The sequence below is a fragment of the Streptomyces sp. NPDC006332 genome (genome assembly GCF_040612855.1).
Lineage (GTDB): Bacteria > Actinomycetota > Actinomycetes > Streptomycetales > Streptomycetaceae > Streptomyces.
The window spans coordinates 115,344-172,230 of record NZ_JBEXRA010000014.1 but is presented as its reverse complement, the minus strand read 5'-3'; the positions used below and the strand labels follow the sequence as shown (position 1 = coordinate 172,230).

The window sequence follows — 56,887 nt, the reverse complement described above, 5'->3', positions numbered from 1 at the left end:
AGTCGAAGGACGCGTAAGCGTCCTGCGGGGTGCTGTTCGGTTGGCGGCTGCGGCGCCGTCGTGGCTTGTCGCGCAGTTCCCCGCGCCCCTGGAGGGGTGTTGGCGGGCCCGTTCCTTTTCAAGGAGCGGGCCCGCTTTCGTGTTGCTGAGAGGATCTCTGTGTGAGTGACGAAGTAGAGCCCGGGTTCGTGCGGGTGCGGCTGGACCTTTCCTATGACGGCTCCGAGTTCTCCGGGTGGGCCAAGCAGGCCGGGGGGCGGCGGACCGTGCAGGGGGAGATCGAGGATGCTCTGCGGACCGTCACGCGGTCACGCGAGACGTATGAGCTGACCGTGGCGGGACGGACCGACGCCGGGGTGCATGCGCGGGGGCAGGTCGCCCATGTCGATCTGCCGGAGGGGGTCTGGCGGGAGCACCACGAGAAGCTGCTGAAGCGGCTTGCCGGGCGGCTGCCCCGGGATGTGCGGGTGTGGGCGCTGCGGGAGGCACCCAGTGGCTTCAACGCGCGGTTCTCGGCTGTCTGGCGGCGGTACGCGTACCGGGTCACGGACAACCCCGGGGGCGTTGATCCGCTGCTGCGCAACCATGTGCTGTGGCACGACTGGCCGCTCGACGTGGACGCCATGAACGAGGCCGCCGAGCGGCTGCTGGGCGAGCACGACTTCGCCGCCTACTGCAAGCGGCGGGAGGGCGCCACCACGATCCGCACGCTCCAGGAGCTGACCCTGGCCAAGGGCGAGGACGGGATCATCACCGCCACTGTCCGGGCCGACGCCTTCTGCCACAACATGGTGCGCTCGCTGATCGGGGCGCTGCTGTTCGTGGGGGACGGGCACCGCGGGCCGGAGTGGCCCGGGAAGGTGCTGGCCGCCGGGGTGCGGGACTCGGCCGTGCATGTCGTACGGCCGCACGGGCTGACGCTGGAGGAGGTCGGCTACCCGGCCGACGAGCTGCTGGCCGCGCGGAACAAGGAGGCGCGGAACAAGCGGTCGCTGCCCGGGGCCGGCTGCTGCTGAACCGGCCCCCCGGACGCGTCCTAGTTGTTCGCGGCGGCCGACGCCTGTGCCTCGCCGCGGCGGCGGATCTGGCGGAACGTGAACTCGGCCAGGTCGTCGCCGGTGGTGAAGACGGGCGTGTCCTTCTCCGTCACGTCCGTGCCGTTGGTGAAGCCGGCGATCGTGAAGTAGGCGTAGCGGCCGTAGGAGTTGGTGGTGGAGCGGCAGAAGGAACCGTCGCAGAAGGCCTTGACGCCGCCGCCGGACAGCGAGGCGACGATGCTCTTCTTGTCTGCCTGCTTCTTCGCCGCGACCGCCTTCGCCTCGGTGTCGAAGACCGCCACGCCGACCGTCACCGCCATCTTGTCCTTGGTGTAGGTGACGCGGATCAGGCGGGTGCAGCCGTTGTCGTTCAGGACCTTGGGGAGGGTGCCCTTGGCGGCCGCCGCGCAGCTCTTGGTGTCGGCCGTCGGACCCTTCTTGTAGACCGTCGAGCCCATGGTCAGCTGCTTGCCCGGGAACATGATCTCCGGGCCGAACGGCGCGGTGTCCTTGCTCTTGCTGGCGACGAAGTCCTTCGGGTCCAGCGGGGGCGGGGCGCTGGTCGGCTCGAACGACGGGGCCGCGGTGTCGGAGCCGCTCCCGACACCCCCGGACGCCGGCAGCTGGGAGGTCGGCTTGCCCGACGCCTCGTCGCCGCCGTTCGCGGAGACCACCGCCATGGCCACGGCCGTACCGACCGCGACCGTGGCGAGCGCGCCGCCGCCGATGAACAGCAGCCTGCGCCGCTTGTTGCGCGTCTCGGACTCCTCGGCGAGGGCCGCCCAGTCCGGGGTCTGGTCGGTGCCGTTGTCCCACGGCTGCTGCTGGGACTGTGGTTTCCAGGGATCCCACTGGGACTGTGGTCCCTGCTGCTGCCCAAAGCTCATGGGGCGCATCTTAGACGGGGTACGGGGTGCGCCGGTCCTCATCAACAGGCTCTCAAACCCCGGGCGTTCGGTCGGTGAGTGACCGCAAAAGCGACATCTCCGGGTGGTTGGTACGAAGGGCGAGCCAACCTCCGTGGTGCCGGTGGCTCCCCGTATGACGATCCACACGTCCTGCATCCGGCGAGCGGGGCGCGCGGTGTCTGACCTACCGGGGCGCGCTGACCCTGGGTGTTCCGTCCGACACGGTCGGGCACCGCCGTGTGAGGTGCCCCGGGCCGCTCACCCCGCCTGGCCTGGGCGTCGCTCCGCGAGGGCATGGGGGCCGATCGGGTGGACGTAGACTGGTGAGCGGGCCTGTCCGGTTGCGAAACACTCGTTTTGACCCGGCACGGGCGCCGCAGGTATCCTGCATGTTCGTTGTGTATTGGCTTGCTCATTCTCACGGGACGGGCCCTTACACCGGTCCACCGGGCCGATGACCAGCGACCCACGTACGCGGTATGCGTCGCCGCAGTGTGGTCCAGGCTGTCGTGATCGTTTCGGTGACCTTGTCTAGGACCATTCACTCGAAGCGAAGGCTACGAACCGTGCGTACGTACAGCCCCAAGCCCGGCGATGTGACGCGCCAGTGGCACGTCATCGACGCTCAGGACATCGTCCTGGGCCGTCTCGCCACCACCGCCGCGTCCCTTCTGCGGGGCAAGCACAAGCCGATCTACGCTCCCCACGTCGACACCGGTGACTTCGTCATCATCATCAACGCCGACAAGGTGCACCTGTCCGGCAACAAGCGGATCCAGAAGATGGCGTACCGCCACTCCGGCTACCCGGGTGGTCTGCGCTCCGTCCGTTACGACGAGCTGCTCGACAAGAACCCCGAGAAGGCTGTCGAGAAGGCCGTCAAGGGCATGCTCCCCAAGAACACGCTGGGCCGTCAGATGCTCTCGAAGCTGAAGGTCTACAAGGGTGACGTGCACCCGCACGCTGCGCAGCAGCCGGTGCCGTTCGAGATCACCCAGGTCGCGCAGTAGTTCCGGCCACCCCCTAAGACAGAAAAGAATCTGAGGAGCATCGTGGCCGAGACCACTGTTGAGCAGCCGGTCGAAGAGACCGAGACCGAGCTCGTCGACATCGACAGCTACACCACCGAGTCCGAGGTCCCCGTCGAGGGTGAGTACACCTCGGAGTCCCTCGCCGGCCGCTTCGGCGACCCGCAGCCGGCCGCCGGCCTGGGCCGTCGCAAGAACGCCATCGCGCGCGTCCGCATCGTGCCCGGCACCGGCAAGTGGAAGGTCAACGGGCGCACGCTCGAGGACTACTTCCCGAACAAGGTCCACCAGCAGGAAGTCAACGAGCCCTTCAAGGTGCTCGAGCTCGACGGCCGCTACGACGTCATCGCCCGCATCTCGGGTGGCGGCGTCTCCGGTCAGGCCGGTGCCCTGCGCCTCGGCGTGGCCCGCGCGCTGAACGAGGCCGACGTGGACAACAACCGCGGCGCCCTCAAGAAGGCCGGTTACCTCAAGCGTGACGACCGTGCGGTCGAGCGCAAGAAGGCCGGTCTCAAGAAGGCCCGCAAGGCTCCGCAGTACAGCAAGCGTTAAGCTTCGCTGCCTGCTCGTACGTTTACGGGCCTGCTCGTAGGTACCCCTTTCACGAGCCTGCCCGTACGTACTCCGAACGCCCCGGCGGCACGCCACTGTGCCGCCGGGGCGTTCGTTTATCACATACTTGGGCGTATAAGGGCACAAGACGCTCAAAGACTTGTGTGATCGAATGTTTAGGCATGGAATGCCTGGGATGCGGGAGCCGTGAACAGCCGCATCGGACGGAACCTCTCCCGTCACTGACGCTTCCTCAGGAGGACAAGTGGGACGACTCTTCGGCACGGACGGCGTGCGCGGTGTCGCCAACGCGGATCTGACGGCCGAGATGGCCCTCGGCCTCTCCGTCGCCGCGGCGCACGTACTGGCCGAGGCGGGCACGTTCGAGGGTCACCGGCCGACCGCCGTGGTCGGACGGGACCCGCGCGCGTCCGGGGAGTTCCTGGAGGCCGCGGTGGTCGCGGGCCTCGCCAGCGCGGGCGTCGACGTCCTGCGGGTGGGGGTACTGCCGACCCCGGCGGTCGCGTTCCTCACGGCCGAGCTCGGCGCCGACCTCGGTGTCATGCTCTCCGCCAGCCACAACGCCATGCCCGACAACGGCATCAAGTTCCTCTCCCGCGGCGGGCACAAGCTCGACGACGAGCTGGAGGAGCGTATCGAGGCCGTCTACGAGGAGCACCGCACCGGGGCGCCGTGGGACCGGCCGACGGGTGCGGGCGTGGGGCGTGTGCGGACGCACGAGGAAGGGTTCGAGCAGTACGTCGCCCATCTCGTGAGTGTGCTGCCGAACCGGCTGGACGGGCTGAAGATCGTCCTCGACGAGGCGCACGGTGCCGCCGCCCGGGTGTCGCCGGAGGCGTTCACGCGGGCCGGCGCCGAGGTCGTCACGATCGGTGCCGAGCCCAGCGGCCTCAACATCAACGAGGGCTGCGGGTCCACCCACCTCGACCTGCTGAAGGCCGCGGTCGTCGAGCACGGCGCGCACTTCGGCATCGCGCACGACGGGGACGCGGACCGGTGCCTGGCCGTCGACGACACCGGTGCGGAGGTGGACGGCGACCAGATCATGGCCGTCCTCGCGCTGGCGATGAAGGAACGGGGTGCGCTGCGGGCCGACACCGTGGTGGCCACCGTCATGTCCAACCTCGGCTTCAAGCTCGCCCTGGAGCGGGAGGGGCTGACGCTCATCCAGACCGCGGTCGGTGACCGGTATGTGCTGGAGGAGATGAAGGAGCACGGGTACGCGCTCGGCGGCGAGCAGTCCGGACACGTGATCATCCTTGATCACGCGACCACCGGGGACGGGACGCTCACCGGGCTGCTGCTGGCGGCTCGGGTCGCGCAGAGCGGGCGTTCGCTGCGGGAGCTGGCGGCCGTGATGAAGCGGTTGCCGCAGGTTCTCATCAACGTCCCGGACGTGGACCGGACCCGGGTCGGTACGTCCCCGGAGCTGGCGGCGGCCGTGGAGGACGCCGAGCGGGAGCTCGGTGAGACCGGGCGGGTGCTGTTGCGGCCCTCCGGGACCGAGCCGCTGGTGCGGGTGATGGTCGAGGCCGCGGACATCGATCAGGCCGGGTCTGTGGCGCGGCGGCTGGCTGACGCGGTGAAGTCGGCGCTGGGGTAGTTGGCGGCCGGGTTCGGGGCGGGGGTCCGGGGCTCTGTCGTGGGTGGGCCGCACGTGTGTGGCGGGCGGTCGCGCCACGTGGTGGAGCCGCCGCACCTGGACCGCGCCCCGCGCCCCTGAGGGCGTGCCAGTGGTTGGTCCTATCCGGCGTTCCGCGGAGCCGTTCGTTTGCGCTGGAGGGACCAGAGCCACTTCTGGAGCAGCAGCGTGAGCGTGCCGGCCAGGACGATGCCGAGCAGGTTCAGCAACAGCTGTTCCGTCGAGTGCCAGGCCTGGTTGGTGTCGCTGTAGACCAACGCCACGGCCGCGTTGGCGGCGGCCGGGACCGTCGTCACGGAGATGGCCACGCCGACCAGGGCGCCGGACTTCGCGGACGTCAGCGACAGGGTGCCGGCGGCTCCGGCGAGGACCGCCACGACGAACGAGAACCAGTCCGGGGCGTAGATGAAGCCGGTGTTGGGGCGGTCGGCCTCCAGCCGGGCCTGGGTGAACAGGCCGACGGCGTCCATGAAGAGGCTGAAGCCGACGGTCACCGCCATCGCCGTCGCGAAGCCCACCAGCAGTGCGGTCAGTGAGCGCAGCGCCAGTCGTGGTGCTCGCTGGACCGCCGCCGTGCAGATGCCCGCCAGCGGTCCGAACTCCGGGCCCACCGCCATCGCTCCCACGATCAGGATCGCGTTGTCCAGCACCACACCGCAGGCCGCGATCATCGTGGCGAGCGTGATGAACGCCAGGTAGGTGACGGAGAGGGTGGACTCCTCGTGGGTCGCGTCGGTGAGGTGCTCCCACAGGACCGCGTCCGCGCCCTCGCCGGGTGCGTCCTCCTCGGCCTGGTCGGCCCGCTTCGACAGCGACAGGTCGATGTTCTCGACGGCGATGGAGCCGGTGCTGTCGAGGCCCAACGCCTGCAGCCCGGTGAGGAGTTCGTCGCCGGCCTCGCGGGCGACGTCGCACATCACCACGTCCCCGGCGGGGTTGCGGGCGCTGCCCGGCAGTACGACGAGGTGGGTGGTGCCGACCGTCTCCTCGATCAGGCGGACCACGTCGTCGGTCTTGTCGGAGGGGGTGATGAGGCGCAGGTGCAGCATGGCGGCAGCGTAACGGTCACAGTTTTCGCAGGCTCAGCCGCTGCACCTTGTGGTCGGGGCCCTTGCGGATGATGAGGGCGGCGCGGCCGCGGGTGGGGGCCACGTTCTCCACGAGGTTGGGGCGGTTGATGGTCCGCCAGGTCGTGCGGGCGTAGTCGAGGGCCTCCTCCTCGGAGACCTGGGTGTACTTGCGGAAGTACGAGTCCGGGTTCTGGAAGGCCGTCGCGCGCAGCTTCTTGAAGCGGTTGAGGTACCAGCGCTCGATGTCCTCGGTGCGGGCGTCGACGTACACGCTGAAGTCGAAGTAGTCGGCGAGACCGACGCGGGTGCGGCCGTCCTTGCCGGGCAGCGCGGGCTGAAGGACGTTGAGGCCCTCGACGATCAGGATGTCGGGGCGGCGGACCGTCAGACGCTGGTCCGGGACGATGTCGTAGATCAGGTGGGAGTAGACGGGCGCGGTGACCTCGTCCTTCCCCGCCTTGATGTCGGCGACGAAACGGGTGAGCGCGCGGCGGTCGTACGACTCGGGGAAACCTTTCCGCGACATCATGCCGCGGGCCTCCAACTCCCGGGTGGGCAGCAGGAAGCCGTCCGTCGTGACCAGTTCGACGCGCGGGTGCTCGGGCCAGCGGGAGAGCAGGGCCTGGAGGAGACGGGCGACCGTGGACTTCCCCACGGCGACCGACCCGGCGACCCCTATGACGAACGGGGTGCCGGACTGGGAGCCCTGTTCGCCGAGGAAGGTGTTCAGCGCCCCTCTGAGGCCGTCCGTGGCGCCGACGTAGAGGTTGAGGAGCCGGGAGAGCGGGAGGTAGATGTCCCGCACCTCGTCGAGGTCGATGACGTCGCCGAGGCCACGCAGCTTCTCGACCTCCGCGGCGGTGAGCGGCAGCGGCGTCTTCTCACGCAGCGCGCTCCACTCGGCTCGGGTGAGGTCGACGTAGGGAGTCGCCTCCGGCCTGTGCCGGTGGGCGCTCCGGGGCATCGGGGAGACCGGAGAGATCACAGTCCATTGTTAACGGAGTTTGAACGGGGCGGAGGGTGGGGTGTGTCACGCAGTGCGGTGCGTCACGGGGTGCGGTGTTGGTCTGGGGGAGTGGATCAGCTCAGGTTCTGCGGGCCGCCGCTCGACCGGGGTCCCGCGCAACCTAGGACCTCTGAGGTGTCGTGCGGGGCGGGAGTGGGGGAGCGTGGTCGGACGGTCGCTGTTGGTCCCCGGGGGGAACGGGGCGGGCGGCCGCAACGGGAGGAGAACGCCATGCGCACCAGGACGAAGGCGGGGCTCGTCGCCCTGTCGGCCGTGCCCGCGCTGACCGTCGGGTTCGCCGGTCAGGCTCAGGCGGACGGCTACTGCGGGGCCGGACGGGTCTGCATGTGGGAGGACGGCAACTACGAGGGCAGCCGGTACGTGGATGTCACCGCCGGTGGGCCGTACGACATCGACGGGTGGAACGGCGACAACGAGATCAGCAGCGTCGACAACGCCTCCGGCCTCTACATCGTCATGTTCGACAACGACAACCTCACCGGCTTCATGGGCTGCGTCGCGCCACACCAGCGGATCCCCGAGCTGTGGCGCAACGACGAGATGGAGAGCTTCATCGCCCGCGATTTCTGCTGACGCGTGAATCGCCGTACAACCGCGGGGCCGTGTGACGGGTCTTTACGACCGTACGGTTCGAAACGACCTTTCAGTACAACTCGACAACTCGTTCCAACGGGGGAACACATGAGTCTGGTCCGTAACCAGTACCGCAACCGCACGCGTCGCGCCGCGACCGCGGCCGTCACCCTCCTGATGGCGGCCGGCCTCGGGTCCGCCGCCGCCGGGGCGGCCGGCGCCGCCACCGTGCCGCCGCAGACGCGGCAGATCGCCTCGTCCACCCTCGGCAGCGACTACAAGATCACGCTGACCGCGCTGCGGTCGACGGAGAACGAGTACGCCGCCTCCGTGCGGCTGCAGGTCTACACGCAGACCGGTGGCGCCTGGAAGGAGTCCGACCGGGTCACCGTGGGCGACGTCGACGGGTGGTTCTGGTACCCGCTCACGGGCAGTGGCGCGGTCTGCGAGTTCTCGACCGCGAGCACGGAACCCGCGCCGCTCACCGTGAGTCTGCTGGTCACGCCGTCCATCGGCTGCTCCGAGGCGACGCACTACGTCGTGAAGCAGGGCAGGGTGTTCGCGGACTGATCCGCGAGGAGCCTGTCCGACGCACGATGCCTGCGTGATGCGGGAAGTTTCCCAGGATCCGGTGGACCGGCCCGTCCGGCCCACCGGGTCCTGTCAGCTGATCCCGCCTCACGTTCTCGTCATAAGGTGCGGGGCATGGGCATCATCGGCGTAGGGATCGACGTGGCGGAGATCGACCGGTTCCGGGCGTCGCTGGAGCGTACGCCCGCCATGGTGGAGCGGCTGTTCCTCGACAGCGAGTTGCGGTTGCCGACGGGGGAGCGCCGCGGTGTGGCCTCGCTCGCGGTGCGGTTCGCGGCGAAGGAGGCGCTCGCCAAGGCGCTGGGCGCTCCGGCGGGCCTGCTGTGGACGGACGCCGAGGTCTACGTCGAGGACAGCGGGCAGCCACGGTTGCGGGTGACCGGCACGGTCGCGGCCAAGGCGGCGGAACTCGGGGTGCAGTCCTGGCATGTGTCGCTCAGTCATGACGCGGGGGTGGCGTCGGCGGTGGTGATCGCGGAGGGGTGACGTGCGGGGCGGGGCCGGTATCGCCCGGGCTCACGCCGCCTGGTCCCACTCCGTGTGGACGTCCTCCTCGGTCCGCGGGTCGTCGTCGCCGTCGGCGGGGCCGCCGGTGGACTTCTCGCGGGCGCGCAGCAGGGCCCAGGCCAGGGCGGACGCGCAGGTGGTGTACCAGGGCAGCGGCCAGATGGTCTGCCACCAGGGAGCGTCGGGGGAGACGATGAAGTCGACGGCGGCTGCGGCCATGCCGACGCCCAGGCTCCAGCACAGCAGGCGTCCTGCGTAGCGGACGGCTCGGGTGAGGGGGCCGACGGGTCTGTCAGGTATGTCCGGATCGGTCATCGCGGGAGAGTCCTCAACGGAATGGGTGGCTGCCGCGGCCCCGACTGCGGCCGCGCGCTCGCCGAACGTCCTAAGTGTGCGTTTCGTGTAGCTCCCTGCCCAGGGGTGTTGTGTGGCGCACGGGGCATCTGAGACATCCCCAGGTCCGGGCATATGTCGGTACGTGGCCTATTACCGCTGGTAAGCGCTTCACTCTTGGGTGCGGAACGATGATGAATATGGCTGGAAGTTATCGGATCAGGCTCATTCGTGAGATTCCGGTGACAGTTTGCGCGGCACCTGCGACCGCTGGGGTCGTGGTTCTGACTGCTCGGTTACGTCTGGGATGCGCGTGACGTGCCGGAGACCTTCGTGATCCGCGGGGTTTCTGCGGCAGACTCGATCACATGCGTACTGCGTACAGCGTGGAGACGGTGAGGGCGGCCGAGCGGGAGTTGATGGCGCGGCTTCCGGACGGGGCGTTGATGCAGCGGGCGGCGGCCGGGCTCGCCGCGGCCTGCGCGGATCTGCTGGGGCGGGTGTACGGCAGCCGGGTGGTGCTCCTGGTCGGCAGTGGCGACAACGGGGGTGACGCGTTGTATGCCGGGGCCCGGCTGGCCCGGCGCGGGGCCGGTGTCACGGCCGTGCTGCTCGCGCCCGAGCGAACCCATGCGGAGGGCCTCGCGGCGCTGCGGCGAGCGGGCGGGACAGTCGCGGGGACCGGTGCGGCCGAGGAGTTGATCGAGCGGGCCGACCTCGTCGTCGACGGCATCGTCGGGATCGGCGGCAAGGGCGGGCTGCGGCCGGACGCCGTGCCGTTGGCCGCCGCCGCCGAGCGGTCCCGGGCCGCCGTCGTCGCCGTCGACCTGCCGAGCGGGGTCGACGTGGACACGGGTCAGGTGATCGGGACAGCCCTGCGGGCCGACCTCACCGTCACCTTCGGGACGCACAAGCCGGGGCTGCTGGTCGATCCGGCCCGGGAGTACGCCGGGTCGGTGCGGCTCGTCGACATCGGACTGGAGCTGCCGGACGAACCCGAGCTGGAGGCCCTTCAGCACGCGGACGTGGCGCGGCTGTTGCCGGTGCCGGGGGCGGAGAGCGACAAGTACCGGCGGGGCGTGGTCGGGATCGCCGCCGGGTCCGCGCGCTACCCGGGCGCGGCGGTGCTCGCCGTCTCCGGGGCGCTGCGCGCCGGCGCCGGGGCCGTACGGTACGTGGGGCCCGCCGGGGACGCGGTGATCGCCCGCTTCCCCGAGACGCTGGTGTCCGACCGGGGGCCGAAGAAGGCGGGGCGCGTGCAGGCGTGGGTCGTGGGGCCGGGCGCGGGGGACGACGCCGCGACGGTGGCGGAGGTGCTGGCGATGGACGTACCGGTGCTGATCGACGCGGACGGGTTGCGGCTGGCGGACGCCGGTGCGGTACGGGCCCGTAGCGCGCCGACGCTGATGACCCCGCACGCCGGGGAGGCGGCCGCGCTGCTCGGGGTGGCCCGGGAGGAGGTCGAGTCGGCGCGGCTCGCCTCGGTGCGGGAGCTGGCGGGGCGGTACGGGGCGACGGTGCTGTTGAAGGGGTCGACGACGTTGGTGGCCGGACCGTCGGGCGGCGCCGTGCGCGTGAACGCCACGGGGACGTCCTGGCTCGCCACGGCGGGGAGCGGGGACGTGTTGTCGGGGCTGACGGGGTCGTTGCTGGCGGCGGGGCTTTCGGCGGTGGACGCGGGGAGTGCGGGGGCGTATCTGCATGGGCTGGCGGGTCGGTTCGCGGCGGGCGGGGCGCCGGTGGGGGCGCATGATGTGGCGGCGGCGGTTCCTCGGGCGTGGCGGGATGTGCGGGACGTGGGGGTAGCGGGGTAGGCGGGTAGGCGTGGTCGGGTGCGGGTGGGGGTGCGCGTCGGGGTTTTCGCCCCCGCCGCCCCTTCCCGTCCCGTCTCTGGGGGCTGCCGCCCCCAGGCCCCCGCTTCGGCCCCTAGGGGCCTCGTCCTCAAACGCCGGACGGGCTGAGTGGGCGGGCTGGGAGTGGGCGGGCTGAACAGGTGACCCCGCCGCGTGGCGCGCCCCGTGTGCACCGCTCTCACGTTTCTCTGATCGGACGCCGCAGCGGCCCCAACTCCCGCCGGAGCTGCCCCCTGCCGGACTCGACACCCGCCACACAGGCCCAGGTGTCCCGAAGGTCTGTCCGACCACTCTGAGACACTGGGGCGCGATGAGTGAGACAGCAGCCCCGTGGAGCGCGCCCCTGCGTGCCCGGGCCGAGATCGACCTGGCCGCCCTGCGGGCCAACGTGCGGACCCTGCGCGCCCATGCGCCGGGCGCGGCCCTGATGGCCGTGGTGAAGTCCGACGCGTACGGCCACGGGGCGGTGCCGTGTGCCCGCGCGGCGGTCGAGGCGGGAGCGAGCTGGCTCGGTACCGCGACGCCCGAGGAGGCCCTCGCGCTGCGAGCCGCGGGGCTGCCCGGCCGCGTCATGTGCTGGCTGTGGACCCCCGGCGGACCATGGCGGGAGGCGATCGAGGCCGACCTCGACGTGTCCGTCAGCGCGATGTGGGCCCTGGAAGAGGTCACCGCGGCGGCCCGGCTGGCCGGCACGCCCGCGCGCGTACAGCTCAAGGCCGACACCGGACTGGGACGGAACGGGTGCCAGCCCGGCGAGGACTGGAACCAACTGGTCGCCGCCGCCCTGCGCGCCGAGCGGGACGGACTGCTGCGGATCACCGGGCTCTGGTCGCACTTCGCCTGCGCCGACGAGCCCGGACATCCCTCCATCGCCGCCCAGCTCAGCCGTTTCCGGGACATGACGGCGTACGCCGAGGGCCAGGGCGTACGGCCCGAGGTGCGGCACATCGCCAACTCGCCCGCCGCACTCACGCTTCCCGAGTCCCACTTCGACCTCGTCCGGACCGGGATCGCGGTCTACGGACTCTCGCCCAGCCCCGAAGTGGGCGGCCCCGCCGACTTCGGGCTGCGTCCGGTGATGACGCTGTCGGCGTCCGTCGCGCTGGTCAAGCGCGTCCCAGGAGGCCATGGCGTCAGTTACGGGTATCACTACCTCACCCCGGGCGAAACGACCCTCGGTCTGGTGCCCGTCGGCTACGCGGACGGCATCCCACGGCACGCCTCCGGGACCGGCCCGGTGCTGGTCGACGGCAAGTGGCGGACGGTGGCCGGGCGGGTCGCCATGGACCAGTTCGTGGTGGACCTGGGCGGCGACGAGCCCGAGGCCGGCACGCAGGCCGTGCTGTTCGGGCCCGGCGACCGCGGCGAGCCCACCGCCGAGGACTGGGCACAGGCCGCGGGCACCATCGGATACGAGATCGTCACCCGGATCGGAACACGCGTTCCCCGCGTCTATGTGAATACGACTACGTGAGTACGACTACATGAATACGTCCATGTGAATGAACGACAACCGGGGTAGGCGCACAGAGCGCGCGAGGACAGCGGGTCCGGCGAAGAGGAGCGGTACGTGAGCGAGAGCAGTGGTGCGGAGGTCGTCGTGGACGCCGCCGCGGCCGTCGCCGCCGCCACGCAGGCGGCCGGAGCCGGAAGCTGGCGCAGGGCGACCGGCTTCGCGGGCGCGGCGATAGGAGTGGTCGCCGCCGGAGCGGCCGCCGGCGTCGCCATCGAGCGGCTCACCGTCGGCCGCGGGATGCGCAGGAAGGCACGGCTCGCGCTGGACTCGACCGGCCCGTACGGCGCACTGCGCGGCACACCCGGCAAGGCGTACGCCGACGACGGCACCGAGCTGTACTACGAGGTCGACGAGGTGGAGCCGGAGGGCGGGTCGGCGCCCCGCAGGCGTCGGCTCTTCGGCCGTAAGGACCCCGCACCCGTCACCGTCGTGTTCAGCCACGGCTACTGCCTCAACCAGGACTCCTGGCACTTCCAGCGCGCGGCGCTCAGGGGCGTCGTGCGGACTTTGCACTGGGACCAGCGCAGCCACGGGCGGTCAGGGCGGGGCGTGGCCCAGGCGGAGGAGGGGGCGCCGGTCACCATCGAGCAGCTCGGCGCCGACCTGAAGACCGTCATCGACGCCGCCGTGCCGGAGGGGCCGATCGTGCTGGTCGGGCACTCCATGGGCGGGATGACGGTGATGGCCCTGGCCGACGCGTACCCCGACCTGGTCCGCGAGCGGGTGGTGGGGGTCGCGTTGGTCGGTACGTCGTCCGGGCGGCTCGGCGAGGTGAACTTCGGGCTGCCGGTGGCCGGCGTGAACGTCGTACGGCGGGTGCTGCCCGGCGTGCTGAAGGCGCTCGGGCAGCAGGCGGCCCTGGTGGAGAAGGGACGGCGGGCCACCGCCGACCTGTTCGCCGGGATCATCAAGCGGTACTCCTTCGCGTCCCGGGACGTCGACCCGGCCATCGTCCGTTTCGCCGAGCGGATGATCGAGGGCACCCCGATCGACGTGGTCGCCGAGTACTACCCGGCGTTCAACGACCACGACAAGACCGAGGCGCTCGCCCAGTTCGCGGGCGTCCCGGTGCTGGTGCTGGCCGGGGTCCAGGACCTCGTCACGCCCAGCGAGCACAGCGAGGCCATCGCCGACCTGCTGCCGGACGCGGAACTGGTCCTCGTACCGGACGCCGGACACCTGGTGATCCTGGAACACCCGGAAGTGGTCACCGACCGCCTCGCCGACCTGCTCACCCGCGCCGGTGCCGTCCCGACAGGGGCTACCGTAAGTGGCTATGGAAGCACCAGCAGCGCCGCACGACCCGGTTGAGACCGAGCTGACCGTCACCTCCCCCGAGCAGATGCGGGAGCTGGGCCGACAGCTCGCCAAACTCCTGCGCGCGGGCGACCTCGTGATGCTCACCGGGGAGCTCGGCGCCGGCAAGACGACACTGACCCGGGGGCTGGGCGAGGGGCTCGGGATCCGGGGCGCCGTGACCTCCCCGACGTTCGTGATCGCCCGCGTGCACCCCTCCCTGGGTGACGGCCCTCCCCTCGTGCACGTCGACGCGTACCGGCTCGGGGGCGGGCTGGACGAGATGGAGGACCTCGACCTGGACGTCTCGCTGCCCGAGTCGGTGATCGTGGTGGAGTGGGGCGAGGGCAAGGTCGAGGAGCTGACCGACGACCGGATGGAGATCCTCATCCACCGGACCGTCGGGACCGCGCCCGCCGAGGGGGCGAACCCCCGGACAGCGGAGACGGACGAGGTGCGCCACGTGACGGTGACCGGGCTCGGGGAGCGTTGGGCGGCCGTGGACCTGAGCGTGCTGTCCGCCTGACGGTCCGCCTGACGTCCTGGGCCGGGTGGCGGTCAGGCGGCCTTACGGGGCTCGGCGGGCCGCTGGACCGTCTGCGGGTCGGGCACACGCGGCGGAGTGGAGACGGCGCTCGCGGCGGCACAGGACGCCAGCAGGTCACGCATGGACACTCCGGCGACCGCGTACGATTGCGGCTGCGCCTTGCTCTCGGTGGCCGACATGGACGCCTCCTGAAGTTCGGGGGCGGGCGCGGTTAGGTACGCCTAACTACGGGCTGGATACCATGTGACCACGTGCGAGACTCCCGGCGCAACATCTTGCCGACGTGTTGTCGGCGCGGGCGGGAGGACATCTGGTGCCGCGACGGGCAACGTTCGCGCCGTCGCGGTACTAGCGGATGACGACGACCCGCTCGCCGAGCGTCGCGAACCGCCACAGCGCGTTCCCGTCCGCGCGGGACTCGCGGATGCCGCCCGTCCTGACGCCCGGACCGGGGGCCGAGGTGGCCTTGCCCACCGCCGCGCTGAAGCCGATGGTCACGCCGTCCACGTCGGTGAAGCGGACGACGTGCTCGATGGGGGTGCCGTCGGTGCCGGTGACCGAGTTGGACCGGGACGTGACCGCGTAGCTGTCCGGCGCCGGGTCGAGGGTGCCCGGGGTGACCCTGAACGTACGCCTGACCTTGTTGTCCTCGTCCACCAGCCACACCCGGTCCTTGCCCAGCGAGTACACGACCCGCTTGCCGTTGCCGGAAGCTGCGGGCAGGTCGGCGGGGTTCGTCGCGGCGCTCTTCGCGACCCCCGTCGAGGACTTTCCGCCCGGGTGCGCGCCGCCGAGGTCGGCGGGGACGGTCGCGGAGGCCTGGTAGGCGAGGAAGCCGACGCCCGCGACGGCGGCCACGGTGAGCCCGGCCACGAATCCGGCGCTGCTGCTTGTCACGCTCGTCCACCTCTGTGTCGTACGCCTTTTCCCGTCGCGAAGGTAGCAGCAGGTGACCGTCCGCCCGGGACGTCCGACACGGCGCCCCAGGAGCCGTAGGCTGTTTGCGTGCTCTTGCTCGCTCTGGATACCGCCACTCCCGCCGTCACCGTCGCGTTGCACGACGGCACGGACGTCATCGCTTCCTCGAGTCAGGTGGACGCGCGCCGGCACGGGGAGCTGCTGCTGCCGGCCGTGGACCGGCTGCTCGCCGAGGCCGGTCTGAAACTCGACGCCGTCACCGGGATCGTCGTCGGCGTCGGTCCCGGCCCCTACACCGGACTGCGCGTCGGCCTGATGACCGCCGACACCTTCGGGCTCGCGCTCGGCGTCCCCGTGCACGGTGTGTGCACGCTGGACGGTCTCGCCTACGCGGCCGACATCGAGAAGGGCCCCTTCGTCGTGGCGACCGACGCCCGGCGCAAGGAGGTCTACTGGGCGACGTACGCGGACTCCCGTACGCGCCTGACCGACCCTGCCGTGGACCGGCCCGCCGACATCGCCGACCGGGTCGCGGGGCTGCCGGCCGTCGGCGCGGGCGCGCTGCTGTACCCGGACACCTTCCCCGGCGCCCACGAGCCCGAGCACGTCTCCGCCGCCGCCCTCGCCGCCCTCGCGGCCGAGAGGCTCGGCGCGGGCGAGGAACTCCCCGCGCCCCGGCCGCTGTACCTGCGCAGGCCCGACGCGCAGGTCCCCAAGAACTACAAGGTGGTCACCCCCAAGTGACCGAATCGACCGTGACCTCGGCACTGCGCGAGATGCGCTGGTGGGACATCGACCCCGTGCTGGAACTGGAGCGGGACCTCTTCCCCGAGGACGCCTGGTCGCGCGGGATGTTCTGGTCCGAACTGGCCCACGCCCGGGGCGCCGAGGCGAACCGGCGGTACGTCGTCGCCGAGACCCCCGACGGCCGGATCGTCGGGTACGCGGGACTGGCCTGCACCGGGGAGCTGGCCGACGTACAGACGATCGCCGTCGCCCGCGACTGCCAGGGAACCGGTCTGGGCCGCCTGCTGCTGACCGAACTGCTGCGGGCCGCCACCGCCTTCGAGTGCGCCGAAGTGATGCTGGAGTGCCGGGTGGACAACATCCGCGCCCAGAAGCTGTACGAGCGCTTCGGCTTCGAGGCCATCGGCTTCCGGCGCGGCTACTACCAGCCGGGCAACGTGGACGCCCTGGTGATGCGTCTGACCACAGCATCCGACAGCGGCTCCGCCGCTGGACCAACCTCTGTACAAGGAACCGAGACCCATGGCTGACGAACCGCTCGTCCTCGGCATCGAGACCTCCTGTGACGAGACCGGCGTCGGCGTCGTCCGTGGCACCACCCTGCTGGCCGACGCCATCGCGTCCAGCGTCGACGAGCACGCCCGCTTCGGCGGGGTGGTGCCGGAGGTCGCCAGCCGGGCGCACCTGGAGGCGATGGTGCCGACCATCGACCGCGCGCTGAAGGAAGCGGGGGTGAGCGCGAAGGACCTCGACGGCATCGCCGTGACCGCCGGTCCGGGGCTCGCCGGGGCACTGCTGGTCGGTGTCTCCGCGGCGAAGGCGTACGCCTACGCGCTCGGCAAGCCCCTCTACGGCGTCAACCACCTCGCCTCGCACATCTGCGTGGACCAGCTGGAGCACGGGGCGCTGCCCGAGCCCACCATGGCGCTGCTGGTGTCCGGCGGCCACTCGTCACTGCTTCTGTCGTCCGACATCACCTCCGACGTACGGCCGATGGGCGCGACCATCGACGACGCGGCCGGCGAGGCCTTCGACAAGATCGCCAGGGTGCTGAACCTGGGCTTCCCCGGCGGTCCGGTCATCGACCGGTACGCCAAGGAGGGCGACCCCTCGGCCATCGCGTTCCCGCGTGGGCTGACCGGGCCGCGCGATCCGGCGTACGACTTCTCCTTCTCGGGTCTGAAGACGGCCGTGGCCCGGTGGATCGAGGCCAAGCGGGCGGCGGGGGAGGAGGTGCCGGTACGGGACGTGGCGGCCTCCTTCCAGGAGGCGGTCGTGGACGTGCTGACCCGCAAGGCCGTGCGGGCCTGCAAGGACGAGGGCGTCGACCACCTGATGATCGGCGGCGGGGTGGCCGCCAACTCCCGGCTGCGGGTGCTGGCCCAGGAGCGCTGCGAGGCCGCCGGGATCCGGCTGCGGGTGCCCCGGCCCAAGCTGTGCACGGACAACGGGGCGATGGTGGCGGCGCTGGGCGCGGAGATGGTGGCCCGTAACCGGGCCGCGTCCAGCTGGGACCTCTCGGCGGACTCCTCGCTGCCGGTGACGGACCCGCATGTCCCCGGCCACGACCATGTCCACGAGGTCAGCAAGGAGAACCTGTACTCGTGACGGTCGCGTTGATGTGGGAGGCGCGGGCGGTCGACGGACGGGGCGAGCAGCTGCTGGCCTGGGCACGGGCGCAGACCCTCACGCGGCAGCCGCTGCGCCGGGAGACCCTCCGGGCACCGGGGGACCGGGTGCTGGTCATCACCTGGTGGGACGAGGCGTACGACGCCGAGTTGCCCGAACTGCCGGAGCCGGACGAGGAGTTGGTCAGCCGTCCGGTGCACCGGTGGCGGTTCGAGTCGGTGGCGTCGGACTGACCCGGGCGTGGGCGAACCTCCACGGTTCGCCCCCCCCGGACCATCTCATCCCCCGTGTTTCCGATGCCCCGGTGCCGGGTCACCCCACGAGCGACACCTCCGTCTCGCAGCGCAGCCGACGGTCGGGCCCCAACTCCCGTACGGGACCTGTGAGGTCAAGTCGGGCTGTGTGCCGTACGTCCGCGCTGGACACGCCCAACCGCAGTTCGAGCGCGCCCGGTTCGACCACTCTTCGACCCGAACGGTCGGTGAAGGCCGAATGGTCCCCGTGGAAGCGGAAGGTGACCCGGGCCGACCCGCCCGGTTCGAGGGACAGCCGCTGGTAGCCGATCAGCCGTACGTCCGGACGCGTGACGCCGGCCACCGGGTCGTGCAAGTACAGCTGGACGACCTCCGCCCCCGCCCGGTCGCCCGCGTTGCGGACCGTCAGCGCGAGGTCGTACGACCCGTCCGTGCCGATCCGCGCCGGTTCCGCGGACCCCGTGAAGTCCTCCCACACGAACTCCGTGTAGGAGCGGCCGTGTCCGAAGGGGTACAGCGGGGTCGGGTCCAGGTTGCTGACCTCGGCGCGCAGGCCCAGCGGGGGCTGGAGGTAGGTCCAGGGCTGACCGCCGGGGACCTGCGGGACGCTCACCGGGAGGCGTCCGGACGGGTTCACGCGGCCCGAGAGCACGCCCGCGACCGCGGGGCCGCCCTCCTCCCCCGGGAAGAACGCCTGGACGACCGCGGCGAGCCGGCCGTGCCAGCGGCCGAGCGCGTAGGGACGGCCGGTCAGCAGCACCAGCACCACCGGGACGCCGGTCGCCACCAGGGTGTCCAGCAACTCGGCCTGGACGCCGGGCAGTCGCAGGTCCGTCGCGTCGCAGCCCTCGCCGGAGGTGCCCCGGCCGAACAGGCCCGCCCGGTCACCGAGCACCGCCACGCACAGGTCCGCCTCGGCGGTCCGCGCCAGCGCCTCCTCGAACCCCGTGGTGTCCGGGTCGGACACCTCGCAGCCCTGGGCGAACGTGACCTTCGCGTCCGGGAGTTCGGCGCGCAGTGACTCCAGCACGGTGGGGATCTCGATGCCCATCGGTACGTCGGGGTGCTCCGTGAGGACGTGCGACGGGAAGGAGTAGCAGCCGAGCATGGCGAGGGCGTCCGCCGCGCGCGGCCCGACCACCGCGATCCGGGTGTCCGGAGCCAGGGGGAGCAGGCCGTCCGGGTTGTCCAGCAGGACCACGGACTCCTCGGCCAGGCGGCGGGCCAGGGCGCGGTTGGCCGCCGAGTCCAGGTTGATCCGGCCGGCCGGTTCGGGCCGCCAGTCCTCGTCCAGGAGACCCAGTTCGCACTTCTGGAGCAGGACGCGGTGGGCGGCCCGGTCGATCAGGTCCTGCGGGACCTCGCCGGCCCGGACCGCGTTCAGCAGCGGATCGCCGTAGCACTTCAGACTGGGGAGCTCGACGTCGATGCCCGCGGTGAGCGCCGCGTGTGCGGCCTGCGCCTCGGTGCCCGCCACCCGGTGCAGGGTCTGCAGGAAGCCGATGCCGAAGTAGTCGGAGACCACCGTGCCGGTGAACCCCCAGCGTTCCCGCAGGAGTTCGGTCAGCAGGCCCGGGTCCGCCGACGCCGGGACACCGTCCGTGTCGGTGTACGCGGCCATCACCGAACGGGCGCCGCCCTCCCGCAGGGCCAGCTCGAACGGCGGGAGCGTCACGTCCGCGAACTCGCGGATCCCGGCCCGCACGGGGGCCTGGTTGCGGGCGCCGGACGAGGCGGCGTACCCGGCGAAGTGCTTGAGGGTGGCGACGATCCCGGCCGATTCGAGACCCCGGACGTAGGCGGTGCCGACCGTGCCGACCAGGTACGGGTCCTCGCCGATGGTCTCCTCGACCCGGCCCCAACGGGGATCCCGTACGACGTCCAGGACCGGCGCGAGGCCCTGGTGGACGCCGACCGAGCGCAGGTCGTCGCCGATGCGGCGGCCGAGCTCCTCGACCAGCTCGGGGTGGAAGGTCGCGCCCCAGGCCAGCGGCACCGGGTAGGCCGTGGCCTGCCAGGCGGTGAAGCCCGCCAGGCACTCCTCGTGGGCGAGCGCGGGGATGCCGAAGCGGCCGGCCTCGACGATACGGCGCTGGGCGCGGGCCAGTGCCCGCGCGCCCAGCGCCGGGTCCACGGGCGCGGTGCCGAAGGGGCGAGTGAGCTGACCCAGACCGTGGGTGATCAGCTCGTCCCACTCGTAGGCGGAGGAGCCGGCGGTCATTTCGCGTTGGAGGGGGGCGACCCCGTCGCCGTCCGTGTCGGCGCCCACCCAGACGCCGTACAGCTGGGCGGTCTTCTCCTGAAGGGTCATCCGGGAGAGGAGGTCGTCGACGCGGGCGGCGGCGGGCAGGGCGGGGTCACGCCAGGGGGCGGTGGTCATGAAACTCCTGTCGGGGTGGAGGGCCCTCTCAGCGAATGTTTCGATGTACAAGTCGAATGTTTTGGGAACCTAGGGCGGTGAGAAGGGTTCGTCAAGAGGTCGCGCAGGGATACGATCGCCGCCATGAAACCCCCGGAGCCCGCTGAAACCCGGGCGACAGCCCCGACAACCGGACGGTCCCCGCAGACCGCGACGCTCGCCGAGATCGCCCGAGAGGCCGGCGTTTCGGCGCCGACAGTTTCGAAGGTCCTCAACGGCCGCGCCGATGTGGCCCCGGCCACCCGCAGCCGGGTGGAGGGGCTGCTGCGCGCCCACGGCTACCGGCGCCGCCGTGCCGAGGCGAGCCGTTCGCCCCTGATCGACCTGGTCTTCCACGAGCTGGAGAGCGCCTGGGCGATGGAGGTCATCCGGGGCGTGGAGAACGTGGCCCGGGAGGCCGGGCTGAGCGTGGTGCTGAGCGAGAGCGCCGGACGGCTCACCCCCGGACGGACCTGGGCCGACCAGGTCGCCGCCCGCCGCCCGCACGGCGTGATCCTGGTGCTGAGCGGCCTCGACGAGTCCCAGCGCGCTCTGCTCAACAGCCGGTCCATCCCGTTCGTCGTGATGGACCCGGCCGGTGACCCGGGCGCCGACGTGCCCTCGATCGGCGCCACCAACTGGCAGGGCGGGCTCGCCGCCACCCGGCATCTGGTCGAACTCGGGCACACCCGCGTCGGCGCGATCAGCGGGCCGTCCCGGATGATGTGCAGCCGCGCCCGGATCGACGGCTACCGGGCGGCTCTGGAGACCGCCGGGCTGCCGGTGGACCCGGAGCTGATCGCGGCCGGCGACTTCCACCACGAGGCCGGCTACCGGCGGGGACTGGAACTGCTGCGCCGCCCGGACCGGCCGACCGCCGTCTTCGCCGGCAACGACCTCCAGGCGCTCGGGCTGTACGAGGCCGCGCGCGAACTGGGGCTCAGGATCCCGGAGGACCTCAGCGTGGTCGGCTTCGACGACCTGCCGGTGGCGCCCTGGGTGGGGCCCCCGCTGACGACCGTACGGCAGCCGCTGACCGAGATGGCGGAGGCGGCCGCGAAGCTGGTCCTGGAGCTCGGGCGGGCGCAGGGTGCTCCCGCCGCGACCCGGGTGGAGCTGGCGACGAGCCTGGTGGTGCGGGCCAGCACGGGGCCGCCCGCGGGGGTGTAGCGGGACCACTCCGAAGCCAGTCGGTTGCCCGACCGAAAGTTTCGGAAGTCCAGACGGGGTCCATGGTGAGAAGTGTGAGATTTTCCGAAGAAAACCGCCGAGTGCCGCCGTTCCTAACAACCCCCTAATAATTCGGACGTACGTTCTTCCCCGTGACGGGAGACGACGCGAACGACGGGGCCGGGGACGCGGGCAGACCAAGAGGCCGGCGGTCGACAGCGCTCAGGGCCGCCGGTCTCACCCTGACGGGAGCGCTGGTGCTGGGCATCGCGGCGGCCGGCTGGGCGTACTGGCATCTCAACAGCAACATCAAGAGCGTCGACATCAACAGCGCGCTCGGCGCGGACCGTCCGCCCAGGGCGGTGACGGCACCGCCCGGGGCCACCGCCTCCCCGCTGCCCACCGGATCCCTGAACATCCTGGTCCTGGGATCGGACTCGCGCAGCGGCAAGGAGAACCAGGCGCTCGGCGGCGGGAACAGCGAGGGCGCCCGGTCCGACACGGCGATGGTCGTGCACCTGGACGCGGGCCGGACGAAGGCCACCGTGGTCAGCATCCCGCGCGACACGCTCGTCACCCGGCCCTCCTGTCCGTTGCCGTCGGGCGGGTCGACGGCGGTGGCGTACAACGCGATGTTCAACAGCGCGTACTCGGTGGGCGGCCCGGCGTGCGCGGTGAAGACGGTCGAATCCCTCACCGACGTCCGCATGGACCACTACATCGAGATCGACTTCTCGGGTTTCACGAAGCTGGTGAACGCCCTCGGCGGCGTCACGGTCACCACGGACGAGGACATCGCGGACGACGACAGCCATCTGACCCTGAAGGCGGGCACCCACCACCTCGACGGCAAGCAGGCCCTCGCCCTCGCCCGCACCCGGCACGGCATCGGGGACGGCAGCGACCTCGGCCGCATAGGTCTCCAGCAGAAGCTGGTGAAGTCCCTGCTGGAGCAGATCGCCGCGACCGACCTGCTCACCGACCCAACGGAGCTGTACCAGGTCGCCGACTCGGTCACCGCCAGCCTCACCACCGACACCGGTCTGGACTCGCTGACCGAGCTGATCAGCCTCGGCCAGAGCCTGAAGGGCCTGTCCGCCGGCCAGGTGCGGACGGTGACCATGCCGGTCGTGCCCGCACCCTCGGACCCCAACCGGGTGGTCGCCGAGCAGCCGGAGGCGAGCGACCTGTGGAAGTCGCTGCGGTGACCGGAAAAAAATCCCCGGAGAATTTCCGCGCCCGTGTCGATCCCGGCGTCTTCCGATCGACGCAGGGGTGAGAGGCCGGGAACGACCCGGCCCGTACGGCACGAGGAGTCACCATGCCGCGCTACCTGTCGCTGGTACAGATCGACGAGAAGACCGCGCCCGCCGAGGGCCCCAGCCCCGAGCTGATGCAGCGGATGGGCGAGCTGATCGAGGAGGTCACCAAGGCCGGCGTGATGCTGGACACCCAGGGGCTGGCGCCGTCCGCGCAGGGCACCCGGGTGCGCTGGGAGGGCGGACAGCTGTCCGTCACGGACGGGCCGTTCACCGAGACCAAGGAGGTCGTGGGCGGCTACGCGATCATGCAGTGCAAGGACAAGGCCGAGGCCATCGAGTGGACCAAGCGGTTCCTGAAGGTGCACGAGGAACACTGGACGGTGACCTGCGAGGTGCGGGAGATCGCGGAGGGCTGAGGGGGCCTTTCACTAGGCCCGCCCGGGCCCGGCGGCTTGGCCGGGCGGGCGTGCGGGTGTCGAATGGAGGGCTGTGACCACACAGCCCTCCGCCGACGCGCGCGGCACCATCGAGACCGTCTTCCGCATGGAGTCCCCGCGCATCATCGCCGGCGTCGCCCGTATCGTCCGGGACATCGGCATCGCCGAGGAGATCGCCCAGGACGCGCTGGTCGCGGCCCTGGAGCAGTGGCCGCGGGAGGGCGTCCCCGACAACCCGGGCGCCTGGCTGACGGTCACCGCACGACGCCGGGCCGTCGACCTGATCCGCCGCCGGGAGAACTACGCCCGCAAGCTGGCCGAGATCGGCCGGGACCTGTCGGACGTGGCACCGCCCCAGGAGCCCGCCGACCCCGACGACATCGACGACGATCTGCTCCGGCTGGTCTTCACCGCCTGCCACCCGGTGCTGTCCGCCGAGGCCCGCACCGCCCTCACCCTGCGGCTGCTCGGCGGCCTGACCACGCCCGAGATCGCCCGCGCGTTCCTGGTCCCGGAGGCCACGGTCGCGCAACGCATCGTCCGGGCCAAGCGCACCCTGGCCACCAAGAACGTCGCCTTCGAGGTTCCGTACGGCCCCGACCGGGAGGCCCGCCTCGGCTCCGTGCTCGACGTCATCTACCTGATCTACAACGAGGGGTACGCGGCCACCGCCGGAGACGACTGGCTGCGTCCGGGCCTGTGCGAGGACGCCCTGCGGCTGGCCCGCGTGCTGTCCGGCCTGATGCCGAAGGAGCCCGAGGTCCACGGTCTGACCGCGCTGCTGGAGTTCCAGACGTCCCGCGCGGCCGCCCGCACCGGCCCGTCCGGTGAGCCGGTGCTCCTCAGGGACCAGAACCGCAGCCGCTGGAACCGTATGCTCATCGCCCGCGGCATCACCGCCCTCGGCCGCGCCGACACCCATGCCACCGGCGCCCCGGGCCCCTACGCCCTCCAAGCCACCATCGCCGCCTGCCACGCGATCGCGGGCTCCTACGAGGAGACCGACTGGCCCAGGATCGCCACCCTGTACGGCCTGCTCGCCGCCCGCGCCCCCTCCCCGGTCGTCGAACTCAACCGCGCGGTCGCCGTGTCGATGGCGGACGGACCGGGCCCGGCCCTGGAGATCGTCGACACGCTCGCCGCCGAACCCGCGCTGCGCGACTACCACTTGCTCCCGAGCGTGCGCGGGGATCTGCTGCTGCGGCTGGGCCGCCGCGAGGAGGCGCGGGCGGCGTTCGAACGGGCGGCGGAACTGACCCACAACGAACGGGAACGGGAGTTGCTGCTGCGGAGGGCGGCCGAGGCGTCCTGAGCCCTTCTCAGACGGGATGCCCGAGGAGCATCGTGGGAGCTCCCGCGACCCGGGTCAGGAACACCGTCGCCGAGTTCGGCCCGTGCTGCTTGGGGAGGGCCTTCCTGCGCAGTTCCTCCGGCTCGACCGCCGACCCCCGCTTCTTCACGGTCAGCACGCCGACCTCGCGTTGCCGCAGCAGGGCCTTCAACTTCTTCACGCCGAACGGGAGTTGATCGGTGATCTCATAAGCGGACGCGTACGGGGTGGGGCGCCGCTCGTCGGCCGTGACGTAGGCGATCGTCGGGTCGATCAGCCCGCCTCCCAGGTCCTCGGCGACCTCGGCGACCAGGTGGGCGCGGATGACGGCGCCGTCGGGCTCGTACAGGTACCGGCCGACCGGGCGGACCTCGGGGTCGGGCAGACCGCGGGAGAGCAGGGTGCGGGGCCCCGGCAGCAGCGTGGCCCGGACGGCGCCCGGCTCGGCGCCGAACCACAGCACGGCCTCCTTCACGTCTCCGCCGTCCGAGACCCACTCGGCCTCCGCCGCGGCGGGGACGGCCTCGTGCGGGATGCCCGGGGCCACCTTCAGGCCCGCGTACGGAGCCTTCAGCGCGGCCCGCACGGCCCACGACAGGGGCGGCGAGTACGCCTCCGGGTCGAAGATCCGGCCGCGCTTGGAGGAACGCCGGGCCGGGTCGACGAACACCGCCTCGTACCCCGCCGTGTCGACCTCCGTCACGTCCGCCTCGCGCACCTCGATCAGGTCGGCGAGGCCGAGCGCGTCGGCGTTCGCGCGGGCCACGGCACAGGTCAGGGGGTCCCGGTCGACGGCCAGGACGCGGATCCCGGCCCGCGCGAAGGCGATGGCGTCCCCACCGATCCCGCAGCACAGGTCGGCGACGGACCGCACCCCCCGCGCCCGGAAACACCCGGCCCGGTACGCCGCCACGCTCGCCCGGGTCGACTGCTCGACCCCGTTCGGGGTGAAGAACATCCGCCCGGCGTCCTCGGCCCCGAACTTCGCCGCCGCCCGCTGCCGCAACCGGGCCTGCCCGAGCGCCGCCGACACCAGCGCGGCGGGATGGTCGCGGCGCAGCCGGGTGGCGACGGCGAGTTCGTCGGCGGGGGCGGTGTCGCGTACTTCGTCGAGGAGGGCGCGGCCCTCGGGGGCGAGGAGGGGAGCGAGGTCGTTCACCCGTTCATTGTGAGCCAGTCGGTGGACGGTCCGCCCCCGGCGGCGACGTCACCCCGGGTTCACGGCGGTGGCCTGCGAGGATCCGGCACCATGCCAAGGGGTCGTACACACCAGCCACACCCTCCACCAGCCCTGCCTGCCTGGGCTGTCGTACGCCCGCCGGACGTGTGAGATCCGCGGCATGCGGGACGTGACGGAGGAGCGGTACGGCGAGGGGCACGCCGTGAGCCGGCCCGAGGGCCGGCGGTGAGGCGGTGGGCGCCGACGGCCGGAGTCCTGGCGCTGTGTCTGCTCGCCGGCTGCGCCCAGTCCGTCGACCCCATCGAACGGCTCGGGAAGAAGGCGGCCCAGCGGGTCGGCCCGCACGGCTCCGCTTCGGCGGGGCGGCCCGCGTACCGCCGCTGGGGACTGGCGGGCCCCCTGCCGTCCGCCCCACGGCCACCCGCCCGGCCCGCCGCCCCGCACGCCGCGGGCCCGGGCCTCGCACCCGTGGTGGACCGCGTCCGCACGACCGACCGGGTCGTCTTCCTGACCTACGACGACGGCGCCGAGCGGGACCCGCGCTTCATCGACCTGGTCCGCGAACTGCGGCTGCCGGTCAGCATGTTCCTCACGGACAGCGTCGTCGGACCGGGGTACGGCCACTTCGCGCGCCTGAAGGCGGTCGGCGCGAGCATCCAGAACCACACCCTCGACCACGCCGCCCTGCGCGGTCTGCCCTACGCCGGCCAGCGCGCCGAGATCTGCGGCCAGCAGGACAAACTCAGGTCCCGCTTCGGCGTCCGCCCGCACCTGTTCCGCCCGCCCTACGGCACGTACGACACGACGACCCTGCGCGCGGCCACCGACTGCGCGGTCACGGCGGTCGTCCTGTGGCGGGCGTCCATGGACGGCGAGCGGCTGACCTTCGCGAAGGGCGAGAGCCGGTTGCGCCCGGGGGACATCGTGTCGGTGGCCTCGGGTGAGTCCGCGGCCCGGTCGCCGAGGGAGCGCACGGTACGGCTGCTGCGGGAGATCCAGGGGGCGGGTCTGACGGTGGGGCGGCTGGAGGACTACCTGTAAGGGAGCAGGGGAGTCCGGGCGGCGTCTGCTCCGTTCGCGGGCCCGCTGGAAGATGAACGCCGGACGAAATCCGCGCCGCGCGCCGACCGGATTGGCACTCCGCTTGACCGAGTGCTAATCGCGGTCATAGTCTCGGACCTGGCACTCCCCCCTGGAGAGTGCCAACTAGCGACGGGCAGGTCCGGCACCCGCGACGACGGATCCACCTGGTCGCCACCTCAGACAGTTAACCCCGTGAGATCTCCGAAGGGGGAGGTCGGATCGTGACGACCACCAGCTCCAAGGTTGCCATCAAGCCGCTCGAGGACCGCATTGTGGTCCAGCCGCTCGACGCTGAGCAGACCACCGCCTCTGGCCTGGTCATTCCGGACACCGCCAAGGAGAAGCCCCAGGAGGGCGTCGTCCTGGCCGTCGGTCCGGGCCGCTTCGAGAACGGCGAGCGTCTTCCGCTCGACGTCAAGACCGGCGACATCGTGCTGTACAGCAAGTACGGCGGCACCGAGGTGAAGTACAACGGCGAGGAGTACCTCGTCCTCTCGGCTCGCGACGTGCTCGCGATCATCGAGAAGTAGTTCACCTCGCTTCGCCTCACCGCGAAGCACCTTGCATTGAGCTGCGCCCCTGGCCCCCCGCGATCACTAATGAGCCGGGCGCCGGGGGCGCGGCTAATTTCACCTAGATTTCCGAGAGGGCTCACGCTCCCATGGCGAAGATCCTGAAGTTCGACGAGGACGCCCGTCGCGCCCTCGAGCGCGGCGTCAACAAGCTCGCTGACACGGTCAAGGTGACGATCGGCCCCAAGGGCCGCAACGTCGTCATCGACAAGAAGTTCGGCGCTCCCACCATCACCAACGACGGCGTCACCATCGCCCGTGAGGTCGAGGTCGAGGACCCGTACGAGAACCTCGGCGCCCAGCTGGTGAAGGAGGTGGCGACCAAGACCAACGACATCGCGGGTGACGGCACCACCACCGCCACCGTGCTCGCCCAGGCGCTGGTGCGCGAGGGCCTGAAGAACGTCGCCGCGGGTGCTTCCCCGGCCGCCCTGAAGAAGGGCATCGACGCCGCGGTCAAGGCCGTGTCCGAGGAGCTCCTCGCGACCGCCCGCCCGATCGACGAGAAGTCCGACATCGCCGCCGTCGCCGGTCTGTCCGCCCAGGACAACCAGGTCGGCGAGCTCATCGCCGAGGCGATGGACAAGGTCGGCAAGGACGGCGTCATCACCGTCGAGGAGTCCAACACCTTCGGTCTGGAGCTGGACTTCACCGAGGGCATGGCCTTCGACAAGGGCTACCTGTCGCCGTACTTCGTCACGGACCAGGAGCGCATGGAGGCCGTCCTCGACGACCCGTACATCCTGATCACCCAGGGCAAGATCTCCTCGATCCAGGACCTGCTGCCGCTGCTGGAGAAGGTCATCCAGACCAACTCCTCCAAGCCGCTGCTGATCATCGCCGAGGACGTCGAGGGCGAGGCGCTCTCCACCCTGGTCGTGAACAAGATCCGCGGCACCTTCAACGCGGTCGCGGTCAAGGCTCCCGGCTTCGGTGACCGCCGCAAGGCCATGCTCCAGGACATCTCGATCCTGACCGGCGCCACGGTCGTCGCCGAGGAGGTCGGCCTCAAGCTCGACCAGGTCGGCCTGGACGTGCTGGGCTCCGCCCGCCGTGTCACGATCACCAAGGACGACACCACGATCGTCGACGGCGCCGGCAACTCCGACGACGTCCAGGGCCGCGTCGCCCAGATCAAGTCCGAGATCGAGAACACCGACTCCGACTGGGACCGCGAGAAGCTCCAGGAGCGCCTCGCGAAGCTGGCCGGCGGCGTGTGCGTGATCAAGGTCGGCGCCGCCACCGAGGTGGAGCTGAAGGAGAAGAAGCACCGTCTGGAGGACGCCATCTCCGCGACCCGCGCCGCGGTCGAGGAGGGCATCGTCTCCGGTGGTGGCTCCGCGCTGGTCCACGCCGTCAAGGTCCTCGAGGGCAACCTCGGCAAGACCGGCGACGAGGCCACCGGTGTCGCGGTCGTCCGCAAGGCCGCCGTCGAGCCGCTGCGCTGGATCGCCGAGAACGCCGGCCTGGAGGGCTACGTCATCACGGCCAAGGTCGCCGAGCTCGACAAGGGCCAGGGCTTCAACGCCGCCACCGGTGAGTACGGCGACCTGGTCAAGGCCGGCGTCATCGACCCGGTGAAGGTCACCCGCTCCGCCCTGGAGAACGCCGCCTCCATCGCCTCCCTGCTCCTGACGACCGAGACCCTGGTCGTCGAGAAGAAGGAAGAGGAAGAGCCGGCCGCCGCGGGCCACGGCCACGGCCACGCCCACTGAGGCACCCCGCTCGCAGAGGGCCCCGTTCCGCACCCAGGTGCGGAACGGGGCCCTTCCCCTTCGCGGGTCATTCGCCCGGCCGAGGCGGCCGACTACTTCTCCAACGCGTCCAGCGCACCCAGCTGCTGCATCAGGCCCAGCTGGTCGTGTTGCCACCAGGTCTCCGCGATCTTCCCGTCGGGGGAGAACCGGAACATGGTCGTCCCCGTCATGGTGACCCGCTTCCCGGTGGCGGGAATCCCCAGGAAGTCCGCCTTGTGGGTGGCGTTCCAGGTCCACCGCGCGCAGGCCCTGTCACCCTGGGTGATGAGGTCGTCGACCGTGAACGTGAAGTCGAAGGCGGCCCGCCACATCCGGAACTCGGCACGGGCGGAGTCCAGCCCGATCGTGTCCTGCGGGTGGATCGGATCGCGGCTGTGGATGTCCTCGTCGAGCAGGTCGTTCATCGGCGGCAGATCGCCCGCGGTCGACAGCGTCTCGAAGAACCGCCGTACGTTCGCCGCGTGCAACTGCTCGTCCCGCACGACCTCCAGGTCGGTGAACGTCGGCGTCTCCTCGCACAGGGCGACCATGTCCTGGAAGATCCGGTCGGTCTCCGGCAGCGCGGAGTTGCGCATCGCCTCCTCGTACGAGGGGAACTCCACGATCTCGATGAGGTGCGACGCGTCGGAGCGGTCCTTGGCGACCACCGCGTGCGTCGCGGTCCGCTTTCCCTTGGTCTGCTCGACCCACGTGTCCATCAGCCGGTTCATCTCGTCGAACCGGTCGGTCCTGCAGTCGATGAGCTGTACGAACGTCATGACGCCGCCTCCGGCCCCCCTGGACCCGGTTTCCGTCCCGACCATTCTCCCACCGGAGGGGCGACGCCACCTGCTCACCTACTGGGGCCCGTACTTGCGCCCCGTCTTCGAGCTGATCCCGCCCAGCAGCGACCGCGGAGTGACCTTCACCAACCCCATCAGCGCCTTGTACCGCGGATCCGGGATCGACAACGACTTGCCGCGCGCCAGATCCGCCAGCGCGGCCGCCACCAGCTTGTCCGCGTCCAGCCACATCCAGCCGGGGATGTTGTCCGTCCCCATCCCGGCCCGCTGATGGAACTCGGTGCGCACGAACCCGGGGCACAGCGCCATCAGCCGTACCCCGGTGCCCGCCAGGTCCTTCGCCACGCCCTGGGTGAACTGCACGACCCACGCCTTGGACGCGCCGTACGTCCCGCGCGGCATGAACGCCGCCACCGAGGCGACGTTGACCACACCCCCGCGCCCCCGCTCCCGCATCGCCTCGGTCGCCGCCGACGTCAGCCGCAGCACCGCCTCGCAGTGCACCTTGAGCATGGCCAGCTCGTCCGCCATGGGTACGTCGAGGTAGCGGCCCTTGTTGCCGAAGCCCGCGTTGTTGATCAGCAGGTCGACGGGGTTCTTGCGGTCGCCGAGCCGGTCGGCCACCGCCTCGATGCCGTCGTCCGTCGCGAGGTCGGCGGTGAGGACTCCCGCCTCGATGCCGTGCCGGTCGTGCAGTTCGGTCGCCTGTTCCCGCAGCCGCTTGGTGTCGCGGGCGACCAGGACGAGGTTGTGCCCGTCCGAAGCCAGCCGCCGTGCGAACGCGGCACCGATGCCCGCGGTCGATCCCGTGATGAGAGCCGTTGTCATGACGCAAGGTTAGTGACCCGGGCCGTGCGGCTCGCCCCCGCACAGGGCCTTTGGACGCCTGCGGACCAGGCCGACTGCGTTCTCGTGCGTGACCGTCCCGACTGCCGTCTGCCGGAAATAACTGAGCGCCCGTCAGGGACCTTGAGCGTCCGCGTACTTGGCGGCCTCCGCCAGCACCTCAGGGTGCAGCGCCCGGCCCGCGGGCAGCAGCCGCGGCAGCAGCTCCCGCTCGGTGGTGACCGCGCGGAACTGCAGGGCGACCGTCACGTCGTGCTCCGGCCGGTGCACGATCTCGATCGGATCGCCGGCCTTGATCTCCCCGGGCTGGATCACCCGCAGATACGCGCCCGGCGCGCCCTTGCGCGTGAACCGCTTCACCCAGCCCCGCTCACCCAGGTGCCCCTGGAAGGTTCCGCAGGGTATCCGCCCGCAGGTCACCTCCAGCACCACCTCCGAGCCGATGCGCCAGCGCTCGCCGATCAACGCGCCGGACACGTCGAGGCCCTCGGTGGTGAGGTTCTCGCCGAACGAACCGTGCGGCAGCGTCCGCCCCAGATCCCGCTCCCAGCCGTCGAGGTCCTCGCGCGCCATCGCGTACACCGCCTGGTCGTCGCCGCCGTGATGCGCTCGCTTGCACACCGCGTCCCCGGCCAGCCCGCTGCCGCCGACGCCCTTGGGGCCGGGCGCAGCCACCCGCACGCTCCCCTGGACCGGCCGCTTGTCGATGCCGGTCACACCCTCGGGGTCATCTGTGTACGACACGGCCTTCGGACGGCCAGAATTCACAGACAGAAGCTTCATGACGGCACGGTAAGGGGCGGCCGACAAAAGCGTCGACGCATTATTCGGCATCTGCCCCAAGGCCCGCTTATGCTCGATACCGTGATCGAGGCCCGTCATCTCCGTGTGCTGCGCGCCGTCGCCACCACCGGTTCCTTCTCGGCGGCGGGGCGCGAACTGGGCTGTACCCAGCCCGCCGTCAGTCAGCAGATGAAGGCCCTGGAGGCCTCGGTGGGCACGCCCCTGCTGATCCGCAGCGGACGTGAGATGCGGCTGACCCAGGCCGGCGAGGCCCTGGTGAGGCACGCCGCCGGGATCCTCTCCGGGCTCACCGCGGCCGAGGAGGAGGTCGCCGCGATCGCCGGGCTGCGGGCCGGGCGGGTCCGGCTGGTCTCCTTCCCCAGCGGCAGCTCCACCCTCGTCCCGACGGCCCTGGCCGCCCTGCGCGCCGAACACCCCGGCACCCGCGTCTCGTTGGAGGAGGCCGAGCCGCCCCGGTCCGTCGAGCTCCTGCGCGAGGGCGACTGCGACGTGGCCCTCGCCTTCCGCTACGAGCGGGCCGCCGGCGCGGAGGAGTGGCACGACCTGGTCGTACGGCCCCTGCTCACCGACCGGCTCGTCGCCCTCGTCCCGGAACGGCACCGGCTCGCTCGCGTCGGCACCTCGGGTTCCGTCGCGATCGGAGAGCTGGCCGAGGAGCCGTGGATCGCGGGCTGCCCGCGCTGTCGCGGTCAACTGGTCGAGGTGTGCGAGGGGGCCGGCTTCACGCCCCGCATCGACTTCGCGACCGACGACTACCCGGCCGTGGTGGGTCTGGTGGGCGCGGGGCTCGGCGTCGCCGTCCTGCCCCAGCTGGCCGTCGAGTCGGTACGGCCGCGAGGGGCCCGCGCCGTGTCGCTGGAACCGGCGGTGCGGCGGGAGATCGTCGCGCTCACGCTGCCCGACCTGGCGCACGTGCCGGCGGTGGCGGCGACGCTGGACCACCTGACGCGGGCGGCGGCCCGCCAGCGAGGAGCCCGCCGGGGAGACGTGGAAACGGCCGCCGGAGAAAGGTAAAGGGCACGCTGCGTGAGCGTGCCCGGAGAGCAGAAACGTTCCTTCAAGTGTTCGAAGCGCTGTCCCCGGTGGTCGCCGATGCCGACACCAGCCGGTGGCGCGCCCGACCCATCAACTCCTCGCGCTCGTCCTCGGTCAGCCCGCCCCAGACGCCGTACGGCTCTCTCACCGCCAGCGCGTGCGCCGCGCACTGCGCGCGCACCGGGCACCTCATGCAGACCTCCTTGGCCGAGTTCTCGCGAGCGCTCCGGGCCGCCCCGCGCTCGCCCTCCGGATGGAAGAAGAGCGAGCTGTCCACCCCGCGGCAGGCGGCCAGGAGCTGCCAGTCCCACAGGTCCGCGTTCGGTCCGGGAAGGCGGGAGAAATCTGCCATTGCGTGACCCCTTGCAGCCGTTCTGAGTGGATACGGGTGCCCACTACCGTACGTCTACGATCTAAGGAGATGAAAATATGACACATTGCGAATCTAGCCTCAGACACCAGAAAATGGGAAGAAAAGGGTCTAAATGGGGCATGGGTTGTGATGAAACGTCGCGGGTCCGCCGCGCGTGTCTGCTCTGTGTCCGCGCCCTCACGTAGAGTGCCGAAGATGGCACACGGCCCCGTAACTCTTTCGAGTGACCGTCGTTGAGAGTGCGGAGGCGGTTGAAAACACAAACGCTCGGGCAGGTGTCCGAGTCGGTCGACCGCACAGGTGACGATTTCGTACCAGCCTGGAGGCTCAAGGTGACGTGCATCAGCTGCGGAGGGCGGCCATGACATCCGTCCTCGTCTGCGACGACTCCCCGCTTGCCCGAGAGGCGCTCCGCCGCGCGGTCGCGACCGTGCCCGGCGTCGAGCGCGTGACGACCGCGGCCAACGGTGAGGAAGTCCTCCGCCGGTGGGGCGCCGACCGTTCGGACCTGATTCTGATGGACGTACGCATGCCCGGTCTGGGCGGCGTCGAGACCGTCCGCCGGTTGCTGTCCGCCGACCCCGGTGCGCGCATCATCATGCTCACGGTCGCCGAGGACCTCGACGGTGTGGCCCTCGCGGTCGCCGCCGGTGCCCGCGGCTATCTGCACAAGGACGCGTCCCGCGCCGAGTTGCGCGCGACGGTCACGCAGGCTCTCGCCGACCCGACCTGGCGGCTGGCCCCCCGCCGGCTGCGCTCAGCCGAGATGGGCGCCGCGCCCACGCTCACCGCGCGTGAGATCCAGGTCCTCGAAGGCATGAGCCACGGCCGCTCCAACGCCGAGATCGGCCGCGAGCTGTTCCTCTCCGAGGACACCGTGAAGACGCACGCCCGACGCCTGTTCAAGAAGCTCGGCGCCTCGGACCGGGCGCACGCCGTGGCGCTCGGGTTCCGCTGGGGCCTGGTCCGCTAGGCGCCCCAGTGTGTCGTAGCGGGGGTCGGAAAATCCCCGCCTGCTGCGAGGCGGGCGGGGGCGGCACAGGGGGCGGATCGACGCCCGCTGCTCGTTTCGCCGCGGATGCCGCATCCTTGAGGTGTGGAGTTCCTCGGGGACAAGTCGGTCGAGCGGAACGGGAGGGCGCAGGGGATGAGTTCCGGCGCACCTGCTCATAACGCTTCGGTGCACAACGACCAGCGCGATGCCACGGATCGCACACCGCCAAGGCACCATGGACCGATGCGCGACGACGAGGCGGGCACGGCCCCAGGGGCGATCGGCGGGCTCGTCCATCGCGCCGTGGACGGGGACGAGCAGGCCACGCACGACCTGCTCGCCCATGTCCACCCCCTGGCGTTGCGCTACTGCCGCACCCGTCTGTCCCGCCTTCCGGGTGATGCCCGGCACTTCGTCGAGGACCTCGCCCAGGAGGTCTGTGTCGCGGTGCTGCTGGCCCTGCCGCGCTACCGGGACACCGGCAGACCCTTCGAGGCGTTCGTCTTCGCCATCGCCGCGCACAAGGTCGCCGACCTGCAGCGGGCGGCGATGCGCCACCCCGGCTCGACGGCGGTCCCCTCGGACGAGATGCCCGAGCGGCCGGACGACTCGCTGGGCCCCGAGGAGCGGGCGCTGCTGAGCAGCGACGCCGAGTGGGCCAAGAAACTCCTGGCCAACCTCCCCGAGAACCAGCGCGAGCTGTTGCTGCTGAGGATCGCGGTGGGGTTGACGGCGGAGGAGACGGGTCAGATGTTGGGAATGTCACCCGGTGCGGTCCGGGTGGCCCAGCACAGGGCGCTGAGCAGGCTGCGGGCGCTGGCGGAGCAGTAGCGCCGGTTCGCGCGGTCGGTGAGTGGTTTCCGCAGGCGGCGCGATGGTTTTCCGTTCCTGAATGTTCCCGCCTGTCGGAAGGCGCCCGTCACGCGGGAACGCACCGCCGTGCCTGAACGCACGGAGCGGCGCCTCCGTACGAACATACGAAGCCCGGAGTCACCCGGAACCGTGGAATTCGGGACCGCTGCTTCCCGTTAGCATGGACATCCGCACCGATCAAGGCCATTTGGGGAAGGTGTCATGACTGCAAACGTCGACGGAGTGCCCGGTAAATTCGCGACCCTCGGGCTCACCTACGACGACGTGCTGCTGCTGCCGGGCGCATCCGAAGTGCTCCCCGGCGCGGTCGACACCTCGTCCCGCATCTCCCGCAACGTCCGCGTCAACATCCCCCTGCTCTCGGCGGCGATGGACAAGGTCACCGAGTCCCGGATGGCGATCGCCATGGCCCGTCAGGGCGGCGTCGGCGTCCTGCACCGAAACCTCTCCATCGAGGACCAGGTCAACCAGGTCGACCTCGTGAAGCGCTCCGAGTCCGGCATGGTCACCGACCCGATCACGGTGAACCCCGACGCGACGCTGGCCGAGGCCGACGCTCTGTGCGCCAAGTTCCGCATCAGCGGCGTGCCGGTCACCGACGGCGACGGCAGGCTGCTCGGCATCGTCACCAACCGTGACATGGCCTTCGAGAGCGACCGCTCCCGTCAGGTGCGCGAGGTCATGACGCCGATGCCGCTGGTCACCGGCACCGTCGGCATCTCCGGCTCGGACGCGATGGAGCTGCTGCGCCGCCACAAGATCGAGAAGCTTCCGCTGGTCGACGAGGCGGGTGTCCTCAAGGGCCTCATCACGGTCAAGGACTTCGTGAAGGCCGAGCAGTACCCCAACGCCGCGAAGGACGCCGAGGGCCGGCTGATCGTCGGTGCCGCCGTCGGCGCCAGCCCCGAGGCCCTGGAGCGCGCCCAGGCGCTCGCCGAGGCCGGGGTGGACTTCCTGGTCGTCGACACCTCGCACGGTCACAACAGCAACGCCCTGAGCTGGATGGCGAAGATCAAGTCGGGTGTCGGTGTCGACGTGATCGGCGGCAACGTCGCCACCCGTGACGGCGCGCAGGCGCTGATCGACGCGGGCGTGGACGGCATCAAGGTGGGCGTCGGTCCCGGCTCGATCTGTACCACCCGAGTGGTCGCAGGCATCGGCGTCCCGCAGGTCACCGCCATTTACGAGGCCTCCCTCGCGGCCCGGCCGGCCGGTGTCCCGCTGATTGGTGACGGTGGTCTGCAGTACTCCGGAGACATCGGCAAGGCGCTGGCGGCCGGCGCGGACACGGTCATGCTGGGCAGCCTCCTCGCTGGCTGTGAGGAGTCGCCCGGCGAGCTGCAGTTCATCAACGGCAAGCAGTTCAAGTCGTACCGCGGCATGGGCTCGCTCGGCGCCATGCAGTCCCGGGGCCAGGCCCGGTCGTACTCCAAGGACCGCTACTTCCAGGCCGAGGTGGCCTCCGACGACAAGCTGGTGCCCGAGGGCATCGAGGGCCAGGTGCCCTACCGCGGCCCGCTGGGCAACGTGCTGCACCAGCTCGTCGGCGGTCTGCGCCAGACCATGGGCTACGTGGGCGCCGCCTCCATCGAGGAGATGGAGTCCAAGGGCCGCTTCGTCCGGATCACGTCCGCGGGCCTCAAGGAGAGCCACCCGCACGACATCCAGATGACGGTCGAGGCCCCGAACTACAGCCGCAGCAAGTAGTCACCGGCTTCCGAAGGGCGGCCCCGGGTACTCCGGGGCCGCCCTCGTCGTACCCGTCGGCGATACTGGAAGACGCTGAACGCAGAGGGAAAGGCCACAGACGTGACTGAGATCGAGATCGGGCGCGGCAAGCGCGGCCGCCGGGCGTACGCCTTCGACGACATCGCGGTCGTCCCCAGCCGCCGTACCCGGGACCCGAAGGAGGTCTCGATCGCCTGGCAGATCGACGCCTACCGTTTCGAGCTGCCCTTCCTGGCCGCCCCGATGGACTCGGTCGTCTCCCCGGCCACCGCGATCCGCATCGGTGAGCTCGGCGGCCTCGGCGTGCTCAACCTCGAGGGCCTGTGGACGCGGTACGAGGACCCGCAGCCGCTGCTCGACGAGATCGCCGAGCTGGACGTGGACGCCGCGACCCGTCGCCTCCAGGAGATCTACGCCGCTCCCATCAAGGAGGAGCTGATCGGGCAGCGCATCAAGGAGGTGCGTGACTCGGGCGTGGTCACCGCGGCCGCGCTCTCCCCGCAGCGCACGGCCCAGTTCTCCAAGGCCGTGGTCGACGCGGGCGTGGACATCTTCGTCATCCGCGGTACGACGGTCTCCGCGGAGCACGTGTCGGGTTCGCACGAGCCGCTGAACCTGAAGCAGTTCATCTACGAGCTCGACGTCCCGGTGATCGTCGGCGGCTGCGCCACGTACACCGCGGCCCTGCACCTGATGCGCACCGGCGCGGCGGGTGTGCTGGTCGGCTTCGGCGGCGGCGCCGCGCACACCACGCGCAACGTGCTGGGCATCCAGGTCCCGATGGCGACCGCGGTCGCGGACGTGGCGGCGGCCCGCCGTGACTACATGGACGAGTCCGGCGGCCGGTATGTGCATGTGATCGCGGACGGTGGTGTCGGCTGGTCCGGCGACCTGCCCAAGGCGATCGCCTGCGGCGCCGACGCGGTGATGATGGGCTCCCCGCTCGCCCGCGCGACCGACGCGCCCGGCAAGGGCCACCACTGGGGCATGGAGGCCGTCAACGAGGAGCTGCCGCGCGGCAAGAAGGTCGACCTCGGCACGGTCGGCACCATCGAGGAGGTCCTGGCCGGCCCGTCGCACACCCCGGACGGTTCGATGAACTTCTTCGGAGCCCTGCGCCGCGCGATGGCCACCACCGGCTACAGCGAGCTGAAGGAGTTCCAGCGCGTCGAGGTGACGGTGGCGGACTCGGTGCACCGGCGGTAGCGGGTACGACGTGGAAGGGGCCGCCCACCAGCCGGTGGGCGGCCCCTTCCGTGCGCGCCCCTGCGAGGCGGCCGTCCCTACAAGGCGGCCTTCTTCGCGCCGGAGAACGCGGCGAACGCGCCGATGGCGAAGAACACGAAGGTCATCGCGTCGGCGGTCTCCTTCCAGCCGGAGGTCACCAGGTCGAAGTGCTCGGTGATCATGGTGCTCAAGGACACCTTGGCCACGTCGGCCATGATCATCGCGACGCCGATGAGCTGGCCCACGTAGACCGCGCCCAGGGAGAGCAGGGCGCTCACGACGGGCAGCACCGGGTTGGAGCCGCCGAGCTTGCCCGCGGCGAGACCGATGAGGAAGCCGACGCCGACGGCCGCGTAGCCGATCTCGCGCTCGGTGGCGCCGATGATCGCGCCGTAGATGCCGGCGGTGACCAGAGCCGCGACGACGGCGACGATCAGGCCGAGGGCGACGTTGCCGCTCCGGGCCGGGGCGAACGGCGCGGGGGGAGGCGGCACGGCGCCCGGCTGCTGCGCGAAGGGGTTGCCGTCGGTCGGCTGCTGCGCGAACGGGTTGCCGTCGGTCGGCTGAGGCTGAGGCGCGGTGCCGGGCTGCTGGGCGTACGGGTTGCCGTCGGCGGGCGGCGGCGGAGCTGACTGGGCCATGACAGAGATCCCCCCATGTCCCTCGCGGGACCGGTGAACGAGCGGCGTGGTGTGTGCACGAATGTGCGACAAAATCCGTGCACATGTGCGACGGATCGCCGAAGAGTAGCAGGCAATCCCGCCCGATACACCGGTATATCCGCCCTCAGATCCGGTGGGCCGCCCCCGTCGGTGTCGCCCCACGGGTGTCCAGCAGCAACTGGGCCTTCACCGACAGGCCCTGGAGGTCGTACGTCCGGTGCTGTTGGAGCAGGATCGTCAGATCGGCGTCGGCGGCGGCCTCGTAGAGGGAGTCCGCGCGCGGGACCGGGCGGTCCAGGACGCTCCACGACGGGACGTGCGGGTCGTGGTAACTCACGGACGCGCCCAACTCCATCAGCCGGACCGCGACTTCATGGGCGGGCGTGCTCTGCCGGTCGGCGAGGTCGGGCTTGTAGGTGACGCCGAGCAGCAGCACCCGGGCGCCGCGTGCGGACTTGCCGTGCTCGTTGAGGAGGGTCGCGGCGCGCTGGATGACGTAGCGGGGCATGTGGCCGTTGACCTGCTGGGCGAGCTCGACCATGCGCAGGGTGCGGCCCGAGTGGCTGCCGGCCAGGTCCTGCGGGAGGGCGTGGCCGCCGACGCCGGGCCCGGGGCGGAAGGCCTGGAAGCCGAACGGCTTGGTCTCCGCGCAGCGGATGACGTCCCACAGGTCCACCCCGAGGTCGTGACAGAGCACGGCCATCTCGTTGACGAGGGCGATGTTCACGTGCCGGTAGTTGGTCTCCAGGACCTGCACCGTCTCCGCCTCACGCGGGCCCCGGGCGCGTACCACCTTGTCGGTGAGGCGGCCGTAGAAGGCGGCGGCCGACTCGGTGCAGGCGGGGGTGAGGCCGCCGATCACCTTCGGGGTGTTGGCGGGGGTGAAGTCGCGGTTGCCGGGGTCGACGCGGCTGGGGGAGTAGGCGAGGTGGAAGTCGCGGCCCGCGCGCAGCCCGGACCCCTCTTCGAGGAGCGGGCGCAGGACGTCCTCGGTGGTGCCGGGGCGTACGGGCGATTCCAGGATCACCGTGGTGTGCGGGCGCAACCGCGCGGCCAGCGCGCGGGCGGCCGACTCCACCTGGCTCAGATCGACCCCGCCGTCCGCGCCCCGCGAGGTGGGGACGCAGATGACCGCCGTGCGCACCCGGCCGAGCTCGGCCGGACTGGTCGCGTGGCGGAAACCCCCGGAGAGCATCCGGCGCAGTTCCGCGGGGCTGAGGGAGTCGGGCTCGGGTCCGGTCCGGTAGCCGAGGGTGGAGATGCCGGCGGCGACGGCGGCCTGGGCCAGGGGCAGTCCGTAGGGGCCGAGTCCGATGACGGCGAGATCGGCGGGCATGGCGTGGGCCGTCCTTCCCAGTAGCCGAAGCGGGACAGGTGCGCAAGCCCGGTGGACAGGATGGGCCAGAGCAATGTCAGACTAGGAGTAAATATGACCGATTTGCGGGATTGATTACGTGTGTCTTCCCGCAGGTCTGTGGGTGTCACCCCGGGTGTCCGTGAAGGTTGTCCACAGGCTGGGGGTGAGCGGTGGCTGGACCGGGGCAAGCCGGTCAGAATTTGGGCATGGGGGAGGGCACGGGGGATACGACCGGGCGACTCCGTCGGGGTGAGACCGGCACGACCACAGCGGGAGGCAGCGGTGAGGACAGCGACCCTGGGGCCGGCGCAACGCGCCGAGTCACTGGCATCAATGGCCGAGCGCGAACTGGACGTGTTGGTGGTGGGGGCGGGCGTGGTCGGAGCGGGCACCGCTCTCGACGCCGTGACCCGCGGACTGTCCACGGGCCTGGTCGAGGCGCGTGACTGGGCGGCGGGCACGTCCAGCAGGTCCAGCAAGCTGCTGCACGGCGGTCTGCGCTATCTGGAGATGCTCGACTTCGCGCTGGTCCGGGAGGCGCTGAAGGAACGCGGTCTGCTGCTGGAGCGGCTCGCCCCGCACCTGGCGAAACCGGTGCCGTTCCTCTACCCCCTGAAGCACAAGGGCTGGGAGCGGCTGTACGCCGGCTCGGGTGTCGCGCTCTACGACGCCATGTCGATGGCCCGCGGACACGGCCGGGGCCTGCCCATGCACCGCCACCTCAGTCGCCGCCACGCTCTGCGCGTGGCGCCCGCCCTGAAGAAGGACGCGCTGGTGGGAGCGTTGCAGTACTACGACGCGCAGGTGGACGACGCCCGCTTCGTGGCCACCCTGGTGCGCACGGCGGCGGCGTACGGCGCGAAGACCGCCAACCGCGCGCGGGTGAGCGACTTCCTGCGCGAGGGTGAGCGCGTGGTGGGCGCCCGGGTGCAGGACGTCGAGGGGGGCGGGGAGTACGAGATCCGCGCCAAGCAGATCGTCAACGCCACGGGTGTGTGGACCGACGACACCCAGGCGATGGTGGGCGAGCGCGGTCAGTTCCACGTCCGGGCGTCCAAGGGCATCCACCTGGTCGTGCCCAAGGACCGCATCCACTCCACGACCGGGCTGATCCTGCGCACCGAGAAGTCCGTCCTGTTCGTCATCCCCTGGGGCCGGCACTGGATCATCGGCACCACGGACACCGACTGGGACCTCGACAAGGCGCACCCCGCCGCGTCCAGCGCCGACATCGACTATTTGCTGGAGCACGTGAACTCCGTTCTCGCCCTCCCGCTGACCAGGGACGACGTCCAGGGTGTGTACGCCGGCCTCAGGCCCCTGCTGGCCGGCGAGTCGGACGCCACCAGCAAACTGTCGCGTGAACACACCGTGGCGCATCCGGTGCCGGGCCTCGTCGTCGTGGCGGGCGGCAAGTACACGACCTACCGGGTGATGGCCAAGGACGCCGTGGACGAGGCGGTGCACGGCCTCGACATGCGGGTCGCCGACTGCGTGACGGAGGAGGTACCGCTGCTCGGGGCGGAGGGGTATCGCGCCCTGTGGAACGCGCGGGCGCGGATTGCCGCCCGCACCGGTCTGCACGTGGTCCGCGTGGAGCACCTGCTGAACCGGTACGGCGCGATGACGGAGGAGATCCTCGACCTGATCGCCGCCGACACCTCGCTGGGCGAACCCCTGCAGGGCGCCGACGACTACCTGCGGGCCGAGGTCGTGTACGCCGCCTCGCACGAGGGCGCGCGGCACCTGGACGACGTAATGACCCGGCGCACCCGCATCTCCATCGAGACCTTCGACCGGGGCACCCGCTGCGCCCGCGAGAGCGCCGAACTGATGGCGCCGGTGCTCGGTTGGGACAGTGAACGCATCGACCGGGAGGTCGAGCACTACGAGAAGCGGGTGGAGGCCGAGCGGGAGTCGCAGCGCCAGCCCGACGACCTGACGGCGGACGCGGCGCGGGTCGGGGCGCCGGACATCGTCCCCAATTGAAGGTTTTTGACGGGGGGCCGGTGGCGGGGACGCCCCGGGCCGCTCGGTGGCCCCGGTGTGCCCAGGGGCACCCTGGGCGTCGGGCACTTGTCGGGTGAGGGACAATGGAGGCTCTGTCAGGGCGGGTTGCATGAGGGGACGCATGTCGGAGGCGGAGCGGGCGGGGACATCCCGTCAGGACACTCGTCAGGACAACAACGGGCGTCTTCTCGCCGGGCGGTACCGGTTGGGAGGCGTGCTCGGTCGCGGCGGCATGGGCACGGTGTGGCGGGCCGAGGACGAGACTCTGGGCCGCACGGTCGCCGTCAAGGAGCTGCGGTTCCCGACCAACATCGACGAAGAAGAGAAGCGGCGCCTGATCACGCGGACGCTGCGCGAGGCCAAGGCGATCGCGCGGATCCGCAACAACAGCGCGGTGACGGTCTACGACGTGGTCGAGGAGGACGACCGGCCGTGGATCGTGATGGAACTCGTCGAGGGCAAGTCGCTCGCCGAGGCCATCCGGGAGGACGGACTCCTCGAACCCAAGCGTGCCGCCGAAGTGGGCCTGGCGATCCTCGACGTGCTGAGGTCCGCGCACCGCGAGGGCATCCTGCACCGTGACGTGAAGCCGTCCAACGTGCTCATCTCCGAGGACGGCCGGGTCGTGCTCACCGACTTCGGTATCGCCCAGGTCGAGGGCGACCCGTCCATCACCTCGACCGGGATGCTCGTCGGCGCCCCCTCCTACATCTCCCCGGAGCGGGCCCGCGGGCACAAGCCGGGCCCCGCGGCCGACCTCTGGTCGCTGGGCGGGCTGCTGTACGCGTCGGTGGAGGGCGTTCCGCCGTACGACAAGGGCTCGGCCATAGCGACGTTGACCGCGGTGATGACCGAGCAGTTGGACGAGCCGAAGAACGCCGGCCCGCTCAAGGACGTCATCTACGGCCTGCTCACCAAGGACCCGGCCAAGCGCCTCGACGACGCGGGCGCGCGGACGATGCTCAACGCCGTGATCCACGCGCCGGAGCCGAAGGACGAGCCGGAGCTCGCGCTGGACGCGACGAAGGTCGTGCCGCTGCCCCCGCAGCCCGACGAGGACGCGGGCAAGCGGAGTTCGGGAGGCGGCAAGCGGGGCGAGGAGGCGGGCGAGCGGTTCCGCGGGGCGCTGCGTTCCGTACGGAAGGCCGCCGGGGCGGCGGGAGCGGCGGCGACATCCGCGGCTGCCGCGCGCACCAAGTCCGGGGGCGAGACGGAGGGTTCCGGGAAGAACGGGGCCGGGACCGCGGCCAAGTCCCCGTCGAAGTCCACGTCCCCCTCCAAGTCCCCGTCCACGTCCACGGACGGTGGGGGTACGGCCGGTTCCGATGCCGGTTCGGCCGGTTCGGGGGCGGCCGGCGTCTCCTCTTCGGCGAAGGGGACATCTTCGGCGAAGGGTGCGTCGAGCGGGGCCGCTCCGGCCTCGGGCACCGCTTCGTCTCCGGGTGCCGCTTCGGGGTCGGGCGCCGCTTCCACTTCCAGCGCGGCTTCGGGGGTCGGTACGGCCTCGGGGTCCGGTGCGGCTTCGGGGTCGGCGTCGAGGGCGGGCGGAGTGCCCGGGCCTCGGGACGGAAGCACGCAGGGTGCGAACGGCGGTACCGGGGGCCGGAGTTCCGGCTGGCCCGTGATGACTCCGCCGGACCTGCCGCCCCGGCCCGTGCCGAGGGCGCCGCTCACCGACGTGGTGCCGCGCAGGACCCTGGTGATCATCGCGGTGGTCGTGGCGCTCGCCGTGATCGGCACCGTACTGATGCTCACCCTCGGCGGTGGCGACGATTCGAACGGGGCCGAGGGCGGCGGTGCCAAGACGACGGCCAGCGCGAGCGGGAGCGCCGACACCAAGGAGGACGAGGGCGGCGGCACCCGTACGGACGGCTCGGCGACCGGGTCCGCGGGGACGGAGTCGGGAGCGCGGAACACGGCCGGAGGCAAGCCGAGCGCGGCCGAAGGCAGCGAGCCGGGGCCCGACGGATCCTCCGGTTCCGGTTCTGCCGGTTCCGCGGGTTCCTCCGGCGAGGCCCCGGTGGCCTCCACGCACCGGGGGAGCCAGGGGTACTCGATCGGGCTCCCCGCGGGCTGGAAGTACCGGTCGACGGACGCGGCGGGGGACCGGTTCACCGGGCCCGCCGGGCAGAAGCTGCTCATCGCCTGGACGTCCACCCCGAAGAGCGACCCGGTGGCGGACTGGGAGAACCAGGAACGCTCCATGGTGCGTCCCCAGTACCAGAAGATCCGAATAGAGAAGGTGAACTACCGCGGCTGGAACACGGCTGACTGGGAGTTCACCTATGTCGACGGCGGGACGAAGTACCGCTCGATCGACCGCGGGTTCGTCGTCAACGGTCACCTCGGATACGCGTTGATGTACACCGCGAAGGCCGCGAACTGGGGCAGCGAGCTGCGCGAGACCACCTGGAAGACGCTGGCGAAGACGTTCACGCCGAAGTCGTGAGGAGCCGTCCGGTGATCGATCTTCTGTTCGATCTCCGGTTTGGTGCGTGAGATCCGGCAACCCCTCTTTGTGGGTTGCCTTCGGCACGTATCGTGAATGCGTGCGGACCGAACGCATCCAGAGACAAGTGCGGAACGGGCCGCGGCACGAACGGAATTGATTGACCGGGCGGCGCCGGGGGGAGGCAACGTGGACGACTACGCGGGTCGGGTACTCGCTGACCGCTACCGCCTGCCGCTGCCGCCCACCGACGAGTACGAACTCACCGAGACCCGCGCCTTTGACACCTACAGCGGGCAGGAAGTCCTGGTCAGGCAGGTGCCGTTGCCTGAGGTCGTCGAGGCGGAGGTACTTGACGCCGAGGGGCTGCCGGAGGGCTTCACGGCCAGGGACCCCCGAGGAGCGCGGGAGCGCGGGGGCCGGCGCACGCCCACGGGCGGAAGTGTGCGGCGCCCGGCGGACCTAGCCGTACGACGGGCCGTCGAGGCAGCACAGGCCGCGGCGCGGATACCCGACCATCCGCGGCTCGACCAGGTCTTCGACGTGTTCGCCGAGGGCGGTTCGCTGTGGATCGTCAGCGAGTTGGTGGCCGCGCGGTCACTGGCGACGCTGCTCGTGGAGAAGCCGCTGACGCCGTACCGGGCCGCGGAGGTGGCCGCCGACGTCCTCATGGCCCTACGGGTCCTGCACGCCCACGGCTGGGTCCACCGCAATGTCACCGCGCGCACGGTGCTCGTGTGCGACGACGGCCGCGTGATGCTGACCGGTCTGGCGGTGGGGGCGGCGGAGGAAGCGCTCTGCGGGTACGACCCGGTGCCGCCCGAGGACGCCGAGTGGGGTGCCGGTGGCGGTGAGAGCGGTGCCGGACGAGGGCTCGCCGGGGGAGCCGCGGGTTCCGGCGCAGCGGCCGCGGGGCCGGGCGGTGTCGGGTACGGCTCGCGTGGACCTCTCGGGTCTGGTGGCGCCGGTGGTCCTGGTGGCACCGGTGGTCCCGGTGGCGGCCATGGCCCGGTGAGTGCCGTCGGGCTGGAGGGGGCGGAGGCGGAGGCTGCCCGTCGAGCCGCGATCGAGGCGCGGGCTGCCGGGGCGCTGCCGGCGACGGGGGCGGAGACGACGAACACGGCGCCGGCGGTACCGGCCCGCAGGGCTGTCGACAGCGGCGCGGACATCAGGGCGGCGCGGGCCGGGGCGATCGCCGCGTATCGCGCGGGCGCACGGGCCGCGGCCCGGGTCCAGGAGGCACAGGGCGGCCGGGCGGCCCTGCCGGGAGCACGCCCCTCTCCCGAGGGTGACTCCGCCGCGCGGGCCCAAGGCTCCGCCCAGCACCCGCCGTACCCCACCGCCAACGGCCTCCAGCCGCCCTCCCATTCCGGGCCGCCGGGGCAGACCGCCGATCCCTACGGCGTGGGCGGCGCCTCCTGGCACGGTGCCGCGCCCCGTGGCGGGGCCGCCGGGACACCGGAGGCCGGAGGCGTCGGACCCCTCGTACCCGGACCCGAATTCGGACCCGGACCCGGACCCGGACCCGGATTCGAAGCCACCCCTGTCCCCGCCGAAGGCATCGGCGGTGTGCACACCGGCGGAACGTCGGCGCCGCCTCCCGATGCCGCCGCCCTGCCTCCCGGCACGTGGGATGGGCCGACCACCGGCGCGCCCGCGCGGCGGGGGCCGACGACCGCGTTGGCGGCCGAGCGGGCCCGGCAGGCACGGATGGCCGTGGTGGGAGCCGTGACCGAGCGATGGGCGCCGGAACAGGCCGGGCCCGTGCACGAGAACTGGCAGCTCGCGGCGCCGATCGGGCCCGCCACCGACCTGTGGGCGCTCGGCGCGCTGCTGTTCAGGGCCGTGCAGGGGCACGCGCCCTATCCGGAGGAGTCGACCGCCGAGCTGGTGCAGTTGGTCTGCGCGGAGCCGCCCGCCTTCGCCGAGGAGTGCGGACCGCTCAGGCCGGTCGTCGAGTCGCTGCTGCGGCAGGACCCGACCGAGCGGCTCGGCTTCGAGGAGTTGAGCGGCTGGCTGCGTTCGCTGGTGCGTTCGGCGCCCGAGCCGGAGGCCGGCGTGCACGTCGTCGCCGCGCCGCCCGCCGACACCAGCCGACTGCCCGTCGTACGGCGGCGGGGCGAGCTGGTGCGCAGGCGGCGTGCCGGGCTGCCCGCGCACCACGGGCGGCACAAGCGGGCGCGGGAGGGGTCCGGTTCACCACGCAGGCTCGGCCGGACCCTGCTGGTGCTGATCCTGCTCCTGCTGGCCGGCGCGATCGCGTACGCCATGCTCTTCATGCCGAAGTCCGACCCCGGCACGGAGGGCGCCGGGGACCGTACCGGCACCGTCGACGAGGTGAGCGAGGCGCCCGAGCCGTCCTCGGAGGCGAGCAGTGAGCCCCGGCCCGACCAGACCTCACCGGGGTCCGGGAACAGCCCCTCGTCGTCCGCCGGTTCCACCGGGAAGCAGCCGACCGGGCCCGACGTCCCCGACGGCTTCGCGCTGCGCAAGGACGCCGAGGGCTTCCAGGTGGCCGTGGCCAACGGCTGGGACCGCACACCGGTCAACGGGCGCGGTCAGGTCGTGTACTCCCACGGGAACTTCGAGCTCGTCGTCGTACCGGGACGGGACACCGAGGCCGAGGACGGCGGCGACCCGATGGTCTACCAGCGGGAGAAGGAGCCGGAGCTGCAGCCCTACCGCGACTCCAGTTGGGCCACCGCGACCGGGCTGAAAACGATCCAGGTGGGCGGGCGGACCATGGCCGAGGGGCAGTTCACCTGGACCGGCGACGACGGACGCGAACTGTACGTGCGCAACATCGCGATGCTGATCGGCGGGAAGTACCACGTCGTACAGGTACGAGGTCCGGAGGCCGAGCGGGACGAGGTGACCCGGCTGTACGAGCAGGCGTCGGCCACCTACCGGACCACCGGCTGAGGAGAGGGCCCGCGGGGCCGGACGCCGGTCAGGGCCGGGAGGTTCACCGCTGTTTCCGCAAGCTACAACCGTCACAGTGCGGTCACCGTGACGCCCCCCTGGTTCCGTTCGGCGAGGGCCGGTCCCTACTCTGACTCTGTCAAGAGCATTGCGGGGCAACGTGAATCAGATGCAGGGCCAGCTCCTCGCGGGGCGCTACCGGCTCACCGACCCGATAGGCGCGGGCGGCATGGGCCGAGTGTGGCGTGCCCACGATGAGGTGCTGCACCGAGCCGTCGCGATCAAGGAGTTGACGGCCGCGCTGTACGTGTCCGAGAGCGACCAGGCCGTCCTGCTCGCCCGTACCCGGGCGGAGGCGCGCGCGGCCGCCAGGATCAACCACTCCGCCGTCGTCACCGTGCACGACGTACTGGACCACGACGGCCGGCCGTGGATCGTGATGGAGCTGGTCGAGGGCCATTCGCTGGCCGACGCGGTCAAGGAACAGGGCCGCGTCGAGCCCACCGAGGCCGCCCGCATCGGACTGTGGGTGCTGCGGGCGCTGCGCGCCGCGCACTCCGCCGGGGTCCTGCACCGGGATGTGAAACCCGGCAACGTGCTCCTCGCCAGGGACGGCCGGGTCCTCCTCACCGACTTCGGCATCGCCCAGATCGAGGGCGACACGACCATCACCCGGACCGGAGAGGTCGTCGGCTCGGTCGACTACCTCGCCCCGGAGCGGATCCGCGGCCACGACCCGGGAGCCTCCTCCGACCTGTGGGCGCTCGGCGCCACGCTGTACACGGCGGTCGAGGGCAGGTCGCCGTTCCGCCGCACGACACCGCTGACCACCATGCAGGCCGTGGTGGACGAGGAACCCGCCGAGCCGCGGTACGCCGGTGTGCTCGCGCCCGTCATCACCGCGCTGTTGTACAAGGACCCTGCCGTACGGCCCGACCTGGTCGCCGCGGAGCAGATGCTCGCGGAGGCGGCGGAGGGGCGACGGTCGAGCGCGGCACAGGCGTATGTGCCCACAGCACATGTGAGTTCCCCGACCACGCCCTCCCACCACATGGGTGCGGGCACCATGGCCGCAGCCGCCCACCCCATGGGCACAGGCGTCGGCCCCATGGGTGCGCACCCCGCAGGCCCCCAGCCCACAGGTCCCGGCCACACGGGTCCCGGCCACACAGGCCCCGGTCACTCAGGCCCGCACTACACCAGCTCGCACCAGCAGGCGAAAGCCCGCGCCGGGGCGAACGCCCCGGTCGCCACGCCGGTGGCGGCCACGCCGTACCCTGCCGCGACCGGCCCCACCGTGCTCGGCCCGCCGCATCTCGCCGACAACGCTGCCAACGCCGCCACCGGCGTCACGACTTCGCCGAAGCGCCGCCGACTGCGGACGGCGGCCCTCGTCGTCGCCCTCGCCGCGATCATCGGTGGGGGCACTGCCGTGGGACTGCAGACGTGGGACGAGTCGCGGCAGGACGCCGGCAAGTCCGCCTCGCCGAGTCCCACGGACACCGGCGCGAGCAGACCGCGCGCCGGCGGCGGGGGCGTTCCGGCCTCCTGGGTCCGCCACGACGACCGCGTCGGATTCAGCGTCTATCTGCCCAAGAACTGGCAGCGGAAGGTCTTCGACGTCGACGGCGACCTCACCCAGATCGACTACTCCCCGGACGGCGGCAAGCACTTCCTCCGCGTCGCCATCGACACCTCACCGGACTTCAGGAACCCGAAGGCCCACCAGCTCGACCTGGAGCAGCAGTTGTCGCAGCGGCTGCAGAACTACGAGCAGGTGACCCTGCACGACAACCTCTACCGGGACCGCGACGGCGCCCGGTGGGAGTACACGTGGACCGCGCTGCGCAAGGACACGGCCTACCCCGGGCCGCGCCGGGCCGTGGAGGAGACGTACATGTCCAGGGACGGCGTCGAGTACGCCCTCTACATGTCGTCGCCCGCCAAGGACTGGGCGACCACGAGCAAGCAGTTCACCGCGGTGCTGCAGGGCTGGGAGGAGAAGACCGCCTGAGTCCGGCCCGGCGGATTTGGCCGGTCGGCGTCCCGGAAGGGGCCCGTCCGGTGCGGGATGATGGGGCGCATGAGGACCGAGGGGGACAACGCCCGCGTCATCGCGGACCGTTACCGGCTCGAGGCGCGGCTCGGTCGTGGCGGCATGGGGATCGTCTGGCGGGCGACCGACCAGCTGCTCGGCCGCAGCGTGGCGGTCAAGGAGCTCCCTCTCGACGAGACCCTCTCCGCCGACGGGGCACGGCGGCGGCGGGACCGCACCCTGCGCGAGGCGCGTGCGGTCGCCCAGTTGAGCCATCCGCACATCATCGTGGTCCATGACGTCGTCGAGCACGACGAACGCCCGTACATCGTCATGGAGCTGATCGAGGGGGTCTCGCTCGCCGAGCGGATCGCCGCGCACGGCCCGGTGTCCGCCGACGAGGCCGCCCGGATCGGCGTGGCCCTGCTGGGCGCGCTGCGCGCCGCGCACCGGGCGGGGGTCCTGCACCGCGACATCAAGCCCGCGAACGTCCTCGTGGAGGACGGCACCGAGCGCGTCGTGCTCACCGACTTCGGTATCGCCCAGGTCGCGGGCGCCACCACGCTCACCGAGACCGGGTCCTTCGTCGGCTCGCCCGAGTACACCGCGCCCGAGCGGATGTCCGGAGCGAGCACCGGACCCGCGTCCGACCTGTGGTCGCTGGGCGCGCTGCTGTGCACGATCCTGAGCGGCGAGTCGCCGTTCCGTCGCGACTCGCTGGGCGGCATCCTGCACGCCGTCGTCTCCGCCGAGATCCGGCCGCCCGCCCAGGCCACGCCGATCCTGCCCGTCGTACGGGGCCTGCTCGAACGCGATCCGGAGCGACGGCTCGACGCGGAACGGGCCGAGCGGATGCTGCGGACCTTCCGGGACACCGGCCGCACACCGGACCTGCCGTCCGGCCGCACCCGCACCATGTCACTCGGCCGCGCCCGCACCATGTCACTCGGCCGCACCCGCACGCCGTCGTTCGGCCGCGCCCGCGCGACAGCACCAGGCAGTGCCCGCTCCAAGGCACCCGGCGGTACGTCAACCCCCGAACCGCCGGCCCGAACGTCCACCGAACAGCCCGCCCCGCCGCACCCTCCCGGCCACCAGCCGGAGCCCCCGTCGGACGGCCCGCGGGACCGCCCCCCCGGGCACGCCCCCGCGCCCGAGCGGGACGTGCCCGCCCGGGACCACCCCTCGGCTCCTCCCGGCCGCTCCCCACGAGGCGTGCTGGTCACCGCGCTGCTGGTCGCCGCGATGGCCGGCGCGGGGGTGTCCGCGGCGGCGCTGCTCATGAACGGGGGCGACGAGGGGCCGGGAACGCCCGGGCACCCGGCACCCACGTACTCCTCCGCACCCCCGTACACCTCCGCGAGTACCGGATCGAGCCCCGGCTCCACCCCGAGCCCGTACCCCCGTCCCACCGCCCCCTCCGGCTACCGCTTCGCCCACGACCCCGCCGGGTTCGCGCTCGCCGTGCCGGACGGCTTCACTCGCGAACCCCAGGGTGAGCGGATCTTCTACATGTCACCGGGGCGGTCCTTCCGCCTCGGTATCAGGGTCGCCGACCTCGCGGCGGGCGGTCCGCTGACCGTGCTGCGGCGGGAGGCCGCCCAGGGGCCGGAGAACAACCCGGGTTACCGCGACGGGCGGGTCATCACGACCGAGCGCCGTGGACGCCCCGCCGCGCTCTGGGAGTTCACCTGGGACGGCTTCAGCGCGGCGGAGGGCCCCCGGCACACGTACGACCTGTGCTGGGAGGAGAACGGGCGGCTGTACGACGTCTGGGTGTCGTCGCCGGTCGGCAAGGTGCGGGAGGCGAAGGTGTACTTCTACGTCGCTGTCGACACCTTGGTCACGGGTCGGTGACTGGAAAGCGTTCACGGTGGATCCCGGACCGCTTGGCGCGATATGGATAGCCCATGAGCAGCAACGGGGGAGCACCCCACGGGTCCGACGAGCCGACGAGTTTTGGTCTGCGACCACCGAACCCGCCGTCCACGCAAGGCCCGCCGGCCACGCGGATCCCCCCGGCCGCGGCCCCGCAGGGCGTTCCGACAGCGGTGCCGCACCCGGACAACCCGTACGCCCGGCCGGCCCAGCTCGTGCCACCCCAGCCCCACCCGACGCCGGACCCCCGCCTCGCCCCGGACCCCCGCACCACCCCGGACCCCCGCCCCACGCCGGACCCTCACCCCGCGCCGACCCCCGACATCGGACGCCTCATCGCCGACCGCTACCGGCTGCTCGCCAAGCTCGGGCACGGTGGCATGGGCACCGTGTGGCGGGCCAAGGACGAGACGGTGGACCGCGAGGTCGCCGTCAAGGAACCCCGCGTCCCGGACCATCTGCCCGAGCGTGAACGGGCCAACGCCTTCGAGCGCATGCGCCGCGAGGCCCGAGCCGCGGCCCGGCTCGACCACCCCTCCGTGGTGAACGTCCATGACGTGGCGGTCGTGGACGGCCGCCCGTGGATCGTGATGGAGCTGGTGCAGGGCCGTTCGCTGGGCCAGGCGTTGCAGGAGGGCACCCTCGGGGCCCGCGAGGCGGCGAGAATCGGCCTCGAGGTGCTGGGCGCCCTGGAGGCCGCGCACGCGGCGGGCATCCTGCACCGGGACGTCAAGCCGGACAACGTGCTCCTCGGCCGTCACGACCGGGTCGTCCTCACCGACTTCGGTATCGCGCAGATCGAGGGCGAGACCAACCTGACCGACACCGGCGGCTTCGTCGGCTCACCCGAGTACATCGCGCCGGAACGGGTGCTGGGCCAGCGGCCCGGCCCGGCCAGCGACCTCTGGTCCCTCGGCGTGGTCCTGTACGCGGCCACCGAGGGCGTCTCCCCGTTCCGCCGCAGCAACACCCCCGCCACCCTCCAGTCCGTCCTCAACGCCACCCCCGCGCCGCCCGCCTCCGCGCAGGGCCCGCTCGCCGACGCCATCAACGGCCTGCTCCAGAAGGACCCCGCGCGCCGCCCCAACGCCGCCCAGATCCGGACCCTGCTGGAGACGGCCGCGAACCCGTCGGCGCCGTCCCGGCCCACCCAGCCCATGGGGCACCCGGACGCCCCGCGGCGCGGCCTCCGGCTCGGCCGCAGGGCCTGGGCCGGCGTCGGTGCCGTGGTGGTCGCCGCGGCGGTGACGGCGTATCTGTTGATCGCGGACCCGTTCGCGGGCCCCCTGCCCGACGGCTGGACGACCAAGTACGAGAAGGACGTCGCCGCGGCCCTGGCGGTGCCCGCCGACTACCAGCGGTCCGTGCCCGACCGGGAGACCGACAAGGGGCACTGGGTCAGGTACACCGACTGGAGCGGCAGCATCTGGATCGGCGTGACCCTGGAACGGAAGGCCGAGGACACCGGCAACGCCATCGCGGGCTCCGCGGCCGCCGAGATGTACGACGACGACGCCGAGTTCAAGTCGGCCGGCAGCTACGCCCTCGACATGCCCGAGAAGGCGAGGACCACCCCCGACGACGCGACCTACCAGGGGCACAAAGCCGCCCAGACCAAGGTCGTCTACGACACCAACGACAGCGAGAACCCGCTCCCCCGTGAGGTGAGGATCCTCTACTACCGGACCAAGGGCGGCGACATGTACAAACTCACCGTCAGCTATCCGGGCAAGGGCGACTTCACCGAGCGCGGCCGTGCGGTGGCGAACACGGCGCTCGCGAACCTGGAGGTCGACCGGTTGTGACCCTCCCGGTGATCGTCGCTCGTACAACGCCCTGATCAGCGCATTCTCTGCCAGTGATCGCTGGCGTCGTGTGAGCGGTCGGTGAATCCCGATTACTGGCGGGTACCCAAAGCCTCCGCCGCGGAATACCCTGCGGCTCATGACGGACGCGCAGGCCCCGGCCCAGACCGGCACGAACCCCATCGCCCCCGCCCCGGCGGGCGCCCGTACCGCCGCCGACGTGGTCACGCCCGAGCTGATCGCCCAGCTCGCCAAGGGCGTGGTCGGCTCCGGCAAGACCGCCAACCACACGCCGTTCACCGGTGAGAAGCTGGCGGACCTGCCCGAGTCCACCCCCGAGGACGTGGCGCGGGCCTTCGACGCGGCCCGCAGGGCACAGGCCGTGTGGGAGAGGACGCCGGTACGGCAGCGGGCCGCCGTCCTGCTCCGCTTCCACGACCTGGTGCTGGAGCGTCAGGCGGAGGTCCTCGACCTGATCCAGCTGGAGACCGGCAAGGCCCGTCTGCACGCCCACGAAGAGGTCCAGGCCGTCGCCGTCGCGGCCCGCCACTACGGCCGCAAGGCGCCCGCCTACCTCAGGCCGAAGCGGCACGCCGGTGCCGTCCCCACCCTCACCAAGGTCACCGAGCTGCGCCACCCGCGCGGTGTCGTCGGCCAGATCGCCCCCTGGAACTACCCGCTCGAACTGTCCGTGGGCGACGCGATCCCCGCCTTCGTCGCGGGCAACGCCGTCGTGATGAAGCCCGACACGGAAACCTGCCTCACCGCGCTGTGGGCCCGTGACCTGCTGATAGAGGCCGGCCTGCCGGCCGACGTGTTCCAGGTCGTCCTCGGCGAGGGCCCGGTGGTCGGCCCCGAGCTGGTCAGGCACGCCGACTACGTCTCCTTCACCGGCTCCACCCGCACCGGCCGCGAGGTCGCGCAGGGCGCCGCCGCCCGGCTGATCGGCGTCTCCCTCGAACTCGGCGGCAAGAACGCGATGCTCGTCCTGGAGGACGCCGACCTCGACAAGGCGGCCGCCGGCGCGGTCCGTGCCTGCTTCTCCTCGGCCGGCCAACTCTGCATCTCCATCGAGCGGTTGTACGTCCACGAGTCGATCGCCGACGCCTTCGTCGAGCGTTTCGCCGCCCGCACCAAGGCGATGCGGCTCGGTACGTCCCTCGCGTACGGCGCCGACATGGGGTCCCTGGTCGGCGAACGGCAGCTGGAGACCGTCACCCGGCACGTGGACGAAGCGGTCGCCAAGGGCGCGAAGCTCGTCGCCGGCGGGGTGGCCCGCCCCGACATCGGCCCGTACTTCTTCGAGCCGACCATCCTCGACGGGGTGACCGAGCCGATGTCGGTGTGCACGGAGGAGACCTTCGGCCCGGTCGTCTCCCTCTACCGCTTCAGCACCGACGAGGAGGCCGTCGAGCAGGCCAACTCCACGCCCTACGGCCTGAACTCCTCGGTCTGGACGAAGGACGGCCGCCGTGGCCGCGAGGTCGCCGCCCGCCTGCGCACCGGCACCGTGAACGTCAACGAGGGCTACGCGCCCGCCTACGGCAGCGTCCAGTCCCCGATGGGCGGCATGAAGGACTCCGGCCTCGGCCGCCGCCACGGCTCCGAGGGCATCCTCAAGTACACGGAGGCCCAGACGGTGGCCCAGCAGCGCCTGCTGCCGATGGCCCCCTCACTGGGCATGGACGACGAGAAGTACGCGCAGTTCATGAGCCGGAGCCTGCGCCTGATGAAGGCGTTCCGGTTCAGGTGACCGACCTCTAGGGGCGCGGGGAACTGCGCGAGAAACCACAACGGACCCGCACGGACACTCAACGAGGAGCACACGTGCCCCAGGACGCCTACGACTACGACGTCATCGTCGTCGGATCCGGCTTCGGCGGTTCCGTAACCGCCCTGCGCCTCAGTGAAAAGGGCTACACAGTAGGCGTCCTGGAAGCCGGCCGCCGCTTCACCCGCGAAACCCTCCCCAAGAACTCCTGGGACCTGAAGAACTACCTCTGGGCCCCCAAGCTCGGCCTGTACGGCATCCAACGCATCCATCTGCTGGGCAACGTCATGGTCCTGGCCGGCGCGGGTGTCGGCGGCGGCTCCCTCAACTACGCCAACACCCTCTACGTACCGCCGAAGCCGTTCTTCGACGACCCCCAGTGGCGGGACATCACCGACTGGCAGGAGGAGCTGGCGCCGTACTACGACCAGGCGCGCCGCATGCTCGGGGTCCGGCTGAACCCGACGATGACCCCGTCCGACGTGCACCTCAAGGCCGCCGCCGAGCGGATGGGCGTCGGCGACAGCTTCCACATGGCCCCGGTCGGCGTGTTCTTCGGAGACGGCGAGGACGCCGACGGCGCCACCAAGGCCGCTCCCGGCGAGCAGGTACCCGACCCCTACTTCGGCGGCGCGGGCCCGGACCGCAAGGCCTGCAACGAGTGCGGCGAGTGCATGACCGGCTGCCGGCACGGCGCGAAGAACACCCTCAACGAGAACTACCTGTACCTCGCCGAGAAGGCGGGCGCGGTGGTGCACCCGCTGACCACGGTCGTCTCGGTCACGGACGACTCGCAGGGCGGCTACGCGATCGCCACCCTCCCCACCGACGACCGCCGCCGGGCGAGGGGCCGGACGTTCAAGGCCCGTCGGGTGGTCCTCGCGGCCGGCACCTACGGCACCCAGACCCTGCTGCACCGGATGAAGGCCGGCGGTCAACTGCCGTACCTGTCCGAGAGGCTGGGCGAGCTGACCCGCACCAACTCGGAGGCCCTGGTCGGCGCGCAGACCGACGACCGCCGCTACCGCAAGGTGACCGGTGAGCCGAAGGTCGACTTCACCCGCGGAGTGGCCATCACCTCGTCCATCCACCCGGACGACAACACCCACATCGAGCCGGTCCGCTACGGCCGGGGCTCCAACTCGATGGGCAGCCTGTCCATCCTCCAGGTCCCCTACGCGGAGGGTTCGTCCCGGGCCCTGGCCTGGCTGCGGAACGCGGGCCGCCACCCGCTGCTTGTCCTGCGTTCCCTCTCCAACCGCCGCTGGTCGGAGAAGACCATCATCGGCCTGGTGATGCAGTCGCTGGACAACTCACTGACGACGTACCTGAAACCGGACGGCGTCGGCAAGGGCCTGCTGACCGCCCGCCAGGGTCACGGCTCCCCGAACCCCAAGCAGATCAAGGCGGCCTCCCAGGGCGCGTCCGCGATCGCCGCCGAGATCAACGGCTTCCCCGGCTCCAACGTCGGCGAACTGATGGGCACCCCGCTCACCGCCCACTTCCTCGGCGGCTGCCCGATCGGCGCCTCCCGCGAGAGCGGCGTCATCGACCCCTACCACCGCCTCTACGGCCACCCCGGCATCTCGGTCGTGGACGGCGCCGCGGTCTCCGCCAACCTGGGCGTCAACCCGTCCCTGACCATAACGGCCCAGGCGGAGCGGGCGATGTCCTACTGGCCCAACAAGGGCGAGGCGGACCCGCGTCCTTCGCAGGGCCAGGCCTACGAACGCCTCAAGCCGGTCGAGCCGCACGCACCGGCCGTCCCGGCGGACGCGTTCGGCGCGCTGAAGCTGCCGTTCCTGGGGATCCCGGCGGTCCCGCCGAAGAAGTAGCGGCACCGAACAGGGAGACGACAAGGAGAAGGACCTGCACCCCCCTCCGAGCGCAGGTCCTTCTCTTTTTCTTGCGGTAAGCCTTGCCGGGCCCGAAAGCGAGCCCAGCAACCCGAGCCCGGAGGCCCGAGCCGGCGGCTGCGGGTGCTTCGAGGTTGCTCGCGCAGTTCCCACTCGCCCCTGAGAGGTCGGCGCACTGGCCCCACCTCAAGGGGCGCGGGGAACTGTGCGACCAGCCCCCACTCGCCCGCAGCCAGACTTAC

At 71.6% G+C, this 56,887-nt stretch carries 51 protein-coding genes (2 of these 51 only partly in view); 36 read left to right on the top strand and 15 right to left on the bottom strand.

The window, feature by feature from the left end:
• Together rplQ and truA are read left to right on the top strand one after the other, a co-directional pair.
• Positions 1 to 17 carry the end of a 50S ribosomal protein L17 gene (gene rplQ / locus ABZ027_RS15800; RefSeq protein WP_356768453.1) on the top strand. Its footprint begins 469 nt before the window's first position, so the window shows 17 of its 486 coding nt (coding positions 470-486); its start codon lies beyond the left edge, outside the window; its stop codon occupies positions 15 to 17.
• A gap of 144 nt (positions 18 to 161) precedes the next feature.
• Positions 162 to 1,016 (top strand): tRNA pseudouridine(38-40) synthase TruA, encoded by an 855-nt coding sequence (truA, locus tag ABZ027_RS15795; protein WP_356768451.1) that lies wholly within the window; start codon positions 162 to 164, stop codon positions 1,014 to 1,016.
• Positions 1,017 to 1,036: 20 nt separating this feature from the next.
• Here truA and ABZ027_RS15790 read toward each other — a convergent pair whose 3' ends face one another.
• Positions 1,037 to 1,924, bottom strand: a complete 888-nt coding sequence (locus ABZ027_RS15790; protein WP_356768449.1) for a hypothetical protein — start codon at positions 1,922 to 1,924, stop codon at positions 1,037 to 1,039.
• Positions 1,925 to 2,511: 587 nt separating this feature from the next.
• On the opposite strand from ABZ027_RS15790, the gene rplM reads away from it, so the two are divergent.
• From rplM to glmM, 3 genes are all read left to right on the top strand, one after another.
• A complete protein-coding gene (gene rplM, locus ABZ027_RS15785) occupies positions 2,512 to 2,955 on the top strand; it encodes a 50S ribosomal protein L13 (protein ID WP_356768447.1) in 444 nt (147 codons plus the stop codon).
• A 42-nt stretch (positions 2,956 to 2,997) separates the two neighbouring features.
• Entirely contained in the window at positions 2,998 to 3,525 is a 528-nt protein-coding gene (gene rpsI, locus ABZ027_RS15780) for a 30S ribosomal protein S9 (RefSeq protein ID WP_356768445.1), read from the top strand.
• Between the two features lie 265 nt (positions 3,526 to 3,790).
• A complete protein-coding gene (gene glmM / locus ABZ027_RS15775) occupies positions 3,791 to 5,149 on the top strand; it encodes a phosphoglucosamine mutase (protein WP_356768443.1) in 1,359 nt (452 codons plus the stop codon).
• Positions 5,150 to 5,289: 140 nt separating this feature from the next.
• Here the strand turns inward: glmM and ABZ027_RS15770 are convergent, their stop codons facing one another.
• Together ABZ027_RS15770 and coaA are read right to left on the bottom strand one after the other, a co-directional pair.
• Positions 5,290 to 6,237, bottom strand: a complete 948-nt coding sequence (locus tag ABZ027_RS15770; RefSeq protein WP_356768441.1) for a DUF389 domain-containing protein — start codon at positions 6,235 to 6,237, stop codon at positions 5,290 to 5,292.
• A gap of 16 nt (positions 6,238 to 6,253) precedes the next feature.
• On the bottom strand, positions 6,254 to 7,222 hold the full coding sequence (gene coaA, locus ABZ027_RS15765) for a type I pantothenate kinase (protein ID WP_356768439.1): 969 nt from the start codon (positions 7,220 to 7,222) through the stop codon (positions 6,254 to 6,256).
• 273 nt (positions 7,223 to 7,495) lie between these two features.
• On the opposite strand from coaA, the gene ABZ027_RS15760 reads away from it, so the two are divergent.
• From ABZ027_RS15760 to ABZ027_RS15750, 3 genes are all read left to right on the top strand, one after another.
• Complete coding sequence (locus tag ABZ027_RS15760) at positions 7,496 to 7,858, top strand: peptidase inhibitor family I36 protein (RefSeq protein WP_356768436.1); 363 nt, start codon at positions 7,496 to 7,498, stop codon at positions 7,856 to 7,858.
• Positions 7,859 to 7,966: 108 nt separating this feature from the next.
• Positions 7,967 to 8,428, top strand: coding sequence for a hypothetical protein (locus tag ABZ027_RS15755; RefSeq protein WP_356768434.1), 462 nt, complete (start codon positions 7,967 to 7,969; stop codon positions 8,426 to 8,428).
• Between the two features lie 135 nt (positions 8,429 to 8,563).
• Positions 8,564 to 8,935: a holo-ACP synthase gene (locus ABZ027_RS15750; RefSeq protein ID WP_356768432.1), complete on the top strand. Its 372-nt coding sequence runs from the start codon at positions 8,564 to 8,566 to the stop codon at positions 8,933 to 8,935.
• A gap of 30 nt (positions 8,936 to 8,965) precedes the next feature.
• Here ABZ027_RS15750 and ABZ027_RS15745 read toward each other — a convergent pair whose 3' ends face one another.
• A complete protein-coding gene (locus ABZ027_RS15745) occupies positions 8,966 to 9,271 on the bottom strand; it encodes a hypothetical protein (protein ID WP_356768430.1) in 306 nt (101 codons plus the stop codon).
• Between the two features lie 386 nt (positions 9,272 to 9,657).
• Here ABZ027_RS15745 and ABZ027_RS15740 point away from each other — a divergent pair, with 386 nt between their 5' ends.
• The 4 genes from ABZ027_RS15740 (at position 9,658) to tsaE (ending at position 14,480) form a co-directional block, all read left to right on the top strand.
• Positions 9,658 to 11,103 (top strand): NAD(P)H-hydrate dehydratase, encoded by a 1,446-nt coding sequence (locus ABZ027_RS15740; protein ID WP_356768428.1) that lies wholly within the window; start codon positions 9,658 to 9,660, stop codon positions 11,101 to 11,103.
• A gap of 349 nt (positions 11,104 to 11,452) precedes the next feature.
• Positions 11,453 to 12,616 (top strand): alanine racemase, encoded by a 1,164-nt coding sequence (gene alr / locus ABZ027_RS15735; protein WP_356768426.1) that lies wholly within the window; start codon positions 11,453 to 11,455, stop codon positions 12,614 to 12,616.
• 96 nt (positions 12,617 to 12,712) lie between these two features.
• Positions 12,713 to 13,969: an alpha/beta hydrolase gene (locus ABZ027_RS15730; RefSeq protein WP_356768424.1), complete on the top strand. Its 1,257-nt coding sequence runs from the start codon at positions 12,713 to 12,715 to the stop codon at positions 13,967 to 13,969.
• A complete protein-coding gene (tsaE, locus tag ABZ027_RS15725) occupies positions 13,935 to 14,480 on the top strand; it encodes a tRNA (adenosine(37)-N6)-threonylcarbamoyltransferase complex ATPase subunit type 1 TsaE (protein WP_356768422.1) in 546 nt (181 codons plus the stop codon). The genes ABZ027_RS15730 and tsaE overlap by 35 nt, the downstream gene beginning before the upstream one ends.
• Before the next feature lie 32 nt (positions 14,481 to 14,512).
• On the opposite strand, the gene ABZ027_RS15720 is transcribed toward tsaE, so the two are convergent.
• On the bottom strand, positions 14,513 to 14,680 hold the full coding sequence (locus tag ABZ027_RS15720) for a hypothetical protein (protein WP_356768420.1): 168 nt from the start codon (positions 14,678 to 14,680) through the stop codon (positions 14,513 to 14,515).
• A 169-nt stretch (positions 14,681 to 14,849) separates the two neighbouring features.
• Positions 14,850 to 15,398 carry a hypothetical protein gene (locus ABZ027_RS15715; protein WP_356768418.1) on the bottom strand — a complete coding sequence of 183 codons (549 nt, stop codon included), beginning with the start codon at positions 15,396 to 15,398 and terminating at the stop codon, positions 14,850 to 14,852.
• Positions 15,399 to 15,506: 108 nt separating this feature from the next.
• Here ABZ027_RS15715 and tsaB point away from each other — a divergent pair, with 108 nt between their 5' ends.
• From tsaB to ABZ027_RS15695, 4 genes are read left to right on the top strand one after another with little or no spacing between them, the layout of a single operon-like run.
• Positions 15,507 to 16,163 carry a tRNA (adenosine(37)-N6)-threonylcarbamoyltransferase complex dimerization subunit type 1 TsaB gene (gene tsaB / locus ABZ027_RS15710; RefSeq protein WP_356768415.1) on the top strand — a complete coding sequence of 219 codons (657 nt, stop codon included), beginning with the start codon at positions 15,507 to 15,509 and terminating at the stop codon, positions 16,161 to 16,163.
• A 32-nt stretch (positions 16,164 to 16,195) separates the two neighbouring features.
• Positions 16,196 to 16,696, top strand: coding sequence for a ribosomal protein S18-alanine N-acetyltransferase (gene rimI, locus ABZ027_RS15705; RefSeq protein WP_356768471.1), 501 nt, complete (start codon positions 16,196 to 16,198; stop codon positions 16,694 to 16,696).
• A complete protein-coding gene (gene tsaD / locus ABZ027_RS15700; protein ID WP_356768413.1) occupies positions 16,689 to 17,774 on the top strand; it encodes a tRNA (adenosine(37)-N6)-threonylcarbamoyltransferase complex transferase subunit TsaD in 1,086 nt (361 codons plus the stop codon). The genes rimI and tsaD overlap by 8 nt, the downstream gene beginning before the upstream one ends.
• Positions 17,771 to 18,028, top strand: coding sequence for a hypothetical protein (locus tag ABZ027_RS15695; protein WP_356768411.1), 258 nt, complete (start codon positions 17,771 to 17,773; stop codon positions 18,026 to 18,028). Before tsaD ends, ABZ027_RS15695 begins: the two co-directional genes overlap by 4 nt.
• A gap of 79 nt (positions 18,029 to 18,107) precedes the next feature.
• Here the strand turns inward: ABZ027_RS15695 and ABZ027_RS15690 are convergent, their stop codons facing one another.
• Positions 18,108 to 20,429: a glycoside hydrolase family 3 N-terminal domain-containing protein gene (locus ABZ027_RS15690; RefSeq protein ID WP_356768409.1), complete on the bottom strand. Its 2,322-nt coding sequence runs from the start codon at positions 20,427 to 20,429 to the stop codon at positions 18,108 to 18,110.
• Positions 20,430 to 20,552: 123 nt separating this feature from the next.
• On the opposite strand from ABZ027_RS15690, the gene ABZ027_RS15685 reads away from it, so the two are divergent.
• From ABZ027_RS15685 to ABZ027_RS15670, 4 genes are all read left to right on the top strand, one after another.
• Positions 20,553 to 21,617: a LacI family DNA-binding transcriptional regulator gene (locus tag ABZ027_RS15685; RefSeq protein ID WP_356768407.1), complete on the top strand. Its 1,065-nt coding sequence runs from the start codon at positions 20,553 to 20,555 to the stop codon at positions 21,615 to 21,617.
• Between the two features lie 152 nt (positions 21,618 to 21,769).
• Positions 21,770 to 22,825: an LCP family protein gene (locus ABZ027_RS15680; protein WP_356768405.1), complete on the top strand. Its 1,056-nt coding sequence runs from the start codon at positions 21,770 to 21,772 to the stop codon at positions 22,823 to 22,825.
• A gap of 113 nt (positions 22,826 to 22,938) precedes the next feature.
• Positions 22,939 to 23,295: a YciI family protein gene (locus ABZ027_RS15675; protein ID WP_356768403.1), complete on the top strand. Its 357-nt coding sequence runs from the start codon at positions 22,939 to 22,941 to the stop codon at positions 23,293 to 23,295.
• Positions 23,296 to 23,422: 127 nt separating this feature from the next.
• Positions 23,423 to 24,628 (top strand): sigma-70 family RNA polymerase sigma factor, encoded by a 1,206-nt coding sequence (locus ABZ027_RS15670; protein WP_356768469.1) that lies wholly within the window; start codon positions 23,423 to 23,425, stop codon positions 24,626 to 24,628.
• 7 nt (positions 24,629 to 24,635) lie between these two features.
• Here the strand turns inward: ABZ027_RS15670 and ABZ027_RS15665 are convergent, their stop codons facing one another.
• Positions 24,636 to 25,805 (bottom strand): methyltransferase domain-containing protein, encoded by a 1,170-nt coding sequence (locus ABZ027_RS15665; protein ID WP_356768401.1) that lies wholly within the window; start codon positions 25,803 to 25,805, stop codon positions 24,636 to 24,638.
• Positions 25,806 to 26,051: 246 nt separating this feature from the next.
• Here ABZ027_RS15665 and ABZ027_RS15660 point away from each other — a divergent pair, with 246 nt between their 5' ends.
• From ABZ027_RS15660 to groL, 3 genes are all read left to right on the top strand, one after another.
• Positions 26,052 to 26,867, top strand: coding sequence for a polysaccharide deacetylase family protein (locus ABZ027_RS15660; RefSeq protein WP_356768399.1), 816 nt, complete (start codon positions 26,052 to 26,054; stop codon positions 26,865 to 26,867).
• A gap of 263 nt (positions 26,868 to 27,130) precedes the next feature.
• Entirely contained in the window at positions 27,131 to 27,439 is a 309-nt protein-coding gene (groES, locus tag ABZ027_RS15655; RefSeq protein ID WP_003998759.1) for a co-chaperone GroES, read from the top strand.
• 131 nt (positions 27,440 to 27,570) lie between these two features.
• On the top strand, positions 27,571 to 29,196 hold the full coding sequence (groL, locus tag ABZ027_RS15650; RefSeq protein ID WP_356768397.1) for a chaperonin GroEL: 1,626 nt from the start codon (positions 27,571 to 27,573) through the stop codon (positions 29,194 to 29,196).
• A 92-nt stretch (positions 29,197 to 29,288) separates the two neighbouring features.
• Here the strand turns inward: groL and ABZ027_RS15645 are convergent, their stop codons facing one another.
• The 3 genes from ABZ027_RS15645 to ABZ027_RS15635 form a co-directional block, all read right to left on the bottom strand.
• Positions 29,289 to 29,996: an ester cyclase gene (locus ABZ027_RS15645; RefSeq protein ID WP_356768395.1), complete on the bottom strand. Its 708-nt coding sequence runs from the start codon at positions 29,994 to 29,996 to the stop codon at positions 29,289 to 29,291.
• 78 nt (positions 29,997 to 30,074) lie between these two features.
• Entirely contained in the window at positions 30,075 to 30,848 is a 774-nt protein-coding gene (locus ABZ027_RS15640) for an SDR family oxidoreductase (RefSeq protein WP_356768393.1), read from the bottom strand.
• 132 nt (positions 30,849 to 30,980) lie between these two features.
• On the bottom strand, positions 30,981 to 31,649 hold the full coding sequence (locus ABZ027_RS15635) for an MOSC domain-containing protein (protein WP_356768391.1): 669 nt from the start codon (positions 31,647 to 31,649) through the stop codon (positions 30,981 to 30,983).
• An 81-nt stretch (positions 31,650 to 31,730) separates the two neighbouring features.
• On the opposite strand from ABZ027_RS15635, the gene ABZ027_RS15630 reads away from it, so the two are divergent.
• Positions 31,731 to 32,684, top strand: a complete 954-nt coding sequence (locus tag ABZ027_RS15630; protein WP_356768389.1) for a LysR family transcriptional regulator — start codon at positions 31,731 to 31,733, stop codon at positions 32,682 to 32,684.
• Between the two features lie 43 nt (positions 32,685 to 32,727).
• Here ABZ027_RS15630 and ABZ027_RS15625 read toward each other — a convergent pair whose 3' ends face one another.
• Positions 32,728 to 33,057 (bottom strand): WhiB family transcriptional regulator, encoded by a 330-nt coding sequence (locus tag ABZ027_RS15625; protein WP_356768387.1) that lies wholly within the window; start codon positions 33,055 to 33,057, stop codon positions 32,728 to 32,730.
• Positions 33,058 to 33,439: 382 nt separating this feature from the next.
• Between ABZ027_RS15625 and ABZ027_RS15620 the strand changes: the two genes are divergently transcribed.
• From ABZ027_RS15620 to ABZ027_RS15605, 4 genes are all read left to right on the top strand, one after another.
• Complete coding sequence (locus ABZ027_RS15620; RefSeq protein ID WP_003948568.1) at positions 33,440 to 34,051, top strand: response regulator transcription factor; 612 nt, start codon at positions 33,440 to 33,442, stop codon at positions 34,049 to 34,051.
• A gap of 264 nt (positions 34,052 to 34,315) precedes the next feature.
• A complete protein-coding gene (locus tag ABZ027_RS15615; protein WP_053754091.1) occupies positions 34,316 to 34,903 on the top strand; it encodes a sigma-70 family RNA polymerase sigma factor in 588 nt (195 codons plus the stop codon).
• A gap of 243 nt (positions 34,904 to 35,146) precedes the next feature.
• Positions 35,147 to 36,652: an IMP dehydrogenase gene (gene guaB / locus ABZ027_RS15610; RefSeq protein ID WP_356768385.1), complete on the top strand. Its 1,506-nt coding sequence runs from the start codon at positions 35,147 to 35,149 to the stop codon at positions 36,650 to 36,652.
• 102 nt (positions 36,653 to 36,754) lie between these two features.
• Positions 36,755 to 37,879: a GuaB3 family IMP dehydrogenase-related protein gene (locus ABZ027_RS15605; RefSeq protein WP_356768383.1), complete on the top strand. Its 1,125-nt coding sequence runs from the start codon at positions 36,755 to 36,757 to the stop codon at positions 37,877 to 37,879.
• Between the two features lie 77 nt (positions 37,880 to 37,956).
• Here ABZ027_RS15605 and ABZ027_RS15600 read toward each other — a convergent pair whose 3' ends face one another.
• Both ABZ027_RS15600 and ABZ027_RS15595 read right to left on the bottom strand, forming a co-directional pair.
• Positions 37,957 to 38,541: a hypothetical protein gene (locus ABZ027_RS15600; protein WP_356768381.1), complete on the bottom strand. Its 585-nt coding sequence runs from the start codon at positions 38,539 to 38,541 to the stop codon at positions 37,957 to 37,959.
• 145 nt (positions 38,542 to 38,686) lie between these two features.
• Positions 38,687 to 39,898: a nucleotide sugar dehydrogenase gene (locus ABZ027_RS15595; protein ID WP_356768379.1), complete on the bottom strand. Its 1,212-nt coding sequence runs from the start codon at positions 39,896 to 39,898 to the stop codon at positions 38,687 to 38,689.
• A gap of 303 nt (positions 39,899 to 40,201) precedes the next feature.
• On the opposite strand from ABZ027_RS15595, the gene ABZ027_RS15590 reads away from it, so the two are divergent.
• The 8 genes from ABZ027_RS15590 (at position 40,202) to ABZ027_RS15555 (ending at position 56,624) form a co-directional block, all read left to right on the top strand.
• Positions 40,202 to 41,908, top strand: coding sequence for a glycerol-3-phosphate dehydrogenase/oxidase (locus ABZ027_RS15590; protein WP_356768377.1), 1,707 nt, complete (start codon positions 40,202 to 40,204; stop codon positions 41,906 to 41,908).
• Positions 41,909 to 42,050: 142 nt separating this feature from the next.
• On the top strand, positions 42,051 to 44,378 hold the full coding sequence (locus tag ABZ027_RS15585) for a serine/threonine-protein kinase (protein ID WP_356768468.1): 2,328 nt from the start codon (positions 42,051 to 42,053) through the stop codon (positions 44,376 to 44,378).
• Positions 44,379 to 44,567: 189 nt separating this feature from the next.
• Positions 44,568 to 47,300, top strand: a complete 2,733-nt coding sequence (locus ABZ027_RS15580) for a protein kinase (RefSeq protein ID WP_356768375.1) — start codon at positions 44,568 to 44,570, stop codon at positions 47,298 to 47,300.
• Positions 47,301 to 47,469: 169 nt separating this feature from the next.
• Positions 47,470 to 49,314: a protein kinase gene (locus ABZ027_RS15575; RefSeq protein ID WP_356768374.1), complete on the top strand. Its 1,845-nt coding sequence runs from the start codon at positions 47,470 to 47,472 to the stop codon at positions 49,312 to 49,314.
• Between the two features lie 69 nt (positions 49,315 to 49,383).
• The gene (locus tag ABZ027_RS15570) at positions 49,384 to 51,192 is read left to right on the top strand and encodes a protein kinase (protein WP_356768373.1); all 1,809 of its coding nucleotides are present in this window, start codon (positions 49,384 to 49,386) and stop codon (positions 51,190 to 51,192) included.
• 53 nt (positions 51,193 to 51,245) lie between these two features.
• Positions 51,246 to 53,018: a serine/threonine-protein kinase gene (locus tag ABZ027_RS15565; protein ID WP_356768371.1), complete on the top strand. Its 1,773-nt coding sequence runs from the start codon at positions 51,246 to 51,248 to the stop codon at positions 53,016 to 53,018.
• Between the two features lie 139 nt (positions 53,019 to 53,157).
• Entirely contained in the window at positions 53,158 to 54,771 is a 1,614-nt protein-coding gene (locus tag ABZ027_RS15560) for a succinic semialdehyde dehydrogenase (RefSeq protein WP_356768368.1), read from the top strand.
• Between the two features lie 74 nt (positions 54,772 to 54,845).
• The gene (locus ABZ027_RS15555; protein ID WP_356768367.1) at positions 54,846 to 56,624 is read left to right on the top strand and encodes a GMC family oxidoreductase; all 1,779 of its coding nucleotides are present in this window, start codon (positions 54,846 to 54,848) and stop codon (positions 56,622 to 56,624) included.
• A gap of 259 nt (positions 56,625 to 56,883) precedes the next feature.
• Here the strand turns inward: ABZ027_RS15555 and ABZ027_RS15550 are convergent, their stop codons facing one another.
• A protein-coding gene (locus tag ABZ027_RS15550; protein WP_356768365.1) for an LAETG motif-containing sortase-dependent surface protein crosses the window boundary here: on the bottom strand, positions 56,884 to 56,887 show its 3' end. It continues 1,088 nt past the right edge of the window; 4 of the gene's 1,092 nt are visible here — the last part of the coding sequence; its start codon lies beyond the right edge, outside the window; it ends in the stop codon at positions 56,884 to 56,886.

What these genes read in the sequence shown, in the direction of transcription:
- ABZ027_RS15790 (WP_356768449.1), bottom strand. Translation starts at nt 1,924, where the DNA reads ATGAGCTTTGGGCAGCAGCAGGGACCACAGTCCCAGTGGGATCCCTGG.
- ABZ027_RS15770 (WP_356768441.1), bottom strand. Translation starts at nt 6,237, where the DNA reads ATGCTGCACCTGCGCCTCATCACCCCCTCCGACAAGACCGACGACGTG.
- coaA (WP_356768439.1), bottom strand. Translation starts at nt 7,222, where the DNA reads ATGCCCCGGAGCGCCCACCGGCACAGGCCGGAGGCGACTCCCTACGTC.
- ABZ027_RS15760 (WP_356768436.1), top strand. Translation starts at nt 7,496, where the DNA reads ATGCGCACCAGGACGAAGGCGGGGCTCGTCGCCCTGTCGGCCGTGCCC.
- ABZ027_RS15755 (WP_356768434.1), top strand. Translation starts at nt 7,967, where the DNA reads ATGAGTCTGGTCCGTAACCAGTACCGCAACCGCACGCGTCGCGCCGCG.
- ABZ027_RS15750 (WP_356768432.1), top strand. Translation starts at nt 8,564, where the DNA reads ATGGGCATCATCGGCGTAGGGATCGACGTGGCGGAGATCGACCGGTTC.
- ABZ027_RS15745 (WP_356768430.1), bottom strand. Translation starts at nt 9,271, where the DNA reads ATGACCGATCCGGACATACCTGACAGACCCGTCGGCCCCCTCACCCGA.
- ABZ027_RS15740 (WP_356768428.1), top strand. Translation starts at nt 9,658, where the DNA reads ATGCGTACTGCGTACAGCGTGGAGACGGTGAGGGCGGCCGAGCGGGAG.
- alr (WP_356768426.1), top strand. Translation starts at nt 11,453, where the DNA reads ATGAGTGAGACAGCAGCCCCGTGGAGCGCGCCCCTGCGTGCCCGGGCC.
- tsaE (WP_356768422.1), top strand. Translation starts at nt 13,935, where the DNA reads ATGGAAGCACCAGCAGCGCCGCACGACCCGGTTGAGACCGAGCTGACC.
- ABZ027_RS15720 (WP_356768420.1), bottom strand. Translation starts at nt 14,680, where the DNA reads ATGTCGGCCACCGAGAGCAAGGCGCAGCCGCAATCGTACGCGGTCGCC.
- rimI (WP_356768471.1), top strand. Translation starts at nt 16,196, where the DNA reads ATGCGCTGGTGGGACATCGACCCCGTGCTGGAACTGGAGCGGGACCTC.
- tsaD (WP_356768413.1), top strand. Translation starts at nt 16,689, where the DNA reads ATGGCTGACGAACCGCTCGTCCTCGGCATCGAGACCTCCTGTGACGAG.
- ABZ027_RS15690 (WP_356768409.1), bottom strand. Translation starts at nt 20,429, where the DNA reads ATGACCACCGCCCCCTGGCGTGACCCCGCCCTGCCCGCCGCCGCCCGC.
- ABZ027_RS15685 (WP_356768407.1), top strand. Translation starts at nt 20,553, where the DNA reads ATGAAACCCCCGGAGCCCGCTGAAACCCGGGCGACAGCCCCGACAACC.
- ABZ027_RS15675 (WP_356768403.1), top strand. Translation starts at nt 22,939, where the DNA reads ATGCCGCGCTACCTGTCGCTGGTACAGATCGACGAGAAGACCGCGCCC.
- ABZ027_RS15670 (WP_356768469.1), top strand. Translation starts at nt 23,423, where the DNA reads ATGGAGTCCCCGCGCATCATCGCCGGCGTCGCCCGTATCGTCCGGGAC.
- groL (WP_356768397.1), top strand. Translation starts at nt 27,571, where the DNA reads ATGGCGAAGATCCTGAAGTTCGACGAGGACGCCCGTCGCGCCCTCGAG.
- ABZ027_RS15645 (WP_356768395.1), bottom strand. Translation starts at nt 29,996, where the DNA reads ATGACGTTCGTACAGCTCATCGACTGCAGGACCGACCGGTTCGACGAG.
- ABZ027_RS15640 (WP_356768393.1), bottom strand. Translation starts at nt 30,848, where the DNA reads ATGACAACGGCTCTCATCACGGGATCGACCGCGGGCATCGGTGCCGCG.
- ABZ027_RS15635 (WP_356768391.1), bottom strand. Translation starts at nt 31,649, where the DNA reads ATGAAGCTTCTGTCTGTGAATTCTGGCCGTCCGAAGGCCGTGTCGTAC.
- ABZ027_RS15625 (WP_356768387.1), bottom strand. Translation starts at nt 33,057, where the DNA reads ATGGCAGATTTCTCCCGCCTTCCCGGACCGAACGCGGACCTGTGGGAC.
- ABZ027_RS15620 (WP_003948568.1), top strand. Translation starts at nt 33,440, where the DNA reads ATGACATCCGTCCTCGTCTGCGACGACTCCCCGCTTGCCCGAGAGGCG.
- ABZ027_RS15615 (WP_053754091.1), top strand. Translation starts at nt 34,316, where the DNA reads ATGCGCGACGACGAGGCGGGCACGGCCCCAGGGGCGATCGGCGGGCTC.
- guaB (WP_356768385.1), top strand. Translation starts at nt 35,147, where the DNA reads ATGACTGCAAACGTCGACGGAGTGCCCGGTAAATTCGCGACCCTCGGG.
- ABZ027_RS15600 (WP_356768381.1), bottom strand. Translation starts at nt 38,541, where the DNA reads ATGGCCCAGTCAGCTCCGCCGCCGCCCGCCGACGGCAACCCGTACGCC.
- ABZ027_RS15595 (WP_356768379.1), bottom strand. Translation starts at nt 39,898, where the DNA reads ATGCCCGCCGATCTCGCCGTCATCGGACTCGGCCCCTACGGACTGCCC.
- ABZ027_RS15585 (WP_356768468.1), top strand. Translation starts at nt 42,051, where the DNA reads ATGTCGGAGGCGGAGCGGGCGGGGACATCCCGTCAGGACACTCGTCAG.
- ABZ027_RS15575 (WP_356768374.1), top strand. Translation starts at nt 47,470, where the DNA reads ATGCAGGGCCAGCTCCTCGCGGGGCGCTACCGGCTCACCGACCCGATA.
- ABZ027_RS15570 (WP_356768373.1), top strand. Translation starts at nt 49,384, where the DNA reads ATGAGGACCGAGGGGGACAACGCCCGCGTCATCGCGGACCGTTACCGG.
- ABZ027_RS15565 (WP_356768371.1), top strand. Translation starts at nt 51,246, where the DNA reads ATGAGCAGCAACGGGGGAGCACCCCACGGGTCCGACGAGCCGACGAGT.
- ABZ027_RS15560 (WP_356768368.1), top strand. Translation starts at nt 53,158, where the DNA reads ATGACGGACGCGCAGGCCCCGGCCCAGACCGGCACGAACCCCATCGCC.